Below are 57,671 nucleotides of genomic sequence, written 5' to 3' on the forward strand. Positions count from 1 at the left end.
TACTATTAACCACCGCTCGTTTTTTCTTCATTATAAACAAAAATACCCTATAAGATGACCTTTTTGAAAGTGTCTATCTTATAGGGTACATTTTATATGAGATGGTTACCTCTTTCTAACTATTCAACTAAAAGCTCCGTTAGCACAATAAGGTTTGTCAAAAATAGTATCCTATTAATGAATACCAAGATGCTTTTCAAACCAATTGCAAGCTTCAAACTTCATATAATAATTAAATTGGTGATTAACAAAAGGCATGCTGAGCTGAAGATTTTCTGGCTGTTCAGCGTACAATGGTAACAACTTTTCATAGAGTTCTAATGAATAAGTAAATAGTGAATCTGTATCATGATCACCATTGATAATTAGTAATGGTTTTGGTGAAAAATTACTCAACTTTTCATATGGATCTATCATTTGGAAATACTCTGTTCTTTTTGCTATTTCTTTCTCTGCATTCTGAATCGGTTCTCTCCATTGTTCATAAGTACCAGTTGATAGGATACTATCTTTCCATGCTTTTGTAAAAGATGGCTTTCCAGCTATTGGAACCGCAACTTTTATATTAGGGTTATTAGCTGCGATATAAAATGTTGCATATCCTCCCATAGAAAAACCTGATATTCCTATTTTATTCTTATCAATCTCATCTCTACTATTAAAATATTCAATGAGACTTTGTATATCGAATGCAGACTGTTCTATTACTTCATGCATATGAACATAAGAATCAAGACCAGTATCTGGTGGAAATACTTTGGAAAATTTGTAAGTTTCGGTGTTCGTTTTCCTCATACCATGGTCTTTGCAGTCGATACTAACATAATAAAACCCTTTTTTGGCAAGCATATATCCAAAATCTAACGCTTGCTCACGGTCTCCTCCGTATCCATGAAGATAAAAGATTAATGGGCATTTCTTTAATTCACTTTGATAAATACTTAAAATCGGTATGTTATTCACTTTGCGATCTTCCATTATTATTTTAGTCATTAGTGATACCTATACCTCTCTTATTAATAATTCTATTTACCTCTAAAATTATTAATTTCCATTTAAACTCACTCCTTTCTCGCATATTCTTTGCTATATGTTCCTTCTTCAAGAAAACTGCACCATTAGTTAAACAAGATGAGCCCATTTCATGTTAGGCTATATTCTCTGTTCAAATTCGTCTTTAGTAATTTTCCACACTTCATACTCTTCCCCAAACTTATCTCGAACATCTTGATCCATTAAATCAGAAATGATTTCATAATCATTTATTATAACTTGATTGAGAATTCCCTCAATTGTATCCCATTTTATAAATTTTTCATCATATGGACTGACAATATAAAAGTATCTGGTTTCAAATTTAGTTATCATAATAGCCACCTCTTAGAAATTGTACAATATAAGTTTTTTACAATATATTTCTTCAATTTAACTGCTCCGTTAGAAAGTATGAGTAGTGGATTACCTTATTTCTTAATTTGCTCATATTATTCATTAGTTTTTATTTCCCTTTTTGCTTAGATGACTTATACTTCATTGTAACGAAAGGGAAGATTTTCAATGAACAACAGTTTAATATCAAAATTAAAATCCTTTGCAAAAAAATTAAAACAAAATTTATTTGTACTTTATCTGTCTTATAAAGATCCCAGAACACCATGGTATGCTAAGCTTGTGGCAATGCTTGTGGTTGCATACGCTTTTAGCCCAATAGATTTAATTCCAGATTTTATTCCTGTTCTAGGGTATCTTGATGATTTGATAATTGTACCTCTAGGAATTACCCTCGCTTTAAAACTAATTCCACTACATGTAATTGAGGATAATAAAGAAGCTGCAGAAAACTTAAAACAATCTGGAAAGCCAAAGAATTGGTTTGTTGGTATTCTTTTTATAATTATTTGGATTATCTTTGCTGCTTGGATAAGTAAAATTATAATTCATCATATTTAAAGTATTGTTCATTAGTTTACTGTAGCGTGTGACGACGCTGCGACTTTTTTATTTTTAAATTTATTTCATAGTCAATTCACTATACAAACAAAGCTATCACGACATATTAATAGTAATGTAAAGCTAATTTAGCCTTACACCTCCGAATCTTGTTACTAAGGGTCACTTCTATCCCAAGTGACCCTTTTATAGTTACTTTACTCAAAAGTACCCTATAGGATAGCCTTCGGTCTAAAAACAGAATGGTTAATTATAAGTATTGAAAAAACAATATTTACTATATCTTCACTCCACCTTCCTTATTGTCCAAACAACTGTATTCGATATGAATAAAATAATCTATAGAAGAGGAGATGAATATAAAATGGCATCATTTGTAATTGGAGCGAGAAGTCTTTTCAATTTTCGAAACGAACGCTTTTTCCTATTAGTTGAAGATGAAATTACAGTTCCAGATAAAGGTGTGGAGATTGATCCAGTTAATATCTATGAGATTGACCAACAAACTTTCAATTTTATCAGAGATGAAGGAGATACACCTGTGATTGTACCAGTTTTTAAACTTCCAACTGTACCACCTGGATTTAAATTAGAACGAAAATGTATTTTTTCAGTAGATAATTCATACTTCGTAATCTATGATTTAGAAGATGGAACTGATAACAATGTTTTATTAAGAATCAGTGCAGCTTTATTTAACTCCTTGAGAAATTCTGGTGTTCGTGAATGTGTTCCTCAAAATTTCATTTAATTAAATATCCAACCTTTAGTAAAATTATTATTCATCATATTTAAAGTAATGTTCAGCAAGATTCCTCCTTCCTTGCTGAACATTTTCTTTCAAATGCGTAAAAATACACTGTTCCTGGCGCTACTACCTCATCCTAATCCCACAAGCTTACGTCTTATAAACGATTCGCCTTCAATCTCTACAGTGTCACAAAGATATTCTGCTAGATACAAATGATACACTTGCGCCCTTTGATATATATTATTAAGATAATTTCCAAGGATTGATGCAAAACTGTCCGAAAAACATAAAACCAGAGTTAATCTACAAAATGTAGAATCAACTCTGGTGACGATGGTAGTAAAAATTCCCGTTACTTTTATGGGTGGTCTAATATTATTTTATTAATTGTCTCATGATAATTTCTTCGCCGATACGTCCTATCAGCCTCTCATTTGTATCTTCAAATCCTACTTTTAAATATAGTTTTTGTGCTGGTATATTATCTTTGTCTACAACTAAAACAAGTTCATCGCAATTAGGGAATTCTGTTTTAACAAACTCAACTAGTAATGTCATGCCTTGTTTTGCGTAACCTTTTCCTTGCTCTGTATGATTAATTGATAGTGCAGTTAATAACAGAGCGTTCAAATTATTAGAGTATTTCTTTACTCTTTCATTTGAATTTAGGAGAAAGAAACCAACGGGTGTATTATCACTTAAAATAACAATACGATACTGTCCTTCATTAACTTCCTCAAATTTGCTTGGAAGTGCAGAAAATTGTTTTTGTTCTTCTGTAAGTACAAAAGTGTTCAATTCTTCAATATATTCACTTGAAAAATGCTTTAATTCAACTCTTTTCAATTTTCCCATCTGATAATTCTCCATTCACATTTTCTATACTTTACCATTTAATTAGGTTTCGGTCATTATTTTTTCGAAATATCTGAATATGGATTATCAACGTTTTTGTTTACTTTTTGAATTACTGAAAAAAATAAATCTTTCTCTACTGTACATTTTCTTTCAGATATTCACTCGATATAGTGATGTAATTAAATATTAGCGTTAGCATAGCCAAAAGAACTTTTGGAACAAGAGGGATAGCTTGGGCAGTTTTCGTTGGCTACTAAAAGCAACGATAAGTCGAGAAGCCCCTACTTCAAAAACTGTTAGGTTTTAAGTGGTGGGTAGTTCACCAACATGAATAACGGCTGCTATAAAAGCAACCGTCATTTATACCATAGTTTATAGTGCCTTAGAAGCCTGATGAATTAGTGCAGCTACCATTTTATCCATTTGTGCAAAACGATCGTCTTTTGTTTGGCCATTCACGTATCGATAATAGATTTGCTGACAAATTACTGCTAATTTAAAGTAGGCAAATGTAATATAATAATCGATGGCTGAAACATCACGCCCGCTTTTCTCTGCATATCGATGAATGAATTCCTGACGTGTATAAAACCCTGGTAAAGTCGTTATTGGCGGTTCTCCAAATGCGTATAACAGCATTTTTGGGTCATCTGCATGCATCCAATAGCTCATGGCTACCCCTAAATCCGCTAATGGGTCCCCTACAGTTGTCATCTCCAAATCAAAAAGCCCAATCATTTCAGTATAATCACTTGAAAACATAGCGTTATTAAGTTTGTAATCATAATGAATAATGGTTGCTTCATGTTCAGAAGGTACATGATCCTTTAACCATTTTGTCAACGCTGCTACTTCAGTATGCTCTGCTGTTTTTGCTTTGTCATAGCGTTCAATCCATCCATGTACTTGCCGTTCCATAAATCCTTCTGGCTTCACCATATCCTTTAATTGCGTTTCCTTATATGGTATTGCATGAAGAGCTACAAGTGAATCAACCATCTTTTCCGAAATGAGACGTGCTAATTCCTCCGTATTTTCAGTGCCAGATGGGAAATGAGTATCAAGTACGATACCCTTTTTGCGTTCCATTAGGAAGAAATCACTGCCGATAATATCTCGATCTTCAACGTACACATAAGGTTTTGGTACAGCAGCTAAAAATGGATGTAATGCAGATAAAATCGTAAACTCACGTTTCATGTCATGCGCTTTTTTGGCGACAGGTCCATGTGGAGGTCGACGAAGAACAACTTCAAATTCACCTACTTTTAGGCAATAAGTCAAATTTGAATGTCCGGCACTAAACTGTGAAATTTCTAGCTGCCCCTCTGGTAACTCAGGAAATTGACTCTTTAAAAATGAATGTAATTTTACTTCATCAATACGTTCACTTGCCCTTACTTGTATCGTATCCATTGTACCCCTCCCTTAAATGATTGAGCTCATACCGCCATCTACAACTATGACATCCCCCGTAATATAGTCTGAGGCAGCTGCGGCTAAAAATAATGCAACACCTTTTAGGTCATTTTCAGTTCCTAAACGTTTTAACGGAGTCACTCCCATTAAATAATCTTGTCCGCGCTCAATTAAGACCTTTGACATTTTTGTTGGGAAAAATCCTGGGGCAATCGCATTCACATTGACGCCATATGGCCCCCATTTTACCGCCAAATCTTTTGTTAGCGTAATGACCGCACCTTTACTTGCGTTATAGCCGATTGTATCCATGAATTCAGGTAATGTACCACCAAGCCCTGCAACCGAAGCGATATTGATAATTTTTCCGCTCTTTTGTTCTAGCATTATTTTACCAACAGCTTGAGTCATTAAAAATGTACCATTGACGTTAACATCGAAGACTTTTTGCCAAGCCTCATATGGCATTTCAACAGCAGGAGTACCCCAAGACGCCCCACTGTTATTGACTAAAATATCAATTTGGCCGAATGTTTCAAGCGTTTTCGACACTACATTCGCGATATCCTCTGGCTTTGTCACATCACAGGCAAGAGCTAATGTTTGTACACCTAAATCAGCTAATTCTGCCGCTACCTCTTCGCATGCCTCAACCTTTCTTGAACAAAGTACAACGTTGGCACCTGCTTCGGCAAAGCCTTGTGCGATTTGAGCTCCAAGACCGCGTCCTCCCCCAGTTACGATAGCCGTTTTCCCCTTTAAGCTAAATAAGTCTAGTACCGTCATTTCACCAGCTCCTCTTGTTTTTTGGCATGCTTCTTTAGCTCCAGCTTGGCAACTGTGTTACGATGCACTTCATCCGGTCCATCCGCTAATCGTAATGTTCGGGAATTTGCCCATTGTGCTGCAAGCGTAGTATCAGGTCCTACTCCAGCAGCACCGAATGCTTGAATCGCTCGGTCAATCACTCTTAATGCCATATTCGGTGCCACTACTTTAATCATGGCAATTTCTGCTTTCGCCTCTTTATTCCCTACTGTGTCCATCATATACGCTGCCTTTAGCGTTAACAGCCTTGCCTGCTCAATATCAATACGGGATTCCGCAATACGCTCGCGCATCACACCTTGGTCTGCGAGTGGTCGATGGAAAGCGTTTCGCTCACTTACACGCACACACATTTCCTCTAATGCACGTTCAGCGGCACCAATCAGACGCATACAATGATGGATACGACCTGGCCCTAAACGACCTTGCGCAATCGCAAAGCCTTTTCCTTCTCCCCACAATATATTTTCCACAGGTACTCGAACATTCGTAAATGTCACCTCACCATGTCCTTCAGGGGCGTGATCATAGCCAAATGCCGTAAGCATACGCTCAATTTTTACTCCAGGTGTATCCATCGGCACTAAAATCATCGACTGTTGCTCATGGATAGGTGCTGTGGAATCTTTATGTTTCCCCATAAAAATAGCGATTTTACAGCGAGGATCTCCAGCCCCTGTTGTCCACCACTTATGCCCATTTAAAATATAATAATCGCCATCACGTTCAATACTTGCCTCGATATTTGTTGCATCACTAGACGCGACTGCAGGCTCAGTCATTGCAAAACAGGAACGTATTTCTCCACGTAATAACGGCTCCAGCCACTGTTTTTTTTGCTGTTCTGAGCCGTATCGCACAAGCACTTCCATATTTCCTGTATCTGGCGCATTGCAATTAAACACTTCAGGGGCAAGTAAAGAGCGTCCCATTATTTCACATAAAGGTGCATATTCTAAATTCGTCAAACCTGCACCATATTCACTATCTGGTAAAAATAAATTCCATAAGCCCGCTTCTTTTGCTTTTTGCTTTAATTCCTCCATAATTGGCGGGATCACTCCCCAACGATCTTCCATTGCCTCTACCTGTGCAGCAAACACTGCCTCATTTGGATAAATGTATTGCTCCATAAAATTTGTCAGCTTCTCTTGTAGTTCAACTACTTTTTCACTATAAGAAAAATTCATAAAAAAGCCCCCCTTTGTTTGAACATCAAAATGCTAAATGAATGAATATTCATTTTTATTCTTACATTAAATGTTACCGCTATATTTCTTGTAAATCAATGTCTATTAAACAAAAATTTGAATTATAGAGAAAATTCATACTTAAGGCAGTGTTTTGAGCGGATAGAAACTCACATTACGATAAAAAAACACAAGTCGAAACATTATTTTGCCATAATAGGTATCGTCAAATCAGAATAGCTTCTTTTACATAACGTGTGGTTGATTTCCGCTCCGACTGGGCGCTTTCCTGGGGGCGTCGGGCTAACACGATGTTAGTCACGAAGGCGTTATCACAGGACGTGATGCTTTTAGCCTTCGTTCCCCTATTGCTAATCCCCAAGGAGTCGCCCAGTCTCCACTCCAATCAACTTTTATAAATGGTATACGTTTTAACAAACGTCATCCACAATTTTTGGTAATGAACCACTTCATTAAAATTGGTAAATTAGGTAAAGAAACGATTAGTAGCATAAAAAAAGAGAAGAAGTTACTCTTCTCAATCAAATTAATTATTTTTGTGTCTATTAGCTAACTTCATAGCGAAGAACTGAGGAATTAAATTCAAGACACTCACAATTACTAAAAATTGAGAAGGTAGAAAGGGTTTAAAATAACCACCATCCCCCCCTGTCCCTAGTGTAACCTCCATTCTATCGATTGGAACTTATCAAGAGTAAAATTATTAAAAGTCCATTAAAATCAATGCTTTCACTTTAAGGATATGTATTCAAAGTAATCGCACCTAGTAAAAGATATAAAACCTGTACTTAAGATTATTACCAAATAATGTGGGATTAAGGCTTTATATTGAATCTTTCTTGAACTTGCTCTCAAAGTTGACGTTTATTCCACAATAGCGTCCGATAACGGAATAATTAGCAATACTTTTTTCACCAAAATTTTAATAAATGAACAATTGTATTAATTCCTACAAATTTTACAGCCATAATTGCGATTATAACTATAACACTTGATACTATCCCAATAGTTTGTTTTCCCGAATTAGCCATGTTATCCTCCTTCTTAAATCATATTTCTTCATCAAACGATAGATTTACCGGCTCATCTAGCAGTTCACCATGCACCTCCAAATTGGTTGTTGGAATACTTTTATTCACTTCTTCAAATGTAAATTGATCTGCCCATACCGTACCTTGTCCAGCAAGGATGATACCAAATGAAATAACAGCACTTTGATCTGGGACATCTAAAATAATGGAATAACGGTTCCAGTTTGTGTTGCCCTTAATAGGGCGGTTACTCATATTATCAAATTGAAGGACATCTTCCATTGTGTCGTCAACTCGCATCCACATTCCAGCGTACGTGTCTACATTTTCTGTACTAATGAAGCACGAAAGACGAATGCGTTTCCCAATAAACTGATTCGCCTTAAATGTCTGCATCATTGTAGAGAATTCAGTTGAATCTAGCACTGTTTTGGATTTTAAATAACCTGATGCCTTTCCCTGATGAACAACTTCATGATCAATTCCCATTTCGTAATTAAATGGATTTGATCCACTCAAAAACCAACCTTTCACCTTTGTTTCCATATTCGATTCCTCCTTATTTTTAATCATGTCAGACATCATCCTGCGATATTTTCCAGGTGGCAGCTTGTATACTTCTTTAAATGCTCTAGTAAATGATTCTTGTGATTCAAATTGATAATATAAAGCAATGTCAAGAATGCGTTCACTTGTGTGTAGCAAGGCAACAGAAGCATTTGCCAATCTTCTCATCCGAATGTACTCGGTTACCGTCATGCCAACCGAGGATTGGAATATTCGATGAAAGTGGTATTTCGAAAAATTTGATTGTCGTGCAATGTTTTCTAAGGTAAGAGGCTCATGTATGTTTTCTTCCACATACATAATAATTTTTTTAATTACAATTTCGTAGTCATACAACTCAAGCTTTCCTCCTTTATTTATAGAGTATCAAGATTTCCCATTCATTTTTTGATATATCTTGCGGAGTAATTGTTCCTTTCTCATGTTGTATATCAGTGGCTTTTGAAGGAAAAAATTTATATGGAAGGAGACATAAAATCTTATTATATAGCAAGTAATAAAAAGTAATATAAAATAGAGGTTGATACTAATTAATATGTATCAACCTCTTAACTGCTTCTCTAAATAATCGCGCCCGTTAGCGGAACAACCTCTTTGTATGACAAGCATTAATAGTTTGTTTAACTTCCTCTGATGTTAGGTTTCTTATCTGCTTCTTTTTAGCCCTTAACTTTAAACTTACTTAGAAAACTTGGACAGCCGAAGACTATGATAAGTTAGGTTTATCGGAAACAAGCATTTCTACAATCATCTTTCTTCTTGTTCGATTTTTAACATAATCAAGAATACGATTGCTTTTTTCAAGCGTTGTCGTTTAAGCTTTTCCATATTCTAAAGCATTTTGCCTATCTTCATAATATCAGTAAGCAATTCGCGAATAGCCAAAGGTAAATGACGATTTTTCAAGTACACCAAATAAACATTTCGTCGTAAATTGGGGCAATCTATTTCTTTTTGTACAATAGTTTTAGCTGTAGGACCTTTTAAATAATTTTCAGGTAGAATGGTAACCCCTAAATTTTCACGAACGAAAGACACAGCCGTCTCAAAGCGTTCAATTTCAAATTGGATATTAATGTTTTTTCCTGCCTTTTCAAATGCATCTAAAATGTCATGTCTCGTTTGAAATCCCTCTGTACTAATAATAAAAGGCTCTTCACTTAAATCAGCGATCGTCAGCTGCTCTTTCTTCGCTAATGGGTGATTTAATGGTAAAACGGCTACAAGTCGCTCTTCATATAAGGAGTGAACTTCGAGATCTTCATCATCCATTATCTGATTTGTAATAATTAAATGTGTTTTATAGCTTTTGAGCGATTTTTCGACACGCTTACTTCCTAAAATATCTACTAGATGAATCATCATTTGTGGATATTCTTTTTTATACTCTGTAATCACTTTTGGGAGCCAATGCTTAATCGATTCCATAACGCCTATCGTTATTTCGCTTGTGCCACGTACAATTACCTCATCCATTTCTATTTTTAAAACTTCCATGTTTTTCAATATAACTTTTGCTCGTTCATATAAAAGCTCGCCTGCTTCTGTTAATTGAAGATTTCTTGTATTCCTTTCAAGTAAAGGTGAGCCAATTTCTTGCTCTAATTTTTTAATAGCATTACTTAGAGAAGGCTGAGAAATATGCAGTTTTTCAGCTGCCTTCGAAAAATTCATTTGCTCCACAACTGCTAAAAAATATTGTAATTGTTTAAAATCCACAGCAACATCCCTCCACATTTATAGTTTTAAGCTATAGATTAATATTAATTATATATTAGCAATAATAATTATGTGAATATATAATTTATTCATAACAATATTTTCACTAGAATAATATTGGAAATGGGGTTGATGAAGATATGTATACAATGACAGATCAAAAACAATGGAAAGGCCGTATAGATTCAACTACTAATACGAGTAGTTTCCGTTTACATCAAAAAGTGAAAAGAATTCCTATTAATGATGTAAGCGCTTCAGATAATCAGCATGCCGGAATTGTGGGCTTTATATGTGATGAAGGTGTACGTCGTAATCAGGGGCGTGTAGGGGCAGCAAGTGCACCTAATGCTCTGCGTGAATCATTATCTAGCTTACCTTGGACATTTAATGACGAACAGCAAATTATAGATGTTGGTAACGTTCTTTGTCTTAACCACGCTTTAGAAGAAGCACAGCGTGAGCTCGGCGAAATTGTCAAAACATTGCTAAATAAAAAAATACAATGTGTCGTGCTTGGCGGTGGACATGAAACACTATACGGACATTATTTAGGCGTTCGTGCAGCGTTACCTAAAGATGCAAAAATCGGGATCGTCAATATTGACGCTCATTTCGATTTACGACCATATGATGAGCAACCATCGTCTGGCACAATGTTTCGTCAAATTTTAGAGCAGGATCCACATGCCGATTACTTTGTTTTAGGCATACAACGTTATGGCAATACAAAAGAACTGTTTGATAAAGCCGATGAGTTGCATGTGAATTATGTGTTAGAAGAAAATATGACGTCAGAAAATAAAGCGCAAATTATGCATGATCTTCAGCAATTTATGGATAATCATGATTATATTCTCTTAACGCTCTGTATGGATGTACTAAATACTGCATGTGCACCGGGTGTTAGTGCTCCATCACCGTTTGGACTTGATCCAAAAACTGTTCGCATGATACTTCAACAAGTCACTTCACATCCAAATACACATTCTTTTGATATTTGTGAGGTAAATCCTTCACTGGATGAGAATGGGCGCACAGTTAAACTAGGTGCTTATTTTGTTTATGAAGCACTAAATCACTTACTTAGGAGACAAGGTACATGATCGAAATTAATCAAATTACAACAGTATTTCTAGCAGTTGCACTATTCGCATTGGGCGGCTGGCTCATCAATAAAGTCGGTTTTTTAAAGCGTTTTTGTATACCAGCACCTGTTGTTGGTGGCTTACTATTCGCTGCATTGGCAACTATTCTAAAGACAACTGACGTATTAGAAATTTCGCTTGATACGTCATTACAAAGCTTATTTATGATTACTTTCTTCACAACAATTGGTTTAGGAGCAAGCTTTAAACTTGTGAAGCTTGGTGGAAAATTATTAATTATTTATTGGTTGGCTTGTGGTTTCCTAGCATTAATGCAAAATGTTATTGGTGTATCTCTTGCATCGCTAATGGGTATTCATCCATTAATCGGTATGATGGCTGGTGCTGTCTCTATGGAAGGTGGCCATGGTGCCGCTGCAGCATTTGGACAAACTTTAGAAGACTTAGGCATTTCATCAGCCATGACAATCGGTGCGGCTGCGGCTACATGTGGTTTAGTTGCTGGTGGTTTAATCGGTGGTCCTATTGTAAAGTACTTAGTTGGTAAATATAATTTAACGCCAGATGAACAAGAAGCTGAAGAAGTTGATTTTGAAAATAAAAATGAACAAATTACATCCGATTCATTCTTTACACAAGTATTATTAATTACGTTCTGTATGGCTGTAGGTACATATGTTGGAACATTATTCTCAGAAGCTACTGGTTTCGTACTACCTGGCTATGTTGGTTCAATGTTTGTAGCTGTATTAGTACGTAATATTATGGATAAAGTAAAACCTGAAGCGATTAACATGAAAAGTATTTCTTTAATCGGCGATGTGACATTAGGTGTCTTCCTTTCAATGGCGCTTATGAGTATTAAATTATGGGAAATTGCTGATTTAGCACTTCCACTATTCATCATTGTTTTCGCACAAGTATTCTTCATTGTCTTATTTAGTATCTTTGTATTATTTAAGATTCTTGGAAAAAATTACGATGCGGCGGTGATGGTTGCCGGTTTTGCTGGACACGGTTTAGGAGCAACGCCAAATGCAATGGCCAATATGTCAGCAGTTGTGCAACGCTTTGGTCCATCTAAAAAAGCATTTCTTGTAGTACCCATAGTAGGAGCGTTTTTAATCGACGTCTTCGGTATTCCAATTATTATTACGACGATCAATTTATTTAAATAATAAATAAGCCGAGCAATTGTTTTAATGAAACAGTTGCTCGGCTTATTTTTTTGGATTATAGATTATTGTAATATTTCACTAACAGTTACAAATTCGTAGCCTTGCTTTTGCAAGTACAGCATTACATTTTCCAAACCATTTGCTGTCGTTTGATGAATATCATGCATTAAAATAATGCTGCCATCTTTCGCTGATGCTTTCACATACGTTAATATTTTATCAGCATTGCGATGCTTCCAATCTAGCGTATCGATTGACCATAGAATAGAAGGCATCGTAATGACAGAACGAACTTTATCATTCGTTGCACCATATGGTGGACGGAAAACCGTTGGATATTGACCGATCGCTGCATTAATAGCATTGCTAGTTCGATCAACCTCTTGTTTAACATTTGCTGTCGATAAGGCTGTTAACTTTGCATGGTCCCATGTATGATTGCCTATTTCATGGCCAGCCTCATAAATTTGCTTTACGACTGCTGAATTTTTAGAGACATTTTGCCCTACCATAAAAAATGTAGCCTTTGCATCATATTTCTTTAAAATAGCTAAAACTTGTGGGGTAACTTTTGCATCTGGCCCATCATCAAATGTTAAAGCCACACGCTTCTTTTCCCCTTTTGCTACTGGTACACCTTTATTGTAAACTTTGTTATCAGCTATTTGGATATTTGCTAGCTCTGAAGTTTTCACATAGCCCTTTTGTTCACCTGCTTCTACATAGGCCCAGCCTGCTAGCGTTGTATATTGCTGAACGACTGTTTTATTGGCAAGCGTACCGAGAACCTCGCCACTTGGGCTAGCAGTTAAATGAAGGACAGCGCCATTAGCAGCATTTACTCGTTTTTTTGTCGCAACAGGTTTCTTTAAAGAATTCGTTGCAACATAACCTGTTTGGTGACCATATTGGACAAATGACCAACCTCCAGGTGCTGATCCATATACAAAGATAATACTATTTTCGTAAATCTGTCCCGCTTTTTGTGCACTTGGACTTGGATATGTAAATAAAGTTGTTCCATCTTTTTTCGTCACTACATATTTTTCGGATGTAAGGCTTACTAATGCTGCCGTTTCTACATATCCCTCTAGCTGTTGCACTTTAATTCGAGTCCATTCCTCACTTACTGGTGTAGCTGTTACATAACTACCCTTCGCTATTTGACCGATTACGGCACTTTCTACGGAAGGTTCTACATAAACGGTTGTGTCATTAGCTACTGATTGAATAACTGGTGTTCCCTCAGCATTTGCAGAAGTATTACCTACAAACACAAAACTGATTAAAAAAGTCAAAATAATAGCATAGGGTAAAAGTTTTTTCATTGTTCTACACCGCCCTTTTCATCACAGATGTCTTTTCTCATATGTTTTTTCCATAAAAGTATAGGATTCGACTCTAATTATAGAATAATAAATTCTACCAGGAAATAGTAGGAATCAACTAGTTTTTGTGATTAAATTGGCTCATCACCATAACGTAGGGTTGATTTCCGTTCCGGCTGGGCGCTTTCCTGGGGGCGTCCGATGAGCCGCTTCACTCACGTTGCTCGCTCCAGGGTCTCATCTGTGACGCTGATCCCCAAGGAGTAGCTCAGCCTCCACTACAATCAACTTATTACCATGGCATACGTTTTAACCATTTAAGTAATTTATAACATTTATGGTAATTTAAAACATTTACTGTCTATCTCAAAACCGTATCCCTTGGCAATTGGAACTAAAATTCCGCCCATCTTTGCATTATAAACAAGTGCTTTATTCCTCGAAGTAGATGATGAATACCATTTTAATGCTTTATTGTCATTTTTATAAACGACACGTAACACCTCCCCACTTAAATGAAAATGATTGATTGTATCCCCAAGCATGAATACCGTGTTAGCTTTTTTGCCAACTTTCATTTGTCAAAGGCTCCCAAGACGCCTTTTTTTCAGGTACTTGTGCAATGCACCCTATAAATATGACGGTTGAAACGATTAAAAAGTTATTATTTTTTTCATATTTTTTCCTCCTATAGCGCATCGTACGCCGTAAGAGCATCTTCAATATGGAATGGTGGTGTCCAAGCCTGCCCATTCGCATTCGTCGTCACGAAAATATATTGTTTCCCATCTTTTTCGATAATAGAGGCTAAGCAAAGACCAGCTTCAGGTGTGTAGCCCGTTTTCCCTCCCAATATTGAACCTTCTCCACCTGGTATTTTCGTTAAAAGTGAGCTTGTTATCGTTAATTCATTTGGGACATGTGTCATATAACTTCTCGAAGTCAAGATTTGATAAAAGGTAGGATTTTTAATGGCATAACGAAATAGTTTACTTATATCACGGACACTGGAGACATGAGCAGGATCATGTAATCCGCTGACATTGACAAAATGGGTATCGTTCAACCCTAATTCATGCGCTTTATTATTCATTAATGTCACAAATGCTTCTTCACTACCTGCCATTGTATCCGCAAGTGTTCCTGTAGCATCCGCCCCAGAAGCAAGCAGTGTGCCATATAATAAATCCTCTATCGTTACAAAATCTCCTGCCTTAAAGCCCGCCATGGAAGCATTTTGAGCAGTAAATTTAGAAATCGTTTGTGGTGTAACGATTGTTTGCTTCTGCAAATCAGTAGTCATTTCAATGGCAACAATCGCTGTCATAATTTTCGTTAATGATGCAGGATAAATAATGTCATCTGCATTTTTTTCGTATAATACATCTCCTTTTTCATTCAGCAGCAAAGCATTTTTACTATGCAATGAAGGTAGCTCTATTTGCACCTGTTCTGTTGTTGTGTCATTTGTATAATAAAAAAAGAATGCAGCCGCACATATAAAACAAAATAAGACAAATTTTTTCATAAAAAAACGCCCCCCACTCATTATAATAGGGGGCATTTATGAATATTCCTGTAGGAAATTTATGAAGAAATTCTTAAAGCTGATTTTTTATTAATAAAAATCATCGAAATCTGAACAAATTCTCGTTATCGTTTTATTCGCTAATTTAAAGAATACATCTTGAGATACTTCTAGCTTCAGTGCATCTTCCTTTTTTAAATCCGCATATACTCCTCGTAAAATACGACCTGTTAAACCATGTGAAATAGCAATCACTTTCGGTATATGTTGAATGTCTTCTAGCCAAGCACTTAGTCTGTTCACTACTGAGTCATAAGCTTCTCCATTAGGTGCATTAAAATACCAATTATACACGTCTGTGTTATGAAAAAGATTGGGCCAAGAACTTTCAATTTCTTTCGTTGTTAACCCAGCCCACTGTCCCACTGCAACCTCGGTTAAACGATTATCTTTTGCAACATTCTTTAAATCATATCCAATTGTTTCACAAATTATTTCAGTGCTTTGCATGGCTCTTCCTAATGGACTTGAAAAAATTTTCCATTCATTAGGATTTCCAATTAAACTTTTCAGCATTTGTGCATTTTGTTGTACTTGATGAACACCCATTTTTGTTAATGGAGAATCGAGCTCTCCTTGGTATCGTCCTTGTGTATTAAATTCAGTTTCACCATGACGAAGTAAGTATATTGTTTGATTCAAGATTGTTTCCCCCTATAATTTCTCCCCCGCTGTCACTCATTTTAAAACAATAGAATGATATAGACAAATCCAAAGAACAAACATAATGGACTGTAGATCCAAGTATCATATTTAGCAAACTGTGAATGTTTTATTTTTTTAAAAAATCCAACATAATTAAAATCCCCAATCGCCCGAATAGTGAAAACTATAGCACAGACGATACTTCCGATTTTAGATGGACTATTTGCTTGAAAGCTCTGCAAATAATCACCTTGAACAACGATAATGATACTAGCAAATAGAATAAGAATGGCTACGAATAATGTTCCCCATTTTCTCGGAGTAAATGCAGGTTTATGTTCTCCCTCTCTTACTGGAAGAACAGCGGTAGAACCCCATCGACCTCCAAAAGCCCAATACATATGCAAAAAACTGATAAACCACAGAATCCCTACAGCTAATAATGGTAAAATTGATTTCATATATTTACCTCCAATGTCGCAATCCTAAAACATACACTACCGTATGTTATGGTAATAATTTTGTCCCTTCAGGTTCTATAACCATATTAGGGACATTTATAATCGTGTATTAAAAGCTCAACCATTTTATCAAGATCAAAATTAGGATTTTCTTCAAACCTTGTCATCCATCCTACATACGTTAAATAGGCAAGTCTCGCTCTATCTATCGATTCAGCATTGTTTATGCCTTTTTTTTGATACAATTTCGCAACACAAGAAATTCTTTGTTCTTCAATATCCACTAAGCGTGCTGCAACAACAGGATCATATTTTGCCCAAGTATAAATACTAATTTCCATTTTTTTATCTCGATTAAAACTAATTTGTAATAGCTGTTCTAATGAGGCATCCTGTTGCTCCATACTTTGAACAATCAGCTTTGTTGCATGTACTTCCCAATAGTCGAGCATAGAATCTAACAGCTCTTGATGGTCACGGAAATAGTGATAAAAGCTCCCTTTACTTATTTTTAGTAATCGAGCAAGTGCTTCGATGCGAACTTTATGTATTCCTTCATCAGCTAATTGTTGTAAGCCTGCTTTTATCCAATCTTCCCTCGTTAATTGCATGTCATCTCTCCAGTAAAATACGGTAGCGTATGTTCTTATTTTAGATTACTACTAATTTCATTTTTTGTAAATTGTTTAATCTATTTATTTTTATGAACTTTAATGTTATTGTCAATCGTAATATTTATAGTCATTACCCTTGGTAAAATACATGCGCATACTAATATAATAGCTAAAAGTTTTTTCATCTTTCTCTCCTTTTTTCATTTAATATCGAAAAGATCGCTTATAGGTAGCAACGAGGAACCGTTGATATTAGCGGAAAATGGTGACTAAGAGTGAAGATCAACTTTGTCTATTGATCATATTTTTTTGTCTACAGCTGAGGCCAAGTTTTATTAATCCCTTGACCTCAATGACAACTTATCAATTATGCCTCGGCATAATTGCGTCCGGAATCGGCTTTGTGTTTAGGCCTGCAGATGTTTATTGCGCGAAAGCGAAGCGTCAGCAGCAGATGTTTTTTGTGCGAAAGCGTAGTGCTAACGCAGCGTCAGCAACTTGTTTTTAGACTGAGTTCCTCTGTTTCAGCGGACATTTGTAGCTGACGCTTTGCTTTCGCTACAGAAAACATTTGCTGAAAGAAGTTAAAATGTATTATCAAATAGACTTTCTGCTATGCCTAGTAAAATATCTTTCTCTGTAAACTCCATTAATTCTTCTCTCGTAATGTCTTTCTGTTGAATTAGACGGTTTGATTGAATGGTCACGAGCTTTTCAAATAAATTTCGGATATAACGACCGTTCGAAAAGTTTGGAATTGATTCAACTGGAATTTGATGCAATTGCTCCTTCATATGGTATGCAAATACGTCACCATACTGGTAATCATTATTTTTACAAAGCATGGCAAAAAATATCATAAAGCTCATCTGTGCTAAAATTATCAAACCGCACAAAATGGTTGAAGCGGGATTTAAATCCTGGATTGGCAAGCAAAAATTCCTCCATGAGCTCTGTATATCCAGCAACGATAACAACTAAATCATCGCGTAAATCTTCCATCACCTTTAATAAACTATCAATCGCTTCTTTACCAAATGCGTCCTGTTTATCATTGATTAGTGAATAGGCTTCATCTATAAAAAGTACGCCACCTTTTGCTTTATTCACAACTTCCTGGACCTTCAAAGCAGTCTGGCCAACATATCCTGCTACTAAGCCTGCACGATCTGTTTCCACAAAATGCCCGCTTGAAAGTACACCAAGATGCTTATATATTTGGCCTATGATACGCGCTACTGTTGTTTTTCCTGTACCTGGATTTCCAGAGAATACTAGATGATATGTTATTGGGAAGCTTGTTAAACCATGATCGACACGCAAACTTTGAATTTTTATGAAGTTAATTAGATTATGTAATTCCTTTTTGGCATTTGGAAGTCCTACAAGTCCATCCAGCTGCTTCTGTAACTTTTCAATCTCCTGTTCTATTTCTGGTGTAATTCGTAAACGTTCCCCGTTAATAAATTCACCACTATAAATAATTTTTCCTTCTTCATTAAAATAATCTCCTCGACCGTGCTTTTCTCCATTTACAAGTTCCCCAATATAAGAAGCCTGTCCATTAGCATAATAAAGAGTACCCTGTCCTGTCATCGCATCCTCTTTAAATTGCCCCTCCGATTCAAGTACACCTTGTCTGGAATAGTTCTTACCTTTTCCATGCTTCATATCCTCAAAGAAATAGCCATCGTACTGAAGGGATGTTACACCATTTGCAAGCTCCCCAGCACTTGGCGATTCTGGTGCGAAGTAAAGCTTTCCAGCACCTTGCATATGATTCCAGATAAAATCACCTTCATATTGTAAAAAACCACTTGGATAGTATTGTTTTCCTTTGCCTTTCTTCATGCCATGGACAAAATCACCCTCATATTGTGGCTGATTTAAATGCGGATACTGTGTACGAATCTCTTTAAATGGAGCCATAACATCTTCCTCATAATACAATATCCCGTAACCTTCCATTAAATCATTACGAAAATGTCCCTCGTAATATACCTGATCATCCTTATATAAAATACCACTACCTTGTTTTTTATTTTGAATAAATTCGCCCTGATAAATCATTTGTCCTTTTAAATACATGATGCCGTTACCTTGCTTCAAATGATTGACGAATTCTCCCTCGAATAACAGCTCCCCTTCTTGGTCAAATAGCGTACCCTTTCCATCATAAATGTCATGACCAAAGTCATTTTTCTTCACACCGCCACGATACATTAATGTACCATCTGGATACAATATCTCTTTTTCTTCATAATTATGTGTCATTTGATTGCCATCCTTTATCCATTCAGTATATGCTCAATTATAGCGTGGAAAAGAATACATATGTGCGAATTTTTAGAATTCAAGGAGTTTAACATGAAAAAACGATATAAAATATTAATTGGCATCCTATTACCTCTTCTCATTTTATATGCTTCAACCATATTTTTAACTCGCGATTCAACTTTTAATAAAGAGGTAATTGAACGATTTGATATTAAACAAATTAATGAAATTGAATTGATCCGTTCCTCTGATCACAAAACTATCACTATTACAGATTTAACTACAATCAATCAAATAATGCAGCAATTTGAAGATCAGCCACTTCGAAAAGTCTATTTTTCCAATTCAGATTATGACGAGGCTTATTGGTTAACATTACGTAATAATGATAACCAAGAAATAGGCATACGATTAGATGACTCAAAGCATTTATTCGTTTATTTGTATGAGGAAAACTATATGAAAGATTACAAGCTTTTAGATAATTTTAATATGGTGTTTTTTGAGGATCTTTTTTAGAAAATATCATTCTTAAACGGTAAAAATCCGCTTTGATTTGATTTTACGCGGATTTTTACCTTCTATTTTGTTTTTATATGTAGCGATAATTTTGCTGCATCGATTGAATGGTTTCAATGATCTCTTCTCTTAGCTCAATTGGCTCTAGCACTTCAATGTTTGCTCCTTGGCTCAGCAGCCACATTTTAATACCATGTCCAAAAACTTCTGCTTCAAATAAATATTGCCCATCTTTTTTGGATACTATTTTTGCCGTTGGTAAACGATCTAATACAGCTTGCGGAGATGTTCCTTTAAAGATAAATTTCATTCGCATCAGCTCGCCAGCGTGCATAAACTGAATACGTTTGCAAAATTCTCCTTCTTGAAAACGTTCGGCATATGGTATTTGAAATTTTTTATCAAGCTCAAGAAAATGTTGTATTCGGTCGACTCTATAGACAATGGGCAAATCCTTTTCGTGCTTATTATCATAAGCAATTAAATAAAAGTAGTATTCTGCGAAAATGACGGCGAGTGGTTTTAAAATCTTTTCTGTAGGAATTGTTTCGCCTTCACGTAAATAATCAATTTTAATGATTTTCTTTTTTTGAACCGCCTCTGAAAGAACCCAAATTAAATGCAATAGAGACTTTTTATGATTTAAATCTACGTACAAATGCTTTTCGTTTAAAATAATATTATGAATAAACTCCTGCTTATCGGCCGCAACAATCGAAATAAGCTTATCGATAATATCACTCATTTCTGATTTTAGCAGTGCTCTTGATTCGATGAGAATTTTAACAATCGCTAAAACTTGCTCCTTCGATAAAATACTTTCCCCTTTATTTGTCAGCCTGTACACATTTTCTGTCCGCACATATTCTAAATGGCAATCCAATTTAGCTTTTTCTAGATACGTTCGAATTTCATTCAAATCCCGTTGTATGGTTTTTTCACCAACATTATGTGTAAATGCTTCTTGTTTTTTGTTAATTCCTTGACCATCCATCAGTCTGTCAAACATCGAAATGACGCGATAGCCCTTGTTTTGTTGTGAATCTACCATATATCCCACTCTTTCTTCAAAGTTACTTCTCTATTATACAAAAAGAGTTGGACACTATTAGTCCTTTTAACTACGAAATTTCTATTTTATTGGTATAATTGGCACGACATACTATACTTTTGTTATAATTCACTTTATTTTTACAGTTAATCCCGTATTAGCAGATAAAAAGGACTTCAATCTAGGTGATTGAAGTCCTTTTTATTATGTCAAATGAAATTACAGAAGTCATGTTAAATAAAGTATTGCTCTTCGGCAAAGCGAGGGGTTGATTTCCGTTCCGACTGAGCGCTTTCCTGGGGGCGTCCGATGAGCCGCTTCACTCGCGCTGCTCGCTCCAGGGTCTCGGGCCAACAGATGTTTTTTGCGTGAAAGCGAAGCGGCAGCAGCACCGATGTTGGTCACGAAGGCGTTATCACAGGACGTGATGGTTTTAGCCTTCGTTCCTCTATTGCTAATCCCCGAGGAGTCGCTCAGTCTCCACTCCAATCAACCACTTCACATAGAATTTATTGAGATAAAACGAAACTTCAGCAAAATGAATTTTTGTGCGAAAGCGAAGCGGTAGCAACAATGATGTTTATCTGTGCAAAAGCGTAGTATAAACGTAGCGGCAGCAACAATGTATCTATGCGAAAGTGCGTAGCCTAGACGGAAATTACTCACATTTTAAGGACAACATTCACACAATTTCATTGACCATTTGTTAAAATCTTGTTGATCGAAGTCTTTACCGGATTATTCCTTTACTCTTACTGCAGTTCCGTATGCTAATACTTCTGATGTACCATCCATGACAGATGATGTAGAAAATCTTATTGCAACAATTGCATTTGCTCCTAGTTGTCTTGCTTCTTCTTCCATAGCTTGTGTGGCTATTTCTCGCGAGCGAGTGAGCATTTCTGCATACTCCTTCATCTCTCCTCCGACAATATTGCGTAGTCCAGCCATCATATCGCGACCAATATTTCTTGTTTGTACCGAATTGCCTTTTACTAAACCTATAGTTTCTACAATTTCTTTCCCCGCTACAATATCTGTTGTTGATAGTAACATACAAAATTCCTCCTATTTTTTATATTTTTCAACGGCTCTAACAGCTTCAGCAATGGAAGTTGTAATCACTCCCGTACGCTTAATCAAGCCAATAACAAATAAATTACGATAAACAAACTGATTTTCAATTCCGTCCCGTACAAGTGCCTCTATTTTCATCATATTGTCCCGGCCTTGTTGACGAACATCTGTAAATACGCCTACGATTGGTCGATTCAGCATCGCAAATGCACCAATCTCTGCTGCTACACCTGAATCAATCTCAACTCCATCTAAAACGGCTACTAATACATCACTATTTTGCAGCATCTCTAAATCTGCTTGCGCAATCGCCAAACTATCTGCATAAGACGTTTTATCATTTATCGCATCATTCTCCTGTGGCACATATAATTCAATGCCTGGTACTGCCTCTCTAATTGCTGCAGCGAGCTGCTCGTTAACTAAACGATCTCCTAAAGAAAATAATCCATTTGCTAAGTATGCCTTCATAATAAAACTCCTATTCCAATGTTTTTTCAAACACTATTTTATGTCGATCTTTTTTATCTACAAAAGTTGAAACAATATCAAATCCGTGTTTAAGATTTGTGATGAGCATTGCTTTTCGCTCATTTCTACCATATGTACGAACTTTTTTAAAGCCAAGTGCCTGTAAATATTCATGCTGTCGCCTCATTAATTGACTGGCAATTCCTTGACCCCGTTTCTTTTCATGGACACCACCTAACCAGCTATAAAAAACGCCATCAGGGTGTGTGTAACCTAGTTTAAAGCCTATGATAACTTCATTCTCTACTGCTAATAAACAAATAAGTCCTTCTTTGTATTCTAGTTTTTCTAGTGGGAGATTTTCTCCATCAAATACATGTGCATGAATCTCCTGTAATTGCTTCAACCAATCATATGGCACGCCTTCAATTGTAACGATATGCATCTTCATCACCCCCATCTCTACTGTCATTAATTATAGCAGAAAAGGTTTTGCGATAAGGTTGAACATTGCAGTATAGTTAGTTTTCTGAAAAAGTTTCAAAGTTGAAGAAAACCCATGGTGGCCCTCATACAAGTCCTAAGGGTTTATGCTTACCTTCTTCCCCAGTGCGATCATTTTAAATAATCGAAATTAACTATTTCATGGATATTTTTATATGAAATATTTTCGTAGCTAGAAGCATTCTGTATACTTGACATAATCCATTGATCAATTTTATCACATGAATAGGAGGTAATCTCATGGCACATATCAACAGTTGGCTAACAAATATGCTCCGTCCTTATTTTGGACTACATCTAATAGAAGAGCATTGGGATACGATTGAAATACGAAGTGATTATTTCATCTGCATGGATGGTGATATCATTCGAAAACGTATCTCGGTTAGTGAGCAGGTTTATCAAGAATCGGATGTAGAGATCACGACACGAAATCGTGAAGTAATTCTTCCTCAAACTGCACGCGGTAAAGAGAAGAAAATGAATTATACCCATATTTCCAGCGTTAAAGCGAACGGGGTTGTTTTCTCTGCTGGCGTACGTACCGGGGATCAGCCATCTGGCTACATTATCGCTCGCAATGCGAAGACCTTTTTCGAACTGCCACTGACAAACACGAAGAATTTAACAAGTAAGGAGGAAATCCTTGAGTGGCTACATCAGTTTCCATCATATTTACCTCCAGACTATGGTGAGAAGTTGGAAAAACTCTCAAGGAAAAAAAGCTTGCGCTATAAAGCTGTTCCAGGAGATATTTTCCGAGTTGAAATTGATTTGTTCACAGATGGCTATGTGCTTGTCGTCGGTGATTTACGCCAAATGCAAAAAGATGGTTTGTTTTCAGAAAATAGCCTATGGAATGATGTAATGACGATGCCGCTTTTTATTCGACCTTATCTATTCAAAACAATAAATCGCTTACCAAGTATAGAGCATATTACATCCGCTCCATTAGCTGAACAAACCTTGATTGTCATGGACGATCATTTTATGCGAGGTGGCTACGATAAAGTTGGACACAAAACGCTAACCGAAACAGATATTCTATTACCACTTGGTTATGGTATAAACATCGATTATGAAAAAGAAAAATGCTACCGCCTTTCCTGGGGAACAGGAACAATTAGTAAGTCAGAAAAAGAAACTTCTTTTAAGACAGCAAGTCGTTTTTCTAATTATGGCGTATGTGCAGGAATCAACGTCGAATGGTTTGATACTACCAGAGAACAAGCAATGTTACGTTCACTGGAGCATCCGTTATATGCTAAGGAACGCAAGCAGGCACTTGCGGAATTTGGCTTACCAGAGGATATTACATATGATGAATTCAATCGTCAAACAGGTGGGCTCACTAGGTTAGAGTATTTGGATTACTTATCTTCCCGTAAATAAAGAAATGGCTATATACATGTAGTGTGGTTTGAGATAACAGAACAGTTATCTCAAACTATGTACCTTTTGATTTGCTGTTTAAATACCTTTTTATCATAAATTTTAAGTGGATAGTTTTCTTCTTTCAGTACCTCGTAGAGAACAGACTGGCCTTCCTTGTAAAATACGGTGACATCTTCGCATTCATCATAAAGTTGCCGTGATAATTGTTTTACTGATTCAATAGTTTCTTTTCCACTGATTCTCCATCCGAATCTAATCATATCGCTTTGATCCGTTATGTCTCGATAAGTGTCAAAAACAATACACGTACCTGGCTTCTGTTGATTAGAAAACACTAGTACATGACCGGTATGTACAGGCTGTTTATAGTAGCATTCGTAAATAGCCTCGATTGGTACACTGATACCACTTGCATCCATAATCGCTTGGAAGTTTGGGTGAGGAATATATTCATCTTTCCATTCATCTGGATAATAAACTAATTCTCCAATAGATGCCATTATCCAAAATTCATACTCCAAATGCAATCTCCCCCTTTACAATTAATGTTAATAAGCTATTGCACAATTCTGTTCCCATTTCCTAAAAGTAAAGAGCTTTCCTCCCTTCATCACTACAAGATTTCAAGAGGAAATAGACTCCTTACATGAAGGCGAAATGCCAATTCCAATATCACTTTAAAGAATTGATTAGAAACGCTAAGTTGGATTTCCACCTTTTTAGGATTTATCGTATCTATTCTTTAGAATATCTCAACCTTTTAAGTGAAATACTCCGTTATTTCTAATCTAGTGTTGCGGCTGTAAAGATAAAAGCACGACCATCCGTATTTAAAATCTGTAGCCCATCATTCGTTTCAACTAGTGGTTTATCCCAATGAACATGACCGCAGCAGACCAAAAGCTCAGCAGCATTCTGTAGTTCATTCCAAATATTTGGATTACCAGACAGACCTTGTGAGCTAATCTTCGGACTTTCATGAAGTAGCAGGATGTCGGGAACATGTCTTATAATGTCTCTGAGTTTTGCCAAATAATCGGCTTCTCCCATCCGATTCGGTTTATCTGCCCTACCGATGATTCCTCCGAGTCCTGCAACTGCAAGTTTTGCATACATGATCGTACCCCCATCCGAGAAGTAATGGATACCTGAGGTAGAATCCAATTCAACTTGTTCCTTATTCGTCAATAGGTCGTGATTTCCTGCGATGCCTGTGACAAATCCAAATTGACTCTGAAAAGCTCTCCATACAGGCAAAGGATTACCGCTAGCACCTCTTTTGATTAGATCAGTGTATAAATCTCCACATAAGCAAACCATCACCTTTGCTGGGTCCAAATCTGGTAAATGGATTTGAAACAAAAGGGAAAGCACTTCCGCAAGTTCCTCACCCAGTAACTTTTGGGCTTCTTCTACCTGCTCTTGCTTATGACCTACAATTCCTTGTAAATCAGAAGCAATAATTAGTGCATCCAACTCCTCCGGCATTCCAAGTATCTCTCCCCAATAAATAGGAAGATATTCACAAGAAATACCCGCTCCCTTTGATGCAGCGATCATGTATGGTAATTTCTCTAAAGGCTCTTTGGCAATATCAACGATTTTCAATGCTCTTTTCGTATGTTTCTTCATTTAGACACCCTCCTTACAGATAGGAGTCAAAATAGTATTTCATCTTTTTATGCGGATAACCATCTATACCTCTCCAGGTTGTCATTGACATAAAATCTGTACTCCGTCCACGCTCTTTTTTACAACTTTAACTTTGAAGCTCTTTCGCCTTTTTCAAATAATCGTACGCTTCTTTCAATGGTAGCTTTAAATCGCCAGCAATTTCTTTAATAGCCATTCCACACTTGTTCATCATCGACACTTGTTTGATTAAATCAGCCTCCATGCCTTGAGCCGCTTGAAAAGCAGGGTCTAATAGAGACTCCCATAAATCTTTATCGGCGTATTCATTTGCTGACACAATCCTTGTCATTACTTGTTCAAGCTCCATACAAGTTATTTTGCAAGTCAATTGATTATCGTTTTTCTGACCAATTAGCTCTATAATTTGCTGTATAGCTTCTTGAAAATTTAATACTGAACCAGCTAGATAACGACCTGCATTCCAGTCTCCCATGCCATGCATAAGAACAGCTACTGGTTTCCCAGGCTCTGCTGTCTCTATAATAATCGGATCACCTGTCAGTTTTATATGCCCAATCACAAGCCAATCAGCATGCCACGACCGCTCTTCATCAATCATAAGAGAGTTACCATCAGGATTGATGCTTTATCCTAGCTACTCACGTTCTAAAAGTTCTGGAATCAATTATGCCTCGGCATAATTGCGTCCGGAATCGGCTTTGTGCTTGCACAAAGCACTCCTTTCCGATTCCGTGACATCCGCCGGAGGCTTTAACTCTTTCAGCGGATGTTTGGACAGTCGCTGAAAGAAGTTAAACATTTCAATATCTATCCATTCTGCAGTCTGCTCACTTACAATCTTCAATTGTTTTAACTGCTCGCGAAGCTCAGCATCTACTCTCATACTTACAAATCTCCTACATTTTATAAATTTCCTTTTTCTAGTCTATTCAAATCTATCTCTTTGAGCATTAGATTAGATTATTTAAACGATTGATTTTCTTCGTCCCTCTCCGCTAATCTTCCACGTTATTATTAATATAAAATCTCCCACTAAGAACCTAAAGCACATCATTTGGATATACTGTTCGTTTTTAGCGGGAGACTATACTTTATCATCCGATTGTTTCCACAACGTTTCCTTGCTGATCTTTAATATACGTTTTTGCAATTTGAATGGAAAGCCCCGGTATAGAGGATACTTCAAACTCTTGTTCTTGCGGCATCAAGCTTTGATTGAGTTCCTTAACAGCATTTTCATTTAAAATTATGGTAACATCCTCTTCCTCCACGTTATACCCACATTTTTCTCCTGGCTCAAATATAACCCGGATTTCTCGACCAACTAAGGTTAAGCTTTTCCCTTTTAAAATCCGTCCGCGTAATAGTTTGCCGATTATTCCCGCTTGCTTTGCCCCCAGCGTTAACTTATTAGGCTGTTTGCTGAACAATCCCTTTTTCCCCTGCTCCCAAGCTAGTTGGTCCACAAATAAATAGCCGGTATTAGAGCCTTCTTCCTCCATTCCTTGTTCTACTGCTTCTGCAATTGATGGAATCTGTAAAAGAGATGCACGTGATAAATCAGTAACATAGCTCGGGATATACTCAAGACCTGCATTTAACACACCGATAGTATTCCAAGTTTGCATCGCCTCAAGCTCATCGCCTGTAATCCCTACCATTTGAATAAACTCCACCTGTCCATTTGGTGTATCAATAGCAGGCAACTCGGGATCTAACGTAAATGCTAGCGCGATTAAAAGCGTGTCAGCCCCTTGGCAGATTGGACCATTAGCATCCAAATAATCGCCTGATCTGAAAACATTGCCACTGTTAAAAACATGTCTTCCCATGTTTTGTAGCACATTTAACGCCCACGCTGGTGGCTCCTCCTCATCTTCATTTCGGGCAAGACGAAATGTTAACTCAAACCCATATCCGCTGTATTCAGCATCTTCTGATTCTTTTTCATATAACTCGGAAAATCCATAAGTTACAAAATGCCAGTGTGGAACTGGTGTCTCACTCTTATAGGCACTGATTCCTTCAAGCGGATCTTCGCCCCCTAATAAATATGGAATAACAGTGCCATAATGCTTCGGCTCCTGTTCTCCATAAACTTTTAATAATTCCTGATCAATCGCATCCCAACCAAATGCATTTAATTCTTCGCTCATCAATAACCCCTCCTATGTATTTTTCGATTTTCGAACGTTTAAGGTAATCTACGGACTCGTTTCTTTGGTCCTTCAGACTGCCAGGCTACCAAGATGCTCGTCCTTCACCTCCATACCCAGCATTTCTACAAAACTATTTATTTTTCATTATGAATGTTTTTACTTTATAATCCTTTAGAATTCTACTTTAAAGTATATAATATACTCTAAAGAGAATAATACCCAACTTGACTACCTTTAATTTCATAACAGCATAGATATATTTTCATTAATCGGTGGTGGACTTCGAGTAAATTTGTGGGACTTAAGCTACTACGTCCTTTGACATCTGTAGCGACAGCGTCCTTAGAGCGACCATAAAGTATGGAGCCTCGGTGGATATCTAGATACGCCGAGGCGTTATGATAGCGTGGGTTAAAAATAATTAGAATGATTCGAGGTTTCGCCTTAACCGTATAACATTGCTGGTGAACGTACACTTTGTAAGTAGTCTGCAAGCTTCCCAGCATATACTTTTTCTAAATAAGGTAATTGTGCGACACAGTGGGGTGTCATTAATGCTGGATTTTGATAAACTTTCAGCCCACCAACCTTTAAAAGAGTCGCTACAAATTGTGAGCAAAAATAAGCACGCTCTCTTCGTACCTCCTTTTGCATCATAACGCCAAAGAGCCCAATAAAATTATATTTATAGCGATCACGATTCCAATACATATAACGTACGATTTTCATCATCTCTAAGTATTGATAGTGTGATATTCTACAACGATAAATTACACAATCAGCTGTTTCAAATAGCCCTCTTTCTGCATCTTCTTGCAAAAAACCCCCACTTAAAGGATTGTTTAATTGTCGACGTCCAAAGCTATACATTTCAAAGAGCTCCTCATCAAAAGCAATGGACGCATGATTCATCTCTTTTCCAGTATACATGCCTATAGCTTTAGATAATAATGTACCTGTTTTTGTTAATACTATGTAAATGGTGTATGCCATTCCCTCACCTACTTCAATATTCTTTCCTACTACCAATACGTTTTAAATATTCAAATAGTTTCATTAATTTCCTTTTTTATAAGTATATATAAAAAGTTAATCTTTTTCTTAGAAAAAACTGAAGATTTTCTTGAAATTTATAAATCCATTAATTGTAGGAATCTATTTTTTCGCTACCTTTATTTATATGAAGCTATTTCTATTCTTATGTGGAGGAATTTGCAGTCCAGACGATTTTACCCGAAAACGAATAAATCCTAACAGGTAACACTACATATATTTTTTAATAATACATTTACCGTTAAAAATTAAATAAGAATAATATCGGAATTTCGTTTAAAGTTATTGGTTGTAGATTTACAAAGGTCTAATCAATACAGGTTCTAGCCTTCCCGATTTTAATAGGTCCTGTTATGTTCACTTGTATTATAGCGCATGCAAGTAGCCATTAAATATATAGTGCGATATTATTTTACTAATCAAATCGGTCTGTATCGTTGCAATACTTGAATGGGACTAATCGAAAGGGAGAAAGAAAATAATGCAGGAAAACATCAACTTTAACGTTAAATAGTACATAATGAAGATGATATGTTATTCTAATCCATATTTCCCTTTGCGATTCGCAATGCGATAACTATTCCCTTCTTGAATAGCTATCGCTTCAGAAGTACTTTTTCGTAATATTTTGTTCCTTCTCTATAATGATTTGAAAAGTTTCCATTATATATAGTTTCTTGATCAGAATATTTAGTGACTTCACCTAACACATCCCCACTATTTCAAACTTACCTTGATATACCCCTAAAATGACATATGCATCTTCTACAAGAAAGAAGACCAAAAGGCAATTAAGCTCTCTTGGTTTTTCGTATATTGAACTTTGTTAACATTTATTTTCATCTTCAAGCAAAAAGTGAGACATACTAACCACAGCAAATGAAAAGAGGTGCTATATGAAAAAATATTTTCTAATTTCATGCTTTTTTGCTGCCTTTATTATATCTCCAGTTCAAACAAATGCGATTACAATGCCTTGCAGTTTAATATTGGAGCCAGTTGATAAAAGCATGAAAAATGCAAAAGGCGAAGCACTGATTTATAAAGTGCAGTTGAATCCACCTAGTTTTGCACGGACAAATTTAAGTATCCTCGCTGTACACCTTCCCGAACCTTCATTTTACGGAGATTTTGATGGCTATGAAGGCTTTGCATTTATTCCTAAAGAGATTAGTTGGCGATTTAAACTCTATCCAACTTCAGAAGAATTAAGTCCAACTTGGGCAGGAAGATTTGATGCCATTACAGCTGAAATGAAGAACGTTGAAGTACAAGTACGACTCTCTAATTCCAAAAGTGGGAAGCTCGGACCAAGTGTTTTATCAAATAGTATCAGTAACTGTAAATAGTTTATCCAATTAGCAGTGTCATGCATTAAACCTCTAACTATCTATAAGTGGAGGTTAATCCCAATACCATTCCGCCAATGCCTCAATATATTTCCATCCTTAATTGTCCGTGCGATTATGCTATTCGGCTTTTTATATTTAAAATCTTTTTTCTCAGACAATTCACTATACAAAATAGCTATCAAATCATAATAATAGTAGTGTAAAGCTAATTTAGCTTTGCATCTCCTGATTTGTTGGCTAGGGTCACTCTGGTCCAGTGACCCTTTTATACATTCCTATCCTGTGTAAAATAAAGTCAATTCACTAAGCTATCTAGTAAACCATTATTAAATTATCAAGATGTTATTAAAGATAAGGTAAAAGATGGTTGGAGATTTATACAATTAGTAGCTCCCGAGTTAGCAACATCTGGTATAGGAACAGCTTCTTATTTCGAGCTGATTTTTGAGAGACCCATTAAAATTTAGGACATATACTACAACTTATTATAGCTCAGAGTTAAAAATCGCCACAAACAATACTTTTTCAATGCTGCCAATTACGAATAAATGCAGGTAGTGACGGGTGATTTGGATTGCAACGTTTCACTGACGAAAGCTCCAAATATTCATCGTCATCATCATCAGTCACCGAAATAAATGCAAAAATGTTTTCGTCAATAACACCCTCCTGCTTCAATTCATACATCGTATCACTCATCGCTTCATGAACCATCACTTTATGTTCAACAAATTCTTCATCTTCAACATACAATATTTTATCTAATAACTCACGACTCACCTTTGCTAGCAGATCTGTATCATCGTAGTGTAAATATTCGTCCTTCAAAAAGCGGTATTTTTTTGGGTCATCCTCATAATCCTTACCAATTTGAAGTAGCGATTTTTCTGTCCCCCATAGTTAAATAAAGACACCCACAATCTCCGTCTGTCACTAAAACAACAGCATCATCCTTTAAGACATTATACATTGCAGTATAAGCCTCTTGTACAGCTTACTTGATTTTCTGTTTCATGTTTACTCTCCTCGTAAAATTTTTCTCTACCAGATACAAAGGCCATTTTGTTTCTTGAGCCAATTCTCGGATACTACGCCACGTTTAATAATTCCTATTCATTTATAGATCTCTTATTATTTTATAGCTTTAAAATAAAGGTTTTTGGAATCCATTAAGATGAGCTATAAGTGCAATTTGTCCGATATGATAGATTTCATGCATATATACATGATTAAATACCCAGTTCAGTGTTGGTTCTGAAGGGGGGTTCCACCCATCATTAAAATTTGGCACCTCAATTAAAGTATGTAACTCTAATATATTTACCGAGTGTAAAATTTTATCAGTATAATGCCTGATTTGAATATATCCATCCAATATTTCCTTCGATGAGCTTTCCTCGTTTAGATTTAAAATACATTTATCTTTCATGGCAATTTCATTAATCCAATAATCCTCACTACTGGCAATGTGAGCAATAATCCACGCAAGTGTCTTTGGACAAACATCGGATTTTAAAAACCAATCATTTTTATCAAGCTTTTTTAAGTAAGGAATTAAAGTTTTTCTAGCGTCATTTCTATATGGGTAAAGCATGAGACAACTCCCCTTCTTTAATCGAATTTCCCTCTATAATTTTTATAGCCTCCACATACGCTTTCAAAAAGTTATTCTATATTTTTTCCAATTCAAGTAAAATGGTAATAAAGTGAAAGTTTAATCAGTCGGGGTTTCGTCATCCCCTCTGATTAGTAGTCACCAATCGGCTTTTTCATGCTTTCTCTAAATTTTAAAGGTTTACTGCCCGTTAATGCGGGATAAAATAAGTATTATCTTAAGGAAGGTCGAATATGAAAATAACACATTTAGATCATTTAGTTTTAACTGTAAAAAATATTGATAAAACATGCTCGTTTTATACACAAGCTTTAGGAATGGAAATGGTCACATTTGGGGAGGGTAGAAAAGCCCTTAGTTTTGGACAACAAAAAATTAATTTACATGAGGTTGGGAAAGAATTTGAACCAAAAGCTGCAAAGCCTACATCTGGTAGTGCTGATTTATGTTTAATAACAGATGTTCCTTTACTGGATGTAATAAATCATTTTAAGAAGTTAGGAATTGCAATTGAAGAAGGACCTATCCAAAAAACAGGTGCTGTCGGACCAATTACTTCTGTTTATATTCGTGATCCAGATGATAATTTAATTGAAGTTGCAAACTATTAAGCTTAGATAAACCAGGACTCATCTTCACATTGAGCTCCTGGTTTTCATCTTGTAAATACATTCATATTTTTTACGATCAAAATTCAGCATTTGCAACTTCTAAAATATCTAAGAAATGTACTTTATGAACATCCCCCAAGTCATTTTGAATATGAATTAATTTTGTATTTGCATCCATTTTCATGACCACACCTGTAAAGGCTCTTCTTTTTTATTAACTGTAAAAACTTTATGTTTGCCTTCTCCTTTTGCTTCGCTTAATGCGTACGCTATTTCCTCAAGCTCAAATTCATCACGTTCTAAATATATTTTTGCTGCAGTAGTCACTTTCATCTCTCCTTATCAAGATAAGAACATTCGTTCGACACTATAATAGAACAAATATTCCCACATTGACAAGAGAAAATAAAATATTTTGCGCATTTCATAAAATGAAAAATACCCCTAAGGATGTTAATTTTTACTTAAATCATAATCTTCGACCTATTAAAAGAGAACAAATTTCCATGATTTCTTTGGTGTTTGCCCAGTGACTGAATACTTCATCGGTTATCGCTGTTGTTATTTTTAGTTTGCCCTATTGTATGATATAATGCCTTTACTGACTAACCTAAGTAAGTCAATAACCAAAGCTGTAGCGATGCCGTACGCTACAGCTTTTTCTGATAGAGGATGTTAAAAGTTGTGGTTACTTACTTGAAGTGGATGATATCAATTGAAGGTTGTACGAAAATAAGAAATTATTATTAATTTAATTTTTCTGCTATTAGAATTTCATATAGTTCTTCTGAATCTTGCTTCGTTAATTTCACATACTTATCACTATCCGTAACAATCTCTAGATATTCACCATCTGGACTAAGCCAAAGCGAATAAGACGCTATTTTGCCTTCACTGCTACCCTTAAATGGAAATTGAAATCGGTAGTCAGCAGCGCGCTTCATATCTTTTTTGTAGTTTCCCAATTAGCATTTTTTACTATATCTATTGCTTTTTGGACCTGCTTTTTTTGGGTAACTTCTTTATAGTCTTCATAAATATCATCTTCACCCACTCGTTTTTGAACAGTTATTTTTTGCCCTTTCATTTCAGATAAACATCCTGAAATAATTAATAAAACAGCCAGTAGAGAAATAATTAGTGTTATTTTTTTCAATCTGCTCCTCCTTTTATAGCACTAACCTGACTATTCAATTTTTTAATAACTCTTTAATGATGAGTGTTTCTTCCCTGCTTTTAGCTATATCTAATGCATTTTCTCCAAAAATATTCTTAATTTCTGAGTTTGCTCCCCTTTTTAGAAGTAGTTGAATAATATCGATACGTTCCTCGCCGTCCGAAACTTGTGTATGCAAAGGGGTATCTCCATCATTTGTAGTTAGATCTATTAATGCTCCATTATCTAATAAACATTCGGCTACCTCAGGATAAAGTACTATATGTAGCGGAGCGATACCTTCATCATTTCTCGAATTTACATCGACACCTAAGTCAATTAGATACTTAACAAGTTCTGGATTTTCGGTGCTTACAGCAGCATGAAGTAAAGAAAAACCATATTCATCTTTACTTAAAGCTAAGCTAGCATTCTCGTTTAAAATTTCTTTTACTTCTTCAAACCCGTCCATCTCAACCAAATCATATAAGTCAATAAAATTATTCATATATTCTTCTCCTTCATTTCAATTTGTTCTCTATTATTATAATGTCCTCTTCAACTAACCGCCCTCCTTCCGTTGTTCTAATGATTATTACTTTCCAAGTACTCCTCGGCTAGTTGTGGATTTTTGTATATGGCCATACCAGTTTTTAATTTTTTGAATCCCATCTTTTCATAAAAAGGTTCATTTCCTGTTGTTGCAATTAATTGAATACAAGAAACATCCTCTAATTGGTTAATAATGTCCTCTAAAAGAATTCTGGCAATTCCTCTTCCTTGATAATCTTTATGTACTACAACATCATAAATAGCAGCATTAAATATGCCATCTGAAAGAGCTCTCGCAAAACCTATAATTTTATTACCTTTTACTGCGAAAACTTGGTGTGTACTTGCATTGAAAACTTTTTTTATGATGCGTTCGTCATGTTTCATCCATCCTACTGATTGATAAACTTCTTTTAACATTGTTAGCTCGTTTTCCTCTACCCCATATTTAAGTAAAATCATTTTTCATTCCCCCAAATTTTGCACTTCTTTAAATCTATATTAATATCCCTTTTCTCATTACACAATATCTCTCAAATCTGTATAAAGGTATTTAATGGTGATCTGGATAGGCTACAACGGGTACAATTATAGGTACACCAACATCTCTTGTAGAGTTTTACAACAGTGATATTTGGAAAACATATAGGGTTGGGGAGTACTACTTTGGACAGGAGCGGTAAATAATTATATTTCTGGACTGATTCATCTATCGATTATGAGCATCATCCTATTTTTTATCGCTCAAATTGTATTTAATGCGAGTGTCCCCGCTATTTTGTGACGCTTGAGCTTTTTATTATTACCTCTCTTTCAGTAGGTGCAATACTTGGGTTGTTTTGAAAAGCACTTCAAAGTTAACAATGGTTTCACAGCTAGTATTTCTACCGTCCGTTATGAAAAAATTAGAATACTTTAAGTGAAAAGAGAATCCCGCAGAAAAGTTGACTTGCTAGCTTTTCTGCGGGATTCTCTATTGGTCGGTGAATAATCTAGGATGAATGTAGCAACTATTCTTTTCTTATTCATGTTCATATCATTTTCTTTTATTTTCTGGATCGTATAAATCCTTTAATAGTATCTCTTCCGTACTATTTTTATATTGAATGAGTATTTTGTCTTCGTCTGTCAGTTTCTTTTCTTCACCATTGTCCAGTAATAATGTATTTTCATCTAAAAATGTAAACGTGACATTACTTCCATCTTTTAAAGTCCTGGCTGGTTCTGAAAAATCATTCCACTTTTCATAAATAGTGATCTCATAGATATACTTCTGCCCCCAATGTTTCATCGATAAAAGATAACGATTGTCATTTTTCGTTTGAAAGGACAACGTAACTGTTGTACCTTGTTGTTGGACGGTTGTTTGTATGCCCTTTTCATCTGCTATCCACATGTGGGCAAAGAGGAAGAAACAACCAATGGATATAATAAGGAAAATGGATAGTAGTGATCCTACAATAATGAAAATCTTTTTCCTGTTTTTTGATCGCACCTTTTTAAAATAATCGATATTTTTATCCTCCTTTTTTTGCTCATGAGTACGTTCTACCAACAGGTTTTCCTGCATTTCCTTTACATACTGTCGGCAATCCTCACATTGTTCCATATGTTTTTCTATTTGTTTATTTGTCTCTTCGCTTGTTAAATTTTCTATGTAGCTCGGGACTAAATCTCTAAAAACGCTATGATTCATAATTTTCCCCACCTTTTCTGATTTGTTGTTTTGCACGATAAAATGTTACTCTTGCCCAGTTTTCTGTTCCTCCCAAAATGGAGCCAATCTCTTTAAAAGATAAATCACCTAATAATCTGAGATAAAGTATTTCACGGTTTATCTCACTCAGTTGTTGAGCTTTTTTATAAAAATTAATTTTGTCTTCATTTCTAAAATATTCATCTTCTAAATTATAAAATATAGGAGTTTCATCACTTAGTGAGTTCACTAACTGGTGCTTGTTTTTTTCGCGATTCATTTCTTGTAACCACACGTTTTTCGCGATTGAACATAACCACGTTGAAAATTTTGCTTTTCCGTTATTATGAAAGTTGTCAATGGACTTAATGGCTTGATAGAACGTCTCTTGCGTTAATTCTTCAGCAAATTGACCATCATTTGTCAGGGTTAATAAATACCTAAAAATAAAATCCCCATATTCTTGATATATACTTTCTTTATCCACGATTTACCTCCTTTCTAATGAGAATTTTGCTATTCTGAATCAAGTCTTTTGAAAGCCAATCATCTATATATCCAGAAATTTGTTGATTCGTTACAACAATTTTTTATTTTTTTCTTTATTCATTTTTTGTGCCTTAATCATTTTTATTGTGGGGAGTTGAAATATCCATCATTTCTTCTAATGAATATCACGCCTGCTGATTAATAATGATAATCTCCTATATTGACACCGAGGATTACTGTCGTCTAGTGACCCCTTTCCTCCTCATTGTTCTATCACATCCGCTCAATTATTGCTTCTAGCTGGCATCATTTCTTTCATTATTCACCATTTATAAACCAAGCTCATTGACGAACGTTTGTTCTTGTATTAAAATGATATAAAAAGGAGGCTATTCTATGCAAAAAACAAACACCATTGAATTAGTGCATTTCTCAGAAGAGTATGTGGATATATTGAATGACTTTGAGCTTCCGGAAGAACAAAGTCAATTTACTGCCCTTCCAAATGAGATTTCTATAGAAATGGTTGGACAGTATCCGATTGTTATTTTGAGTGACAGTGTGCCTGTAGGATTTTTTGTCCTGCACGCAACAGAAAGAGTAAAAGAATACTCTAATAATCCAAATGCTATGCTGCTTACTGCATTATCTATTGACCATAAACAACAAGGAAACGGGTATGCTAAAAAAGGGATGTTAGTATTGTCTGAATTTATTAAGAGAGAATTTAAAAAATGTAATGAAGTAGTTTTGGTCGTTAATCATAAAAATATTCCCGCCCAAAATTTGTATTTAAAAGTTGGCTTTGTCGATAACGGGGAAAGAAGAATTGGCCGTATTGGCGAGCAAATTGTTATGAACCTAAACATCTAATAATTCTAGAAATGGATTTTCAAAAATCACTCGGCATTATATGGGTGATTTTTTTCTGTCCTTCGCTTTACATGTGGGCAGCCATGATGCAAGGAGTTTGAACCTACAAAATTAAATAGACAATCGAAATTCGATATTAAAATAAATAAGCCCCAAGTTGTGATTTATTTTTCATGGCTATAAACAGATAGACTGAAATCAAGGTAATCATCAATTGGCATTGTCACTCCAAGTCTAACCTCTTGCTTCCACTTCTTAAAGTGCTCTGGTAACATCATCGCTGTCCCTCAGTTTCTTTCGCTTCAATCAAGTAAAAATACAAAAACAGGAGAAGAAAACAATTTGTTTTTCTTTTCCTGTTTCATTTTAAGGGCTTTTGGGACATCCCCTCCATTTTTTCTATTTGCCCCGATGCAGGTAATGTTGTGTGGCATTTCCCGCATTAAATTGCTCAGTAATATATTGAACAGCGTCTTGTAGAGCTAATTTACTGTTACAAGTGAAAACATCTATTGCCGCATAACCGTACTCTGGCCATGTATGAATCGTTAAATGTGATTCTTGAATAATGACTACACCGCTAACCCCGTAAGGTGAAAAATGATGGAAATGTTCGGTCACAATTGTTGCCTTTGCTTTATGGGCCGCTTGACACATAATCTTTTTAATTTGTTGTATGTCATTGAGTAATGCGTCATTGCAATCGTGCAACTCTAATAAAATATGATGCCCTAATGCATGCTTGGATTGTGATTTTTGTACTGTTCTCTTCATTTGTGAAAACTTGTTATTTTTGCAATCTGGGCAACCACTGGCTTGAAGTTGAGCAATCGTGCTGTATTGATAGCCAGCTCCGACTGTAAGTGAGTGCTGACAATGGATACACTGATAAACGACGGATTTCCGCTCAATTTCTCCTGTATAAATTGGTCGTGTAAATTTACGCTGATTAGGAATGTAGGAAGTCATTTGCCCTGTTGTTTGTAATACGAATAATTGGCTTGTAGCACCTAAAATCTGCGCACCTTCATAGGTGTTTATGTCGTATTGAATACTGTCAATCACGAAGCCCATAGCATGTAAGCTTTGCTGTAGGTGCCACTGCTTTTGATAGCTACGTTTAGCGTAGGAAAAAAACACATGTCGCATTGCTTCTGGCTTTAATGCGTTAATCGCACGTGATAAAAAAAGCTGTGCGCCAATCAAGGTATACGGTGTATCTGTGTATACGCAATCAAACTGGTGAGCGTATGTTTTTGGCAAAGGCTCCTGAACGTTATAATAATCTGTTTTAATCGGAAGCTCATAGTCTTTAGCTATTTTGCTAATCGTACCTAAAACTCGTCTATCAATATCTAACACAATAATTTCAGTTGTAGAATATGGAGCGATTTTCTTTAGTAAAAACGCTAATGCAATACTGATGAAATCATCATCGCCTAAACATAAAATGCGCTTATTAAGTAGCATCGTATAGTCTAGTGCGAGCAATGCACGTTTTAAGGCTGTCTCAACGGTACATTTGGCTTGATCAATTGCCACGTCAGCTATGGGTCTAGCATCATAAATAGTGCTTAATTCGCTTATATGTTGTGTAATCCATTCCATCCGAAATGCCTGATCTGTCGTTAATTGAAGGTAAAGTTCAACATCAGCACCTGAGAGTTGAAAATATTGCGAGATAGCTAGCTGGCCTTTTTTCGTTAAGCTATGTTTACCCCAGCCTTGCTTAGCAAATTCTTTCTTCATTGCTGAAACGATAGGTATTGGTAAGCCTGTCGTATGAGCTAAAGATTTAGTTGTACAATTTTTATGGAAATATAAAGCAAGTAGAGCTTTTTCTAATGTGTGATACTGTTCTTCAAGCTGCATATCAGCTGTAATTTGTTGTAATTGTTTTTGCATTGTAGATTCGTCCTCTCAATTTTAATAAGTAAAAAATTAAAATTGTCTAAATCAACGAATAGAAAAAGCGCGACTAAAACTAGTCGCGCTAAATGTTTATGCGAAGCTAACTAATTCTAATCTTGCTTTTTTGCACAACAAATAACACCTTTATACAGGTGGTTTGTTTGACAAAATTAAGCTATAACGTTGATTCAGATTAGAATTCTACAATTAACAAAAAGTTCACCCTTTAATAAAATAGTATTTTTACTATATAATAGATATGAAAATTTCGCAAGTTTTAGTAAATCATCGCTTTTATAGTGTAATATTCCATTAAAATATTGTATTATGGTATGGTTTACAGTAACTAACCAATCTAAATGAGGGTTTCATTAAGTGTATTAGTATGGAGGGAACAATAAAAGTTAGAAAGGAGTTAAAAAGATGAGAGATATTAGAGTTTATCATGTAGATGCATTTACAACAGAAAAATTTGGCGGTAATACTGCTGGCGTCGTGCTAGATGCTGAAAAATTATCCGAAGATGAGATGCAAAGTATCGCAAAAGAATTAAATTTGCCGGAAAGCGTATTTTTACTACCTTCCAATAATGAAGATATTGATTATAAAGTAAAATATTTTACTCCCACTGAAGAAATCAACTTTTGCGGACATGCAACTGTTGGGTTAACATGGCTTTTGGCGACTGAGTTTGGTCTTGCTGAGAAAAAGGAAGGTATAGCGCTAGAAACGAATATTGGTAGAGTACCTGTTGTATGGCATAAGGAGAATGGAAAAGTTATTAATGTGGAAATGACGCAGGTAACGCCAAAAACACAAGATATCGATATTGACCTTACGGAGCTTAGTCGACTAATCGGCGTCAATTCCAAAAGCATTGATTTAACCTACCCAATCAAACTAGCGAATACTGGTGTCTGGCATTTACTCGTTCCAATAAAAGATCAAATCGATATCGACAATGCAGTGCCAGACTTAGCAGCGTTAGCGAAACATAATAAAGAACATAATATCAGTACGACACATCTTTATACTTTTACTAATTTGAAAGAATATGAACTATATACAAGAGATTTTGCACCAGGGATTGGCATACCTGAAGATCCTGTAACTGGTGCAGCAAATGGTGCATTAGCGGGCTTCCTCTATTTAGAAGGCGTTATTCCTCAAGGTGACATAACACATCTTAAAATCGCTCAAGGAGATGCGATAGGAAGATCTGGAACGCTTTATGTGACTGTTATTCCGAATGAATTAAAACCAGTCATCAAAGTTGCAGGAGCAGCTACCATCACAATTCGAGGTATCTTAACTATCTAAACACATCAGCTTGAATTTGAGACTTTTTTATAGATATGATTTTCAAAAATCACTCGTCATGTTATCGGTGATTTTTTCTGTTCGCCCCTTACTGATGGCATCAAGATATAAGGAATTTGAGCCTAGACATAGGATTGTCATTACGAATAGACGGTTTTGACAATCGGCTATTTAAAGAAGAAATTTTCATTGAAATGTGAACGGATTACATTCTCTTTTGGATGCTCTAATTGGATTCTTTAAAGTTCTTTCATGTAGTTTTACATAATATTTTTATCCAATCACCCCTCTATTTGGCAAGTTCTCGTGAAACTCTCGTACTTCCGCTCCGTAAGAAGTTTAAACCGAGCGGTAACATTGCATATCTATCATCATCTTCTTCAAACACTATGTGGTATAAATACAAAGCTAATCCTCCCTTTAATAAAACTATGTTCAAACTATCGCTAAACTAATTATAGGTTTAACAATAAGACGATCACCCATCATTTACCAGTAAATCTTTTTAAAGCATTGCGTATATTTTTTCGTAGGTTAGATTGATCCTGAGACCCCCCATATCTTTATTTGTCATTTTGTCTGTTAGGTATTTTTATAAAGCAAAATTATAAAATATCCACAAAAGAAAAGCGCTAGAAATCAACGTCAAAAATTGATTTCTAGTGCTTTTAAGGCTCTAGCCAGTTTTGTCCCAGCCTCTTGGTGAGTAATATAAAAAGGAAATTTATCATTTTTCACTGGATTGCGTTAACAAAATGTTAGCATCTATTCACACATTCCTCCTGTGGTAAGTTTATGTGGCAACACATGGGTGCTGGTGGGTTTAATTATATAGTCTCGGTTTCTATTTCATTGGAATCTAGCCTATTTTTAATACTAAACTATGCATAATTATTCTGAAATTAAACCGTAAGCAGAAACCTTCTTAATTTTTAAGGATACGAACATTGAGACAATGTAGGCTAAAATAAGAATGCCTACACATAGCATTAGAATAATCGGTAAATGAACGATAAAGTCTAAACGTTTCACCCCTGCACTTGAAAGTAATACAGAAAGCATAGGGTTCGTATAAAAATATCCTAGTACACCACCAATGGCCACTCCAGTAATTATCACGGGCACAAAGCTGATGGAAATTTGATGCATCAATTGAATTGTTGAGTAGCCTATTGCTTTCATTACGCCAAACTCTTTCTTACGCTTAATAATCATCGTTTTGATGATCAGATACAGAATCATTACAACAACTAGAACGGTAATTGTCAGAACCATTATCATAACTGCAAACACTGCAGCTGTATACATACCTGTTTGGCTCTCTACATTTTTATCTATGTCTATCGTTTCTACTATATAATCTCCGTACTGTTCGTGAACGTTTTCAATAAAGTTTTGGTTTGATATACCATCTAGATATACATAAAGGGTCGTACCTTTATAATCTGACTGTAATCGCTGAATTCCATCCATCGTTAATGAGGCTATTTGCCCTAAATTGCCGATTGATTGGCTGAGGCCAGTTACTAGAAAACTAGCTGTTTTAGTCCCATATTCTACTTCAACCGTATCGCCAATTCCTTTATTAATTTGATTTGATACAACCCAGGAGATGGATATTTCATTATCATATTTTGGCTGACGGCCTTCGTAGACAATATTATTTTCTAACTGATTATAATTATCCGTAACATTCGTATTTACAGTTTGATTATCAATTTTTGTTGTAATAAAATCAAAAATATTTACCTTACTTACATGGTCCATTTGTTTAATGTGACTCAAAAGTTCTGTTGTATCTGCATCTTGCCTAACAGATATCATCACATTTGCCGGTTCTACGCCAAATAAGTTAACGAATGCGGTTTTGTCTGAAGCAATGTTGTAAAAAAGCACCACTGAAAAAACTGATGCGAATGTTAATGCAACAATAATTAAAAGTATCATGATGTTTTGTTTTACATTTGACAGCATCGATTTAATTGCAAGTAAAAAATGAAGCCCTCCTCCCGTATTCTCCAATGGAAAATAATTTTTTCTAAAACTGTGCGTTTGAATACCTCCTCGAAGTGCCATAATAGGTTGAATTTTTCGAACACGGAAGGCGGAAATTAATGCAACAATTACAACACAAAAAGCAATAATGAATATATTGGTTAAATTAATAATCATATTGAAACCCTGATACCATATTAATCCAGATAGAGATGAAATAATGCTTCCTATGATAGGCATAAGACAATATGACAATGCAACCCCTACAACACTTGCACTAAAAGCAATTAAAACAAACTGTAAAATAATTGACGATAGAATTTGTCTACTTGTATAACCAATTGCTTTAAGTACTCCTATATTCGTCATCCCGTCTTCAATGCTATTTGATACACGATACTTAATGACAATTAGTGAAACAAGCACGATAATGGCTGCAAAAGCTACTAAAATCATAGCTATGATGTTAATGGTTAACGTGCTCACACTTTTCACCATCTCAATATCTAACGTCCCAATAGATGAAGTCGGCTCACCTACTGTTGATTGAGGAAACTCCTTAATAAAATCATTTACTAACTTTGTAGATTGTGTTTTGTCTTCCATCACTGCAGATATGATCAATCCTTTGTCTAGTTCATCAGCTAACGTTTGATAAGCAATTGCTGGTAGCATGAATTTCATGAATCCAATGTTGGTCGTACCCATCATTGTTGTTTCAAAGAATCCAGCAATTCGATACTTATAGTCCTTGTTTTGATATGTGATGGTAAAATCTTCACCTAACTCATAACCACCATTTGTTTTAAAAGTGTAAGGAATAAAAATATCATTTGCACTTGAAGTGTTTAGTTTTTCAACCAACTTCAACGCCCCGATATTACGATGATCATCCGCATTAAAAATAGCGGTACGACTAGCTAATTCATTATCACCAAAATTAAATTTGGCAATGTCCATATTGATAATTTCTTCTGTTTCTGACTCTGTCACCCCTGGATATTTCGTTATAAATTCTCCATAGCTTGAATTATAACTTGCATAATCCATCATAATTATTGCGTGAGGATCTTTTAATTGTTCCGCTTTACTATCAAAAAATGTATTGATTTGAGTAATGACCATTAGACCTATATTCAGAAGTAGCGCAGCAACTAAAATAAATGTAAATAAGGAAGCTGTTGCAGATTTACTTCTTCTAATATTAGCTAGGGCTAGATTCATGATTTTCACCTTACCACCCCATTTCTGCAAGGAAAGCCCCGAGCTTTTCATGACGCTCGAAATTCTCTTCCTCACTGAACGCGCCTAACTGCAAGTCACCGCAAATTACGCCATCTTGCAAATATAAAATTCGGTTTCCACGCAATGCTGTTTTCATATCATGAGTGACCATGACTATGCTTTGCCCATTTCGATTTACATTTGTTAAAACATCTAACACACTATCACTAGATGCAGAGTTTAATGCACCAGTTGGTTCATCGGCAAAAAGTATTCTCGGATTGTTAATTAATGCTCGAACAATCCCAACTCGTTGAGCCTCACCACCAGAAAGCTGTGTCGGAAATTTAGACCATGCGTTTTCATTGATCCCTACTTGTATTAATAGTTCTTTCGCTTTTTTTACGAGTTCACGCTTATTCTTATTTACTAAAAGACCACTTGCCAGGATATTATCGAGTACGCTCATATTATCCAGTAAATAAATTTGTTGGAATACAAAGCCACAATTATTCCTTCTAAATATCGCCAGTTGGTCGTTATTTAATTTAGCTAAATTTTTACCAGCAAAATCGATTTCGCCTAATGTCGGTTTATCCATTCCACTCATTGCGTAAAGTAGAGTGGACTTCCCAGACCCTGAACTACCCATTATGATTGTAAAATCCCCTTCTATTAAACTGATATCTAGATTTTTTAATACATGCTGTTGAATTCCACCGCTCGAAAAGGTTTTACACAGCTTCTCCGTTTTGATAATCGTCTTTGTCATGTTTTTAGCACTCTCCCTTTATTAAGCTCATGTTTGAATTTGCAAATCAAAGAAAAAAGACCGTAATGAAGATTACAGTCTTATCATACAAAATGAATTCTTATTAAATCTTTGTGCAATTATTAACTAATCCTTAATTATCATGCAAGCTTGATTTTCAATACTACGGTAAAGCCATCATGCCCATTGTAACAGCTAATCTGGCCATACATATTTTCCATGAAATACTTCGATATATAGAGACCAAGTCCTGAACCATTCTTGCCTCCGATATTTGTTCCTCGATAATATTTATTGAACAGTAGAGGCAATTCTTCTTCGCTAATTCCTGACCCTAAGTCCATGATGTGGAGTTCAAGATAACCCTGCTTTATTTGTGACTTAATAGTGACCTTAGTTCCTGCATATTTATATGAATTACTGATAATATTGTCTATTACCTGCTGCATACGTACAGAATCCGTTAAAATAATACATCGTGGAATTGAATCATAGACGATCTGATTGTCATAATTTACATTTTCAATCATTTCAACAAGTACCTCGCTCGATTCTTCGGTTACCGTTATCTGTAACTGTTGCAATTCTTCTAAAGTGGCATGAAACATATCTGTAACAAGTAAGTCAATTTGCTCTGCTTTCGAATAGATTGTATTCACTTGCTTAATGACCTTTTCATCCTTTGCCTGCAGAAGCATCAATTCACTAACTGCCTTTATTGAAGCAACAGGCGTCTTAATATCATGACTTAATGTGGCCACAAGCTCTTTCTTACTACGGTTGGATTCATACTCTCTTTGACGAGACGCATAGAGTTCTTCACGTAATAAATCAAAACTTTCCGTGAATGCACCAAAATAATTATTTTTATCCATATTTAAAGGAATATCTAGATTACCTCTAGCAACATTCGTAGCGAAATGTTTAAGCTGCATAAAAGGTTTCAATAACGTTCTGTAAATATAGACATTGTAAATAATAATAACAATCATTACTAAACCAACTATTAAACTGAAAGATGTAACCAGTTCCTTTTTCATTTTTTGCACTATTTCATGATCGTTATTGCGGATAATAATTTTCCCTACGACCTCATCATTTTGCTTCACATCAATAATCGAATCCCTATTTTTGATGGCGTCATATATATTAATAAACTGAATACCCGGTGTTTGATAAATTACATTTTCTAAATTATCTATAATCATAAGTGGTTGTTGAAAGCCGCTGTTATTAAATGTTTCATTATTAATTTGTCCCCAATTTTTTTCGACCGTTTTAACTAATTCATTAATGGCTACAATATTCACTTCTGAAATATTTTTATTGTTAATCATAATTATTGGGAAAGTAATTCCTGCAACAAAAATAACCAGAAGCAGGACACTAAGCAATTTTATTCTCATTGCTTAGTGTCCTCTAACACATATCCTGTTCCCCATATCGTTTTTATAAATTGCGGGTCCTTCGGATTTTCTTCAATTTTCTCACGTAAATGCCGAATATGTACATTTAGTGTCCCATCCCCTACAAAAGAATCTCCCCATACATTTTGAAACAATTCATCTTTAGTAATGATACGGTTTTTATTATTCACCAAATAATACAGAAGCTTATATTCCATCGTTTTTAGACGAATATCATTACCCTTTACCCGAACACGATGAAGTTTTGTATCAATTTGAATTTGACCAAACTCTAAAACCTCTTGTTGGTTAGAACCACTGCCATATCTTTTGAGTACTGCTTTTACTTTTGCTAATAATATGCTTAGTGTATATGGTTTTTGAATGTAATCGTCCCCACCTATGTTAAGTGCGATTAGAACGTCGTCATCGCTGGAACGAGCACTTATAAATAAAATCGGAATCTGCGTAGTTTTACGCAATTTTTTACATAAATCAAACCCCGATTCGCTACCGAGATTGATGTCTAGAAGAATCAATGATGGTTCATGTTCTTCCAAAAATAACTCGCACTCCTCTGCACTTGCCACAAAAGCCGTTTTGACTTCAAACATATTAAAATATTCACAAGTTGTTTCAGCTAAAGCGATCTCATCATCAACAATTAAACAATCTAATTTCATCGTAATTCTCCTAGAAAAAGACTTTCCTACTTGTTTAACAGGATATCTATAGTATACATTAAGTTCAATAACTACGTATAAATTTTTGAATTCCCTCCATATTTATCAAAATATAAATCATAAAATACTTATAATACCGCTATTCAATCTGTTTAACTTGAATTTTTTGTAGTAATTTAGAATTACAACAGTAAAAAAAGGGCAAGGTATTGAATGAGAACAAGGCAACAGTCCTTCCTTGGATAAAAAACTTGGGTCACGGAGACGTAAGAAAATGAAAGCCCCACTAGCATTTTTAAAATTCAATTCCACTTAAGCAGAACTAGATATCACAATTTTCTCCATGGATTATTGTACTTCCACCTGATTATAATTTTATTTGCCTACAACACATCGAAATTTTCACTGAAATATTAATTTCAATATTAAAACAACCCTTGAAAATGCATTAATAAGCATTTCCAAGGGTTTCGAATATTACAGCAGTACCACAGCTTCGCACCTCTGCTCATTAAGAATACAGCAAAACTTAATACCGCTACTGTCGCATCATTTGACGCATTAATAATCGGAACCGAGATACCAATAGCTCCTTGCATTGTTCCTATGTGTACTAATTTTTACTAAGAAGAATGTATGTGCCTTTTATCGGTACAACTAAAAAAAGCTACCCCTGGCTATTTTCTATAGCTTTAGGATTGCCTTTTTTAGTTAGTCGAATCTCGTTGAATTAATATCGGCTTAAAGCGATATAATTTTTGATCATTGGCTATATGTTCTTTTTTGATTTTTGCTAAGAGAAGTGAAGCCGATTTTTGAGCCATTGGTAGAATAGGTTGTTCCAATGTTGTGATAGAAGGATTTATAAATTTTGCATATGGCACATCATCAACCGCTATCACTTGTATATCGTTAGGTACGTGCAAATTTCGCTTTTTTATATAAATCATTAATTCTTGAAAAATACGATCATTTGCCGCAATTATTCCTTTTGGTGGTTGTTCCAATGCAAATAATTGATTGAAAATCTCTTCCATTTCAGCAGGCTCGCCATTTTTTATATAGCGTTCATCAATAAAGAGGTTTCTATTTCTTAAAGCTTGTCGAAATCCTTCTAAACGTTCGACACGAGGAGTAATCGGTAATGTTAAAGATGTTGTTACAATGGCCAAAGGTTGTTTTCGAAACATTTCAACTGCCATATCCATTGCAGAAAAATTATCAAGCAGAACAGCAGGAATGTCTACTCCTTCTAGAAAACGGTCGATAAAAACGATTGGCATTGTTTGTTGATGAAGTCTTACATACAGATTCTTATTCTCTCCTGTTGGGAAAACAATCAAGCCATCTACTTGTTTTTCAAGTAAAGTTTCGATATGTTTTTTCTCTTTTTTTGGATTATCCGCAGAGTTACAGACAATCATATGGAAGCCTTCTTTATCAAACTCTGCTTCAAGTGCATTAATAATTTTTGTAGAAAAATCATGGATAATATTCGCTACAATAATACCAATAGTAAAGGTGGTTTTCTGTTTTAAACTACGAGCCATCAAGTTAGGACGATATTGCAATGCTTCAATAGCTTCTTCAATTTTTTTACGCGTTTCTACACTCATATATTCATATCGCTTATTCATATATTGCGATACGGTGCTATTGGAAACATTTGCATATTGCGCAACATCGGCAATTGTTGTTTTTTTCACTAAAATCAATCTCCTACCTATAAATATGAAAACTCTCCTTGGTATTATGTAGCATAACATATTTTATTAGTTAAATTAACTATTCAAATATTTATACACTTGTTCGGGTAAATCAATACCCTTTTCTATTGTATCTGCACTACGTTTTTGTTCAATCTCACCAGGAACAAGTACTTGGTCAAAATTTGGTGCTGTTGGAGCATCATGTAATTCATGAATCATTTGTGAGACACTTGCCTTGAATTGGTTAACATCACCAAAAATATTTGGATCTAATACATATAAATATTGTCCTAGATTACGTTTTTGTTCGTAATCACCATACATTTTTGAAATGTGCGGACCAAAAGCTGCACTTGCTAAAATTCCAGAGAGTACGTCTACTACTAGTGCCATACCATATCCTTTTGGTCCTGCAAACGGTGTTAAAGATTTTACTTGGTGAGGGTCTGTGGTTGGTGTCCCTTGTGCGTCAACTCCCCATGTATTCGGAATCGTCTCACCTTTTTCACGTGCATATAAAATTTTTCCGAATGCTACATTGCTTGTTGCCATGTCCAGAATGATAGGTTTGTCGTTTGTTGGAAAACCGAATGCTACTGGATTTGTTCCAAAATACGGCTCTTTTCCACCAAAAGGTACAACTGCTGAGTCTGTTTGAGAACACATAATAGCAATTAGATTTTCACTTGTTGCTTGTTCAAGAAAATATCCGAGAGCTCCGCAATGGCTACTTTCTTGAATAATTGTTGTACATGAGCCATGCTCTTTAGCTATTTTAATCGTTTCATCCATTGCTTCTTTACAAATGACATGCCCGAAACCATTATCCCCTTTATAAATAAGATGATTTGTGCCCCGTTTTTCGACTGAAAAATTTGGATTTTTCGTAATTCCGCCTGCTTTCAAACGTGTTATATAATGCTCCACACGCATTACACCATGAGAACTTACACCACGTAAATCTGCATAAATCAAAACATCTGCTACTTGTGCAGCTGTTTCTGTGTCAACACCTTGAACTGTAAACTTTTGGATAACTAATTTTTTTAATGCCGGTACGGACATATTCATTGAAATCCTCCTCATTACTTAAAATAGATTTGTGCTTTATTCGTGTTGTATTGTTTTGTCTCAAAGTAAGAAATCACTTCATCAAATGCGATTTTTTTCGTTACATAGCCTTTCTTTATGTCTCCTGATTGCATATAGTCCATGACTGTCTTAAAATCTTCTAATGTTGCATTACGACTACTTTTTAATGTTAACTCTTTTGAATGAAATTCAGGATCGTTAAATGTAATCGTCTTCTTCATTAAGCCAATAAACACTAATGTTCCGCTATTTTCTACGTACTGGAACGAAGATTCCATTGATTGTTGATTGCCTGTTGCATCAAATACAACTGTTGGCAATTCACCATTAAATTTTTCATGAAGCTGAGCCATTACTTCATTATTTACAACAATCACGTCATCCGCTTTCGACCATCCCTGACCTTCTTTTAAACGTTCCTCATTCAAGTCCATTAAAATCGTTTTTGCTCCACGTAATTTAGCAAAGCGTGCCGCTCCTAACCCGATTGGACCTGCACCAATAACAAGTACCGTATCATTCTCTGTTAGCACTGAACGACGTACCGCGTGAGCACCGATAGCTAAAGGTTCAACAATGGCTAATTGATCTCCTGACACTGCGTTATTAGTAATCACAATACTTTCATCGACTACGATATACTCACCCATACCACCATCCATATGTACGCCTAATACTTTCAGTGATTTACAGCAGTTCGTTTGACCTCGACGACATGCAACACATTCGCCACAATAGATGTACGGAATAACTGTTGCACGATCCCCTACTTGAATATCTTTAACTGCTTCTCCGACTTCTTCCACAATAGCTGCCAGTTCATGGCCTAAAACACGTGGGTAGCTAAAGAATGGCTGTTCACCTGCAAAAGCATGTGTATCTGTTCCACATATGCCAATATGTGTGATCTTTAAAAGAACATCATGGCTTTTTTCAATACTTGGCTTGTCTATCTCACGTTGTATCATTTGAAACGGTTCATTAATAATCAATTGTCGCATGCTATTCCCTCCAATAATCTATTGATTGTTGATAATTGTTTAATAACTTCTGTTGCATCACACTGGAAATATTGCTCGATAAATTGTTGCATTTGTTCTGCTTGTCCTTGCTCAAATTGTTCATGAATATCTGTCAATTTTTCTATAACATTATCAGATTCGCGCATTGAAAAGCGTGTTGGATTCATTGCAAACATACCTATTGCTAAAGCTTGATAATATATTTCCGTTTCAGCATATGGTGCAATACGTGCTTGCCACTTTGATAACTCATTTAATTGAATGTCATATAAGTGATGCTCGATAAATGGATTTAAAAAACGTTCAAAAACATCTTGCTGATAGTCTTCATCTACTTGGAATCGTTGTGTAAAATCATTTGTTACTTTTTCAATAAAGGCTCGAATACCCGCATTAGAAAATGCTTCTCTCACAGTTTTATAGTTATAAATCTTGCCAAATGCAGAAAGTAAAATGTGACTACCATTTAAAATGGCGACCTTGCGTTTGCGATACATGTCTAAATCATCAAAGACAAAAGGTAATTCAAGACTTGTTGGCCAATGTTTAAACGGTTCTTTCTGATCAATCACAAATAAAAAATAGGGTTCACAAACTGTATATAAGGCATCTTTCCCCTTATAATCTAGCGGATAACCCGTTACGATACGGTCTACTAGTGTATTACAAAAGGCTAAAGTAGCAAGCCATTCAAGAAATGCTGTAGGGAAAGCCCAGTCTTTGGCATGTTGCAGACATATATTTTTTAATGTTTTACCATTTTGTTCAATCAATTCAAGGGGTACGATAGCCAATTGTTTTTCACCTTGAAAATGATCGTAATAATGTTTTAGGAATACCGTTAATTTTGCTGCATAGCTTGTTGGACAGGCAGTAGGATAAGGGATATTCTCGTAATAAATTCCTGCCTCAGTCGTATTAGAAACAATCATTTCCAATGTTTCCGATTGTGCATATTGTAAAAATTTATGCCAGTTTTCATACGGATTAATGGTATCTTGAATAGCTTTAACGATAGTTTCTTCTTCTACAACCTCACCATCTTTTAACCCACGTTCCTTCACTGTAAATTGTAACTGTTGTTCTTCTAACTGCTTTACCGTTTTTCCTCTTTCTGTTGCGGCGACTGAAACGATACTAAAAGGGACTTGTAGTTTTTCAATTGCCAAGTCAAAAAAGCCTCTCACAAAATTTCCGTCACCTATTTGCATAATTTTAATAGGATGCTTCATCTTATTTCTCTCCTACATCGTAACGCCATCTTTAAAAATAGCGATTTCTTTAAATCCATATTTTTCATTATTCGTTTGTACTTCTCCTGAAGCTAAGGCTAAAATATAATCCATAAATTCATCGACTAATACATCTATCGGTTTATCTTCCACTAATTGCCCTGCGTTAAAGTCAATCCAATTTTTTTTGCGTTCATAAAGTGGTGTATTTGTTGAAATTTTGACTGTTGGTGTTGGCCCTCCAAACGGCGTTCCCCTCCCTGTTGAGAAAAGAACAATTTGGCAACCTGTTGAGGCAAGAGCCGTTGTTGATACTAGATCATTACCTGGGCCATTTAGTAAATGTAGCCCCTTTGTTGACATACGGTCGCCATAATCAAGCACTTCTTTTACTTCTTGGAATCCCCCTTTTTGAATACAGCCAAGTGATTTTTCTTCCAATGTTGTAATACCACCTTCTTTGTTTCCTGGAGATGGGTTTTCATAAACAGGTTGGTTATATTTAACAAAATAATGTTTAAAGTCATTTACTAAATGCACGATATCCTCAAAAACAGATGCATCTTTTGCACGTTCCATTAAAATCTGTTCAGCACCAAACATTTCTGGAACTTCCGTCAACACTGTTGCTCCACCTGCAGAAATCAACTGGTCAGAAAATACTCCAATCATTGGATTAGCTGTAATGCCAGAGAAACCATCACTACCGCCACATTTCAATCCGATTTTCAACTCCGAAATGGATAACTCTTGTCGTTCAAATGTCGTCGCATATTCAAATGCTTTTTCAAGCAATCGTTGACCCTCTTCCATTTCATCTGCTGATTCTTGAATATTTAAAAACGCTACGCGATGTTCATCATAATGACCGATTGTTTTCTTAAACAAATCAATATAATTGTTCTCACACCCTAGCCCTAATATAATGACTGCTCCTGCATTTGGGTGGTGAATTAAATTAGCTAAGATTTTTTGTGTATACTTTAAATCATCGCCGAGTTGAGAGCAACCATATGGATGAGCAAAATGCTGTACTCCGTCAAAATTGTCAGCGTTCAATAATTGATTGCCTAGCTTTGCCAAGTTTTCAGCTACTTTGTTAATGCACCCGACCGTATTAATAAGCCAGATTTCATTTCGTACACCGACCTGTCCATCTTTTCTACGATAGCCCTTAAACGTGCGTTGTGCGTGACGAGGTTTAGCTACGGGATGTGTTTTCGGTTTAAATTCATAGCTTAATTCACCCGATAAATTGGTTTTCATATTATGTGAGTGAACCCAACTACCTGCTTGAATTTCTTCTGTTGCATGACCGATTGGAAACCCATATTTCATGATATGTTCATCATTAGAAAGAGTAGTGATGGCAATCTTATGCCCACGTCGTACTTGTTGCTGTAAAGTTATTTCTGTCTCATCCAATGGAAATAAAAAGCCTTGAGGAAGATCACTCAAGGCTATGGCAACATTGTCCATCGGATGAATTTTAATAACTGATTGATTGTTCATTTTAATCCACCTTTTCTATTTCTAAGCTATTTCTTTATGAACGATTGGCTTAACGAATTTAATAACTGCTAATGAAGCGATGACTGCTAAACCACCTGCAAGTAAGAATGCTGCAGAGAACGTTCCTGTTTTATCTACTAGGAAACCTGTTAAAGTTGGCCCAATAATACCAGCTGTGTTTGCCAGGAAATGCATAAAGCCACCAACAGATCCAACATATTTTGATTCCACAACGTCATTAATAATTGCCCAGTAAATAGCACCTGTTAAATATAAGAAGAAAACAGAGGTAGCAACAAGCGCAACAGCACTAACTGTTGTTGTTACAATACCTGCACAGCCAATGGATACAGCTGCTAAGAATAAACATGTAACTAGCACGACTTTACGAGAGAATAAGACACCCTTACTCATAAAGCGTTTATAAATGAAATCCGATACAATTCCACTCAATGCTAAACCTAAGAATCCTAAAATCCATGGAATAACAGTTACTATACTCATATCTTTAACGCCCATACCACGAGCGTCTACTAAATAGCTTGGGAACCAAGTTAAGAAAAAGAATAGGATATAGTTATAGGCAAAAAACGCAAAGGCCGTAAATAATACTGTTGATTGTTTTAAATAGTAAGATAGTCCAAGACTATGATTGATATCATCTGCTGCCATTTCTAAGTTGGCTATTGGTTCTTTAATGTCCACGTTTTTCGGTTTTTCTTTTACTACTTTAAACCATACAACTGCCCAAATAAATCCGAGGATCATAATCGCAATAAATGAATATTTCCAGCCATATGCTAATGCAATATAACCAACAATTGGACCTGCAATGGCTCCACCAAGTGGCGTACCACTATTGGCTAGCCCTACTACTGATGCACGTTTATCTGGCGGAAACCAGTTATTCACCATTTTATTAATGGTTGATGATAATGGCCCTTCCGCCATACCAAAGACGATACGAACAATAATCAATGAAGCGAATCCAACGACTAAAACCATTGCTCCACTGAATAAAGACCATACAATCATCGCTACAAATAGGGTTAACTTTGCACCAAATCTATCGGATGCCATCCCTCCTAAAAAGTTAAATATCGCATATCCAACAGAGAAACTACTAAAGATAATTCCTAATTGTGTCGAAGTTAGATGAATATCTTCTTGAATAAATGGTGCCGCAATCGATAATGCCGAGCGGTCTAAATAGTTAATGACACCAGCTAAAAACAACATAATAATAACAACAGTTTTGCCATCCCCAAAAATACCTTGTTGTTTCATATATTTCACCCCTAATATTTGAAATAATTTCTCTTCGTTAAACCCCTGAGTAGGACATAAATCCACCATCTACAGGAATCGTTACACCAGTGACGAATGCTGAGTATGTATCATCAGCTAAAAATAATAATGTTCCTAATAAATCTTGTGGTTTTCCAAAACGTTTTTGTGGTGTAGCTGTAATGATTTTTTCTGAACGTGCTGTTAATGAGCCATCTTCTGTAAGCAACAGATTACGGTTTTGTTCGGTAATAAAAAATCCAGGTGCAATAGCATTAACACGTATACCCGCTTCTGCAAAATGAACAGCCATCCATTGTGTAAAGTTATTAATCGCTGCCTTTGCCGCACTATATGCAGGCACTTTTGTCATAGGTGCATAGGAACTCATAGATGAAATATTAATAATCGTCCCCTTCGTTTTCAGCAATGCTTCACCAAAAACTTGGACGGCTAAAAATGTTCCTGTGAAATTATTCGAGAATACGCTTTCAAAACCGCTTGGCGTTAATTCAAAGAAATTTGGTGTAATAGATTCTTCTTTATATACTTCATCAGTAGTAATGGCATCTGGATGATTGCCCCCCGCCCCATTAATAAGCACATCAATTTGACCATATTGCTGTAAAATTGCTTGTCTTGCTGCTATTAATGACTCCTTATTCAAAACATCAACGGGAAAATTAATCGCTTCTCCACCATTTTCTTTAATCGATTGGACGACTGCTTCTCCTTTTTGGGCTGTACGATTTAAAATAGCAACTCGCATTCCTTGCTTTGCTAACTCCTTTGCCATCTCAGAACAAAGAACACCACTACCACCTGTCACAACAGCTACTTTATTTTGTAATGCTTCATGCACCTTACTCACCTACTTTTAAAATGACTTTACGCACTTCGTTTGGATTTTTCTCGATAAATTGAAAAGCTTCTTTTGCTTCATGTAATGAGAAAGTATGTGAAATTAAACCTTGTTGCTGTAGCTTTCCAGCATCGACAAGCTTTACTACGTTTTCAAATTGGAACGTTTGCAAACGTGATCCTTTTATCGACAATTCCTTTTTCGTAATGGGCAGTGGGGCGAGTTCAATTGCTTCTTCCGCAAAACTAAGTACAACCACTCTTCCAGCAACTGAAGCTGCATCAATAGATTGTTTAAATGTTAGCGGAATACATACCGCATCAATTGATACATTGACACCTTCTCCATCTGTCCATCTACCAACAGCTTCTAATAAATCTTGTTCTTTCACATTTATAACTTCATCTGCACCAAGTTCTTTTGCATAAGAAAGTTTAGAGGCATCTAAATCAGAGATCATAACACGAGCATCCATTAATTTAGCCATCTTTAAAATACAGATGCCAATCGGTCCTGCTCCTTGAATTAATAGCGTCTCACCAGCTTGCAATTCACCGCGGTATACTGCTTGTGCACCAATTGTATACGGCTCGATTAAAACTGCCTCTTCAAGAGATGTGTGGTCTGCTACTTTATGTAGTTGCTTTTCAGAAACAACAAAACGCTCACGCATACCGCCATCTTCATGCACACCAAAAACAGATAATTTTTCGCAGACATTTGGTTGTCCTTTGCGGCAAGCATAACATTCACCACAATAACGGATTGGTTCGACAACGACTTTGTCCCCAACTTTTAATCCTTGAACCCCTTGACCAATGTCTAACACACGTCCACCTACTTCATGCCCTGGTACGCGAGGTAAAGTCGCTAATGGATTCGAGCCGTGATAAATATGCATATCCGAGCCGCAAATGCCAACATATTCTGTTTGGACAAGGACATCTGTTGGCCGTGTTATCACTGGTTCTGCTACATCAATTAAAGCCATTTCAAAAGGCTTGTTTACTTGTAATGCTTTCATACACTTCACCTATTTCTTTAGATTTTCATAAGCATCCCAAAGACCGTTTAAATACATAATGCCAAGTGCTCGGTCATATAAGCCGTAACCTGGACGACACTGTTCTCCCCAAATATGGCGACCATGATCTGGACGTACATAGCCTTCAAAGTTTTGCTCATTTAATGTACGCACAATATTTTTAATATCTATTGAACCATCCGATGTAAAATGTGAAGTTTCAAAGAAACTACCATTCTCCGAAATTTTCACATTTCTAATATGGGCGAATGGAGCACGGTATGCATATTTTTCAGCAATAGCTACCATATCATTTTGTGGGTCCGCACCCATTGAACCTGAGCAGAACGTAAAACCATTAGCCATTGAATCTGAAATTCTGATTAATTTTTCATAGCTTTCTGCTCCCGTAATAATTCGTGGCAAACCAAAGATTGAGTACGGTGGATCATCCGGGTGAATCGCCATTTGAATACCTGATTCTTCTGCTACTGGTAAAATTGCTTGTAAGAAGTAAGCTAAGTTCTCCCAAAGTTTGGTTTCATCTACTTCTTTGTACTGCTCGAATAATTCTGAAAGTCGAGCTAATCGTTCTGGTTCCCATCCTGGAAGCGTTAAATCCGAAGAAGCACTTACTTCATTCACAAGTTCTTGAGGATCTAAATTCATTACTTTTTCCTTATCAAAATAAAGGGCCGTTGAGCCATCTTCTAACGGATGAAATAAGTCTGTACGCGTCCAATCGAATACTGGCATGAAATTATAACAAATTACTTTCACACCAACCTCGCCAAGATTACGAATCGATTGCTTATAGTTCTCTATATATTTATCACGAGTCTGCAGTCCTAATTTAA

General features: G+C 35.8%; 59 protein-coding genes and 1 pseudogene (1 of these 60 running past the window's edge). 11 read left to right on the top strand and 49 right to left on the bottom strand.

Annotation, left to right across the window (positions count from 1 at the left end):
* Positions 1 to 174: 174 nt before the first annotated feature.
* Positions 175 to 993: an alpha/beta hydrolase family protein gene (locus ABH968_RS19605; RefSeq protein WP_370046676.1), complete on the bottom strand. Its 819-nt coding sequence runs from the start codon at positions 991 to 993 to the stop codon at positions 175 to 177.
* Positions 994 to 1,152: 159 nt separating this feature from the next.
* Positions 1,153 to 1,368: a hypothetical protein gene (locus ABH968_RS19610; protein ID WP_370046678.1), complete on the bottom strand. Its 216-nt coding sequence runs from the start codon at positions 1,366 to 1,368 to the stop codon at positions 1,153 to 1,155.
* Positions 1,369 to 1,557: 189 nt separating this feature from the next.
* On the opposite strand from ABH968_RS19610, the gene ABH968_RS19615 reads away from it, so the two are divergent.
* Both ABH968_RS19615 and ABH968_RS19620 read left to right on the top strand, forming a co-directional pair.
* Positions 1,558 to 1,950 (top strand): YkvA family protein, encoded by a 393-nt coding sequence (locus ABH968_RS19615; RefSeq protein WP_370046680.1) that lies wholly within the window; start codon positions 1,558 to 1,560, stop codon positions 1,948 to 1,950.
* A gap of 364 nt (positions 1,951 to 2,314) precedes the next feature.
* Positions 2,315 to 2,701, top strand: coding sequence for a spore coat protein (locus tag ABH968_RS19620; protein WP_370046682.1), 387 nt, complete (start codon positions 2,315 to 2,317; stop codon positions 2,699 to 2,701).
* A gap of 375 nt (positions 2,702 to 3,076) precedes the next feature.
* Here ABH968_RS19620 and ABH968_RS19625 read toward each other — a convergent pair whose 3' ends face one another.
* The 6 genes from ABH968_RS19625 to ABH968_RS19650 all read right to left on the bottom strand — a co-directional run bounded on the left by ABH968_RS19625 (position 3,077) and on the right by ABH968_RS19650 (position 10,334).
* Positions 3,077 to 3,556 (bottom strand): GNAT family N-acetyltransferase, encoded by a 480-nt coding sequence (locus ABH968_RS19625; protein ID WP_370046684.1) that lies wholly within the window; start codon positions 3,554 to 3,556, stop codon positions 3,077 to 3,079.
* Between the two features lie 375 nt (positions 3,557 to 3,931).
* Positions 3,932 to 4,975: a phosphotransferase family protein gene (locus ABH968_RS19630; protein ID WP_370046686.1), complete on the bottom strand. Its 1,044-nt coding sequence runs from the start codon at positions 4,973 to 4,975 to the stop codon at positions 3,932 to 3,934.
* 12 nt (positions 4,976 to 4,987) lie between these two features.
* Positions 4,988 to 5,764, bottom strand: a complete 777-nt coding sequence (locus ABH968_RS19635) for an SDR family oxidoreductase (protein WP_370046688.1) — start codon at positions 5,762 to 5,764, stop codon at positions 4,988 to 4,990.
* On the bottom strand, positions 5,761 to 6,996 hold the full coding sequence (locus ABH968_RS19640; RefSeq protein WP_370046689.1) for an acyl-CoA dehydrogenase family protein: 1,236 nt from the start codon (positions 6,994 to 6,996) through the stop codon (positions 5,761 to 5,763). The genes ABH968_RS19635 and ABH968_RS19640 overlap by 4 nt, the downstream gene beginning before the upstream one ends.
* A 1,070-nt stretch (positions 6,997 to 8,066) precedes the next feature.
* A complete protein-coding gene (locus ABH968_RS19645; RefSeq protein ID WP_370046800.1) occupies positions 8,067 to 8,915 on the bottom strand; it encodes a helix-turn-helix domain-containing protein in 849 nt (282 codons plus the stop codon).
* A 531-nt stretch (positions 8,916 to 9,446) separates the two neighbouring features.
* Positions 9,447 to 10,334, bottom strand: coding sequence for a LysR family transcriptional regulator (locus tag ABH968_RS19650; protein ID WP_370046691.1), 888 nt, complete (start codon positions 10,332 to 10,334; stop codon positions 9,447 to 9,449).
* A 140-nt stretch (positions 10,335 to 10,474) separates the two neighbouring features.
* Between ABH968_RS19650 and hutG the strand changes: the two genes are divergently transcribed.
* Both hutG and gltS read left to right on the top strand, forming a co-directional pair.
* Positions 10,475 to 11,440 (top strand): formimidoylglutamase, encoded by a 966-nt coding sequence (gene hutG / locus ABH968_RS19655; RefSeq protein WP_370046693.1) that lies wholly within the window; start codon positions 10,475 to 10,477, stop codon positions 11,438 to 11,440.
* Entirely contained in the window at positions 11,437 to 12,621 is a 1,185-nt protein-coding gene (gltS, locus tag ABH968_RS19660) for a sodium/glutamate symporter (RefSeq protein WP_370046695.1), read from the top strand. Before hutG ends, gltS begins: the two co-directional genes overlap by 4 nt.
* Positions 12,622 to 12,683: 62 nt before the next feature.
* Here gltS and ABH968_RS19665 read toward each other — a convergent pair whose 3' ends face one another.
* The 8 genes from ABH968_RS19665 to ABH968_RS19700 form a co-directional block, all read right to left on the bottom strand.
* Positions 12,684 to 13,949: a polysaccharide deacetylase family protein gene (locus tag ABH968_RS19665; RefSeq protein WP_370046697.1), complete on the bottom strand. Its 1,266-nt coding sequence runs from the start codon at positions 13,947 to 13,949 to the stop codon at positions 12,684 to 12,686.
* Between the two features lie 335 nt (positions 13,950 to 14,284).
* The gene (locus ABH968_RS19670; protein ID WP_370046699.1) at positions 14,285 to 14,527 is read right to left on the bottom strand and encodes a hypothetical protein; all 243 of its coding nucleotides are present in this window, start codon (positions 14,525 to 14,527) and stop codon (positions 14,285 to 14,287) included.
* A gap of 110 nt (positions 14,528 to 14,637) precedes the next feature.
* Complete coding sequence (locus ABH968_RS19675) at positions 14,638 to 15,477, bottom strand: D-alanyl-D-alanine carboxypeptidase family protein (RefSeq protein WP_370046701.1); 840 nt, start codon at positions 15,475 to 15,477, stop codon at positions 14,638 to 14,640.
* Between the two features lie 90 nt (positions 15,478 to 15,567).
* Complete coding sequence (locus tag ABH968_RS19680) at positions 15,568 to 16,179, bottom strand: histidine phosphatase family protein (protein WP_370046702.1); 612 nt, start codon at positions 16,177 to 16,179, stop codon at positions 15,568 to 15,570.
* A gap of 41 nt (positions 16,180 to 16,220) precedes the next feature.
* The gene (locus ABH968_RS19685; protein WP_370046704.1) at positions 16,221 to 16,643 is read right to left on the bottom strand and encodes a DUF3995 domain-containing protein; all 423 of its coding nucleotides are present in this window, start codon (positions 16,641 to 16,643) and stop codon (positions 16,221 to 16,223) included.
* Positions 16,644 to 16,729: 86 nt separating this feature from the next.
* The gene (locus ABH968_RS19690) at positions 16,730 to 17,254 is read right to left on the bottom strand and encodes a TetR/AcrR family transcriptional regulator (protein ID WP_370046706.1); all 525 of its coding nucleotides are present in this window, start codon (positions 17,252 to 17,254) and stop codon (positions 16,730 to 16,732) included.
* Positions 17,255 to 17,841: 587 nt separating this feature from the next.
* Positions 17,842 to 18,117, bottom strand: a complete 276-nt coding sequence (locus ABH968_RS19695) for a hypothetical protein (protein ID WP_370046707.1) — start codon at positions 18,115 to 18,117, stop codon at positions 17,842 to 17,844.
* Positions 18,092 to 19,531, bottom strand: a complete 1,440-nt coding sequence (locus tag ABH968_RS19700; protein WP_370046709.1) for an AAA family ATPase — start codon at positions 19,529 to 19,531, stop codon at positions 18,092 to 18,094. Before ABH968_RS19700 ends, ABH968_RS19695 begins: the two co-directional genes overlap by 26 nt.
* A gap of 93 nt (positions 19,532 to 19,624) precedes the next feature.
* Here ABH968_RS19700 and ABH968_RS19705 point away from each other — a divergent pair, with 93 nt between their 5' ends.
* Positions 19,625 to 20,053, top strand: coding sequence for a hypothetical protein (locus ABH968_RS19705; protein ID WP_370046710.1), 429 nt, complete (start codon positions 19,625 to 19,627; stop codon positions 20,051 to 20,053).
* 73 nt (positions 20,054 to 20,126) lie between these two features.
* On the opposite strand, the gene ABH968_RS19710 is transcribed toward ABH968_RS19705, so the two are convergent.
* From ABH968_RS19710 to ABH968_RS19725, 4 genes are all read right to left on the bottom strand, one after another.
* Positions 20,127 to 21,104: a helix-turn-helix transcriptional regulator gene (locus ABH968_RS19710; RefSeq protein ID WP_370046712.1), complete on the bottom strand. Its 978-nt coding sequence runs from the start codon at positions 21,102 to 21,104 to the stop codon at positions 20,127 to 20,129.
* A 738-nt stretch (positions 21,105 to 21,842) separates the two neighbouring features.
* Positions 21,843 to 22,160 (bottom strand): YbjQ family protein, encoded by a 318-nt coding sequence (locus ABH968_RS19715; RefSeq protein WP_370046714.1) that lies wholly within the window; start codon positions 22,158 to 22,160, stop codon positions 21,843 to 21,845.
* Between the two features lie 12 nt (positions 22,161 to 22,172).
* A complete protein-coding gene (locus ABH968_RS19720) occupies positions 22,173 to 22,652 on the bottom strand; it encodes a nucleoside 2-deoxyribosyltransferase (protein ID WP_370046715.1) in 480 nt (159 codons plus the stop codon).
* Positions 22,653 to 22,662: 10 nt separating this feature from the next.
* Positions 22,663 to 23,097, bottom strand: a complete 435-nt coding sequence (locus ABH968_RS19725) for a GNAT family N-acetyltransferase (protein ID WP_370046717.1) — start codon at positions 23,095 to 23,097, stop codon at positions 22,663 to 22,665.
* 299 nt (positions 23,098 to 23,396) lie between these two features.
* Between ABH968_RS19725 and ABH968_RS19730 the strand changes: the two genes are divergently transcribed.
* On the top strand, positions 23,397 to 24,548 hold the full coding sequence (locus tag ABH968_RS19730) for an immunity 26/phosphotriesterase HocA family protein (protein ID WP_370046719.1): 1,152 nt from the start codon (positions 23,397 to 23,399) through the stop codon (positions 24,546 to 24,548).
* A 50-nt stretch (positions 24,549 to 24,598) separates the two neighbouring features.
* Here ABH968_RS19730 and ABH968_RS19735 read toward each other — a convergent pair whose 3' ends face one another.
* From ABH968_RS19735 to ABH968_RS19760, 6 genes are all read right to left on the bottom strand, one after another.
* Positions 24,599 to 25,072, bottom strand: a complete 474-nt coding sequence (locus ABH968_RS19735) for a hypothetical protein (RefSeq protein WP_370046721.1) — start codon at positions 25,070 to 25,072, stop codon at positions 24,599 to 24,601.
* Positions 25,073 to 25,334: 262 nt separating this feature from the next.
* On the bottom strand, positions 25,335 to 26,183 hold the full coding sequence (locus tag ABH968_RS19740) for a metallophosphoesterase family protein (protein WP_370046723.1): 849 nt from the start codon (positions 26,181 to 26,183) through the stop codon (positions 25,335 to 25,337).
* A gap of 127 nt (positions 26,184 to 26,310) precedes the next feature.
* Positions 26,311 to 26,805 (bottom strand): hypothetical protein, encoded by a 495-nt coding sequence (locus ABH968_RS19745; RefSeq protein WP_370046725.1) that lies wholly within the window; start codon positions 26,803 to 26,805, stop codon positions 26,311 to 26,313.
* 66 nt (positions 26,806 to 26,871) lie between these two features.
* Positions 26,872 to 27,090: a hypothetical protein gene (locus ABH968_RS19750; RefSeq protein WP_370046726.1), complete on the bottom strand. Its 219-nt coding sequence runs from the start codon at positions 27,088 to 27,090 to the stop codon at positions 26,872 to 26,874.
* 211 nt (positions 27,091 to 27,301) lie between these two features.
* Positions 27,302 to 28,363, bottom strand: coding sequence for a suppressor of fused domain protein (locus ABH968_RS19755; protein ID WP_370046727.1), 1,062 nt, complete (start codon positions 28,361 to 28,363; stop codon positions 27,302 to 27,304).
* A 447-nt stretch (positions 28,364 to 28,810) separates the two neighbouring features.
* Entirely contained in the window at positions 28,811 to 29,359 is a 549-nt protein-coding gene (locus ABH968_RS19760; RefSeq protein WP_370046729.1) for a hypothetical protein, read from the bottom strand.
* A gap of 956 nt (positions 29,360 to 30,315) precedes the next feature.
* Here ABH968_RS19760 and ABH968_RS19765 point away from each other — a divergent pair.
* The gene (locus ABH968_RS19765) at positions 30,316 to 30,768 is read left to right on the top strand and encodes a YoqH family protein (protein ID WP_370046731.1); all 453 of its coding nucleotides are present in this window, start codon (positions 30,316 to 30,318) and stop codon (positions 30,766 to 30,768) included.
* A gap of 317 nt (positions 30,769 to 31,085) precedes the next feature.
* Positions 31,086 to 31,238: pseudogene (locus tag ABH968_RS19770) on the top strand (DUF4177 domain-containing protein); the annotation flags it as partial.
* A gap of 58 nt (positions 31,239 to 31,296) precedes the next feature.
* Here the strand turns inward: ABH968_RS19770 and ABH968_RS19775 are convergent.
* Together ABH968_RS19775 and ABH968_RS19780 are read right to left on the bottom strand one after the other, a co-directional pair.
* Positions 31,297 to 31,641, bottom strand: coding sequence for a DUF4303 domain-containing protein (locus tag ABH968_RS19775; protein WP_370046802.1), 345 nt, complete (start codon positions 31,639 to 31,641; stop codon positions 31,297 to 31,299).
* A 274-nt stretch (positions 31,642 to 31,915) separates the two neighbouring features.
* A complete protein-coding gene (locus tag ABH968_RS19780; RefSeq protein ID WP_370046733.1) occupies positions 31,916 to 32,365 on the bottom strand; it encodes a DinB family protein in 450 nt (149 codons plus the stop codon).
* Between the two features lie 254 nt (positions 32,366 to 32,619).
* Between ABH968_RS19780 and ABH968_RS19785 the strand changes: the two genes are divergently transcribed.
* Positions 32,620 to 32,997, top strand: coding sequence for a VOC family protein (locus ABH968_RS19785; protein WP_370046734.1), 378 nt, complete (start codon positions 32,620 to 32,622; stop codon positions 32,995 to 32,997).
* Between the two features lie 180 nt (positions 32,998 to 33,177).
* On the opposite strand, the gene ABH968_RS19790 is transcribed toward ABH968_RS19785, so the two are convergent.
* The 7 genes from ABH968_RS19790 to ABH968_RS19820 all read right to left on the bottom strand — a co-directional run bounded on the left by ABH968_RS19790 (position 33,178) and on the right by ABH968_RS19820 (position 36,888).
* Positions 33,178 to 33,324 (bottom strand): hypothetical protein, encoded by a 147-nt coding sequence (locus ABH968_RS19790; RefSeq protein WP_370046735.1) that lies wholly within the window; start codon positions 33,322 to 33,324, stop codon positions 33,178 to 33,180.
* 419 nt (positions 33,325 to 33,743) lie between these two features.
* Positions 33,744 to 33,962, bottom strand: coding sequence for a hypothetical protein (locus ABH968_RS19795; RefSeq protein WP_370046736.1), 219 nt, complete (start codon positions 33,960 to 33,962; stop codon positions 33,744 to 33,746).
* Positions 33,938 to 34,153 carry an outer membrane protein assembly factor BamD gene (locus ABH968_RS19800; protein WP_370046737.1) on the bottom strand — a complete coding sequence of 72 codons (216 nt, stop codon included), beginning with the start codon at positions 34,151 to 34,153 and terminating at the stop codon, positions 33,938 to 33,940. Before ABH968_RS19800 ends, ABH968_RS19795 begins: the two co-directional genes overlap by 25 nt.
* Positions 34,154 to 34,187: 34 nt before the next feature.
* Positions 34,188 to 34,661, bottom strand: a complete 474-nt coding sequence (locus ABH968_RS19805) for an ankyrin repeat domain-containing protein (RefSeq protein ID WP_370046739.1) — start codon at positions 34,659 to 34,661, stop codon at positions 34,188 to 34,190.
* Between the two features lie 77 nt (positions 34,662 to 34,738).
* The gene (locus tag ABH968_RS19810; RefSeq protein ID WP_370046741.1) at positions 34,739 to 35,167 is read right to left on the bottom strand and encodes a GNAT family N-acetyltransferase; all 429 of its coding nucleotides are present in this window, start codon (positions 35,165 to 35,167) and stop codon (positions 34,739 to 34,741) included.
* 574 nt (positions 35,168 to 35,741) lie between these two features.
* The gene (locus ABH968_RS19815) at positions 35,742 to 36,401 is read right to left on the bottom strand and encodes a zf-HC2 domain-containing protein (RefSeq protein ID WP_370046743.1); all 660 of its coding nucleotides are present in this window, start codon (positions 36,399 to 36,401) and stop codon (positions 35,742 to 35,744) included.
* Positions 36,391 to 36,888 carry an RNA polymerase sigma factor gene (locus tag ABH968_RS19820; RefSeq protein ID WP_370046745.1) on the bottom strand — a complete coding sequence of 166 codons (498 nt, stop codon included), beginning with the start codon at positions 36,886 to 36,888 and terminating at the stop codon, positions 36,391 to 36,393. Before ABH968_RS19820 ends, ABH968_RS19815 begins: the two co-directional genes overlap by 11 nt.
* A 398-nt stretch (positions 36,889 to 37,286) precedes the next feature.
* Between ABH968_RS19820 and ABH968_RS19825 the strand changes: the two genes are divergently transcribed.
* Entirely contained in the window at positions 37,287 to 37,763 is a 477-nt protein-coding gene (locus ABH968_RS19825; RefSeq protein WP_370046747.1) for a GNAT family N-acetyltransferase, read from the top strand.
* A 399-nt stretch (positions 37,764 to 38,162) separates the two neighbouring features.
* Here the strand turns inward: ABH968_RS19825 and speD are convergent, their stop codons facing one another.
* The gene (gene speD / locus ABH968_RS19830) at positions 38,163 to 39,668 is read right to left on the bottom strand and encodes an adenosylmethionine decarboxylase (protein WP_370046749.1); all 1,506 of its coding nucleotides are present in this window, start codon (positions 39,666 to 39,668) and stop codon (positions 38,163 to 38,165) included.
* A gap of 429 nt (positions 39,669 to 40,097) precedes the next feature.
* Between speD and ABH968_RS19835 the strand changes: the two genes are divergently transcribed.
* The gene (locus ABH968_RS19835; RefSeq protein ID WP_370046751.1) at positions 40,098 to 40,994 is read left to right on the top strand and encodes a PhzF family phenazine biosynthesis protein; all 897 of its coding nucleotides are present in this window, start codon (positions 40,098 to 40,100) and stop codon (positions 40,992 to 40,994) included.
* 891 nt (positions 40,995 to 41,885) lie between these two features.
* Here ABH968_RS19835 and ABH968_RS19840 read toward each other — a convergent pair.
* The 13 genes from ABH968_RS19840 to uxuA form a co-directional block, all read right to left on the bottom strand.
* A complete protein-coding gene (locus ABH968_RS19840) occupies positions 41,886 to 44,213 on the bottom strand; it encodes an ABC transporter permease (protein ID WP_370046804.1) in 2,328 nt (775 codons plus the stop codon).
* Positions 44,214 to 44,223: 10 nt separating this feature from the next.
* On the bottom strand, positions 44,224 to 44,985 hold the full coding sequence (locus ABH968_RS19845) for an ABC transporter ATP-binding protein (protein WP_370046753.1): 762 nt from the start codon (positions 44,983 to 44,985) through the stop codon (positions 44,224 to 44,226).
* Positions 44,986 to 45,125: 140 nt separating this feature from the next.
* Entirely contained in the window at positions 45,126 to 46,391 is a 1,266-nt protein-coding gene (locus tag ABH968_RS19850) for a sensor histidine kinase (RefSeq protein WP_370046755.1), read from the bottom strand.
* Positions 46,388 to 47,074 (bottom strand): response regulator transcription factor, encoded by a 687-nt coding sequence (locus tag ABH968_RS19855; protein WP_370046757.1) that lies wholly within the window; start codon positions 47,072 to 47,074, stop codon positions 46,388 to 46,390. The genes ABH968_RS19850 and ABH968_RS19855 overlap by 4 nt, the downstream gene beginning before the upstream one ends.
* 707 nt (positions 47,075 to 47,781) lie before the next feature.
* The gene (locus tag ABH968_RS19860; protein ID WP_370046759.1) at positions 47,782 to 48,780 is read right to left on the bottom strand and encodes a LacI family DNA-binding transcriptional regulator; all 999 of its coding nucleotides are present in this window, start codon (positions 48,778 to 48,780) and stop codon (positions 47,782 to 47,784) included.
* Positions 48,781 to 48,855: 75 nt separating this feature from the next.
* Complete coding sequence (allD, locus tag ABH968_RS19865; protein WP_370046761.1) at positions 48,856 to 49,854, bottom strand: ureidoglycolate dehydrogenase; 999 nt, start codon at positions 49,852 to 49,854, stop codon at positions 48,856 to 48,858.
* Positions 49,855 to 49,868: 14 nt separating this feature from the next.
* Positions 49,869 to 50,876: a zinc-binding alcohol dehydrogenase family protein gene (locus ABH968_RS19870; protein WP_370046763.1), complete on the bottom strand. Its 1,008-nt coding sequence runs from the start codon at positions 50,874 to 50,876 to the stop codon at positions 49,869 to 49,871.
* Positions 50,864 to 52,129, bottom strand: coding sequence for a mannitol dehydrogenase family protein (locus tag ABH968_RS19875; RefSeq protein WP_370046765.1), 1,266 nt, complete (start codon positions 52,127 to 52,129; stop codon positions 50,864 to 50,866). The genes ABH968_RS19870 and ABH968_RS19875 overlap by 13 nt, the downstream gene beginning before the upstream one ends.
* 12 nt (positions 52,130 to 52,141) lie before the next feature.
* The gene (locus ABH968_RS19880) at positions 52,142 to 53,641 is read right to left on the bottom strand and encodes a UxaA family hydrolase (RefSeq protein WP_370046766.1); all 1,500 of its coding nucleotides are present in this window, start codon (positions 53,639 to 53,641) and stop codon (positions 52,142 to 52,144) included.
* A gap of 21 nt (positions 53,642 to 53,662) precedes the next feature.
* Complete coding sequence (locus ABH968_RS19885) at positions 53,663 to 54,928, bottom strand: MFS transporter (RefSeq protein WP_370046768.1); 1,266 nt, start codon at positions 54,926 to 54,928, stop codon at positions 53,663 to 53,665.
* 37 nt (positions 54,929 to 54,965) lie between these two features.
* Positions 54,966 to 55,799 (bottom strand): SDR family oxidoreductase, encoded by an 834-nt coding sequence (locus tag ABH968_RS19890; RefSeq protein ID WP_370046770.1) that lies wholly within the window; start codon positions 55,797 to 55,799, stop codon positions 54,966 to 54,968.
* Positions 55,792 to 56,814 (bottom strand): zinc-binding alcohol dehydrogenase family protein, encoded by a 1,023-nt coding sequence (locus ABH968_RS19895; protein WP_370046771.1) that lies wholly within the window; start codon positions 56,812 to 56,814, stop codon positions 55,792 to 55,794. The genes ABH968_RS19890 and ABH968_RS19895 overlap by 8 nt, the downstream gene beginning before the upstream one ends.
* A gap of 9 nt (positions 56,815 to 56,823) precedes the next feature.
* On the bottom strand, positions 56,824 to 57,671 hold the 3' portion of the coding sequence (uxuA, locus tag ABH968_RS19900; protein ID WP_370046773.1) for a mannonate dehydratase. It continues 217 nt past the right edge of the window; 848 of the gene's 1,065 nt are visible here — the last part of the coding sequence; its start codon lies beyond the right edge, outside the window; it ends in the stop codon at positions 56,824 to 56,826.

It is taken from the genome of Lysinibacillus sp. RC79 (genome assembly GCF_041262405.1).
Lineage (GTDB): Bacteria > Bacillota > Bacilli > Bacillales_A > Planococcaceae > Lysinibacillus.

Excerpts from the sequence above, each read along its gene's own strand:
- ABH968_RS19745 (WP_370046725.1), bottom strand. The coding sequence starts at position 26,805 with ATGATTGATGAAGAGCGGTCGTGGCATGCTGATTGGCTTGTGATTGGG.
- ABH968_RS19635 (WP_370046688.1), bottom strand. The coding sequence starts at position 5,764 with ATGACGGTACTAGACTTATTTAGCTTAAAGGGGAAAACGGCTATCGTA.
- hutG (WP_370046693.1), top strand. The coding sequence starts at position 10,475 with ATGTATACAATGACAGATCAAAAACAATGGAAAGGCCGTATAGATTCA.
- ABH968_RS19605 (WP_370046676.1), bottom strand. The coding sequence starts at position 993 with ATGACTAAAATAATAATGGAAGATCGCAAAGTGAATAACATACCGATT.
- ABH968_RS19755 (WP_370046727.1), bottom strand. The coding sequence starts at position 28,363 with ATGAGCGAAGAATTAAATGCATTTGGTTGGGATGCGATTGATCAGGAA.
- ABH968_RS19715 (WP_370046714.1), bottom strand. The coding sequence starts at position 22,160 with ATGTTACTATCAACAACAGATATTGTAGCGGGGAAAGAAATTGTAGAA.
- ABH968_RS19665 (WP_370046697.1), bottom strand. The coding sequence starts at position 13,949 with ATGAAAAAACTTTTACCCTATGCTATTATTTTGACTTTTTTAATCAGT.
- ABH968_RS19805 (WP_370046739.1), bottom strand. The coding sequence starts at position 34,661 with ATGAATAATTTTATTGACTTATATGATTTGGTTGAGATGGACGGGTTT.
- ABH968_RS19670 (WP_370046699.1), bottom strand. The coding sequence starts at position 14,527 with ATGAAAGTTGGCAAAAAAGCTAACACGGTATTCATGCTTGGGGATACA.
- ABH968_RS19620 (WP_370046682.1), top strand. The coding sequence starts at position 2,315 with ATGGCATCATTTGTAATTGGAGCGAGAAGTCTTTTCAATTTTCGAAAC.
- allD (WP_370046761.1), bottom strand. The coding sequence starts at position 49,854 with ATGAATATGTCCGTACCGGCATTAAAAAAATTAGTTATCCAAAAGTTT.
- ABH968_RS19695 (WP_370046707.1), bottom strand. The coding sequence starts at position 18,117 with ATGATATTTTTTGCCATGCTTTGTAAAAATAATGATTACCAGTATGGT.
- ABH968_RS19700 (WP_370046709.1), bottom strand. The coding sequence starts at position 19,531 with ATGACACATAATTATGAAGAAAAAGAGATATTGTATCCAGATGGTACA.
- ABH968_RS19810 (WP_370046741.1), bottom strand. The coding sequence starts at position 35,167 with ATGATTTTACTTAAATATGGGGTAGAGGAAAACGAGCTAACAATGTTA.
- ABH968_RS19880 (WP_370046766.1), bottom strand. The coding sequence starts at position 53,641 with ATGAACAATCAATCAGTTATTAAAATTCATCCGATGGACAATGTTGCC.
- gltS (WP_370046695.1), top strand. The coding sequence starts at position 11,437 with ATGATCGAAATTAATCAAATTACAACAGTATTTCTAGCAGTTGCACTA.
- ABH968_RS19640 (WP_370046689.1), bottom strand. The coding sequence starts at position 6,996 with ATGAATTTTTCTTATAGTGAAAAAGTAGTTGAACTACAAGAGAAGCTG.
- ABH968_RS19840 (WP_370046804.1), bottom strand. The coding sequence starts at position 44,213 with ATGAATCTAGCCCTAGCTAATATTAGAAGAAGTAAATCTGCAACAGCT.
- ABH968_RS19825 (WP_370046747.1), top strand. The coding sequence starts at position 37,287 with ATGCAAAAAACAAACACCATTGAATTAGTGCATTTCTCAGAAGAGTAT.
- ABH968_RS19615 (WP_370046680.1), top strand. The coding sequence starts at position 1,558 with ATGAACAACAGTTTAATATCAAAATTAAAATCCTTTGCAAAAAAATTA.
- speD (WP_370046749.1), bottom strand. The coding sequence starts at position 39,668 with ATGCAAAAACAATTACAACAAATTACAGCTGATATGCAGCTTGAAGAA.
- ABH968_RS19675 (WP_370046701.1), bottom strand. The coding sequence starts at position 15,477 with ATGAAAAAATTTGTCTTATTTTGTTTTATATGTGCGGCTGCATTCTTT.
- ABH968_RS19685 (WP_370046704.1), bottom strand. The coding sequence starts at position 16,643 with ATGAAATCAATTTTACCATTATTAGCTGTAGGGATTCTGTGGTTTATC.
- ABH968_RS19780 (WP_370046733.1), bottom strand. The coding sequence starts at position 32,365 with ATGCTTTACCCATATAGAAATGACGCTAGAAAAACTTTAATTCCTTAC.
- ABH968_RS19630 (WP_370046686.1), bottom strand. The coding sequence starts at position 4,975 with ATGGATACGATACAAGTAAGGGCAAGTGAACGTATTGATGAAGTAAAA.
- ABH968_RS19710 (WP_370046712.1), bottom strand. The coding sequence starts at position 21,104 with ATGGTAGATTCACAACAAAACAAGGGCTATCGCGTCATTTCGATGTTT.
- ABH968_RS19705 (WP_370046710.1), top strand. The coding sequence starts at position 19,625 with ATGAAAAAACGATATAAAATATTAATTGGCATCCTATTACCTCTTCTC.
- ABH968_RS19760 (WP_370046729.1), bottom strand. The coding sequence starts at position 29,359 with ATGGCATACACCATTTACATAGTATTAACAAAAACAGGTACATTATTA.
- ABH968_RS19610 (WP_370046678.1), bottom strand. The coding sequence starts at position 1,368 with ATGATAACTAAATTTGAAACCAGATACTTTTATATTGTCAGTCCATAT.
- ABH968_RS19785 (WP_370046734.1), top strand. The coding sequence starts at position 32,620 with ATGAAAATAACACATTTAGATCATTTAGTTTTAACTGTAAAAAATATT.
- ABH968_RS19750 (WP_370046726.1), bottom strand. The coding sequence starts at position 27,090 with ATGAGAGTAGATGCTGAGCTTCGCGAGCAGTTAAAACAATTGAAGATT.
- ABH968_RS19875 (WP_370046765.1), bottom strand. The coding sequence starts at position 52,129 with ATGAAGCATCCTATTAAAATTATGCAAATAGGTGACGGAAATTTTGTG.
- ABH968_RS19855 (WP_370046757.1), bottom strand. The coding sequence starts at position 47,074 with ATGAAATTAGATTGTTTAATTGTTGATGATGAGATCGCTTTAGCTGAA.
- ABH968_RS19815 (WP_370046743.1), bottom strand. The coding sequence starts at position 36,401 with ATGAATCATAGCGTTTTTAGAGATTTAGTCCCGAGCTACATAGAAAAT.
- ABH968_RS19645 (WP_370046800.1), bottom strand. The coding sequence starts at position 8,915 with ATGTATGTGGAAGAAAACATACATGAGCCTCTTACCTTAGAAAACATT.
- ABH968_RS19730 (WP_370046719.1), top strand. The coding sequence starts at position 23,397 with ATGGCACATATCAACAGTTGGCTAACAAATATGCTCCGTCCTTATTTT.
- ABH968_RS19740 (WP_370046723.1), bottom strand. The coding sequence starts at position 26,183 with ATGAAGAAACATACGAAAAGAGCATTGAAAATCGTTGATATTGCCAAA.
- ABH968_RS19835 (WP_370046751.1), top strand. The coding sequence starts at position 40,098 with ATGAGAGATATTAGAGTTTATCATGTAGATGCATTTACAACAGAAAAA.
- ABH968_RS19845 (WP_370046753.1), bottom strand. The coding sequence starts at position 44,985 with ATGACAAAGACGATTATCAAAACGGAGAAGCTGTGTAAAACCTTTTCG.
- ABH968_RS19765 (WP_370046731.1), top strand. The coding sequence starts at position 30,316 with ATGAAAAAATATTTTCTAATTTCATGCTTTTTTGCTGCCTTTATTATA.
- ABH968_RS19625 (WP_370046684.1), bottom strand. The coding sequence starts at position 3,556 with ATGGGAAAATTGAAAAGAGTTGAATTAAAGCATTTTTCAAGTGAATAT.
- ABH968_RS19870 (WP_370046763.1), bottom strand. The coding sequence starts at position 50,876 with ATGCGACAATTGATTATTAATGAACCGTTTCAAATGATACAACGTGAG.
- ABH968_RS19895 (WP_370046771.1), bottom strand. The coding sequence starts at position 56,814 with ATGAAAGCATTACAAGTAAACAAGCCTTTTGAAATGGCTTTAATTGAT.
- ABH968_RS19690 (WP_370046706.1), bottom strand. The coding sequence starts at position 17,254 with ATGCAATTAACGAGGGAAGATTGGATAAAAGCAGGCTTACAACAATTA.
- ABH968_RS19885 (WP_370046768.1), bottom strand. The coding sequence starts at position 54,928 with ATGAAACAACAAGGTATTTTTGGGGATGGCAAAACTGTTGTTATTATT.
- ABH968_RS19720 (WP_370046715.1), bottom strand. The coding sequence starts at position 22,652 with ATGAAGGCATACTTAGCAAATGGATTATTTTCTTTAGGAGATCGTTTA.
- ABH968_RS19725 (WP_370046717.1), bottom strand. The coding sequence starts at position 23,097 with ATGCATATCGTTACAATTGAAGGCGTGCCATATGATTGGTTGAAGCAA.
- ABH968_RS19850 (WP_370046755.1), bottom strand. The coding sequence starts at position 46,391 with ATGAGAATAAAATTGCTTAGTGTCCTGCTTCTGGTTATTTTTGTTGCA.